Annotated in this window: 61 protein-coding genes and 2 tRNA genes; 29 read left to right on the top strand and 34 right to left on the bottom strand. The window is 37.7% G+C overall.

What is annotated here, in order from left to right; genetic code table 11:
- Positions 1–100 precede the first annotated feature (100 nt).
- The 5 genes from LUD75_RS17725 to glmM all read left to right on the top strand — a co-directional run bounded on the left by LUD75_RS17725 (position 101) and on the right by glmM (position 5,071).
- Complete coding sequence (locus tag LUD75_RS17725; RefSeq protein WP_232707141.1) at positions 101–355, top strand: FeoA family protein; 255 nt, start codon at positions 101–103, stop codon at positions 353–355.
- Positions 355–2,391, top strand: coding sequence for a ferrous iron transport protein B (gene feoB / locus LUD75_RS17720; protein WP_232707140.1), 2,037 nt, complete (start codon positions 355–357; stop codon positions 2,389–2,391). Before LUD75_RS17725 ends, feoB begins: the two co-directional genes overlap by 1 nt.
- Before the next feature lie 35 nt (positions 2,392–2,426).
- Positions 2,427–2,570 carry a FeoB-associated Cys-rich membrane protein gene (locus LUD75_RS17715; RefSeq protein ID WP_232707139.1) on the top strand — a complete coding sequence of 48 codons (144 nt, stop codon included), beginning with the start codon at positions 2,427–2,429 and terminating at the stop codon, positions 2,568–2,570.
- Between the two features lie 42 nt (positions 2,571–2,612).
- Positions 2,613–3,617 (top strand): DUF4421 family protein, encoded by a 1,005-nt coding sequence (locus LUD75_RS17710; protein ID WP_232707138.1) that lies wholly within the window; start codon positions 2,613–2,615, stop codon positions 3,615–3,617.
- A 71-nt stretch (positions 3,618–3,688) separates the two neighbouring features.
- A complete protein-coding gene (glmM, locus tag LUD75_RS17705) occupies positions 3,689–5,071 on the top strand; it encodes a phosphoglucosamine mutase (RefSeq protein WP_232707137.1) in 1,383 nt (460 codons plus the stop codon).
- A 39-nt stretch (positions 5,072–5,110) separates the two neighbouring features.
- Here the strand turns inward: glmM and LUD75_RS17700 are convergent, their stop codons facing one another.
- Positions 5,111–5,677 (bottom strand): YdcF family protein, encoded by a 567-nt coding sequence (locus LUD75_RS17700; RefSeq protein WP_232707136.1) that lies wholly within the window; start codon positions 5,675–5,677, stop codon positions 5,111–5,113.
- Positions 5,678–5,727: 50 nt separating this feature from the next.
- Positions 5,728–6,963, bottom strand: a complete 1,236-nt coding sequence (locus LUD75_RS17695) for an MFS transporter (protein WP_232707135.1) — start codon at positions 6,961–6,963, stop codon at positions 5,728–5,730.
- A 62-nt stretch (positions 6,964–7,025) separates the two neighbouring features.
- Between LUD75_RS17695 and LUD75_RS17690 the strand changes: the two genes are divergently transcribed.
- Positions 7,026–7,361 carry a multidrug efflux SMR transporter gene (locus tag LUD75_RS17690; protein WP_232707134.1) on the top strand — a complete coding sequence of 112 codons (336 nt, stop codon included), beginning with the start codon at positions 7,026–7,028 and terminating at the stop codon, positions 7,359–7,361.
- Between the two features lie 179 nt (positions 7,362–7,540).
- Here the strand turns inward: LUD75_RS17690 and LUD75_RS17685 are convergent, their stop codons facing one another.
- The gene (locus LUD75_RS17685; protein ID WP_232707133.1) at positions 7,541–7,903 is read right to left on the bottom strand and encodes a hypothetical protein; all 363 of its coding nucleotides are present in this window, start codon (positions 7,901–7,903) and stop codon (positions 7,541–7,543) included.
- Complete coding sequence (locus LUD75_RS17680) at positions 7,900–9,402, bottom strand: GH3 auxin-responsive promoter family protein (RefSeq protein ID WP_232707132.1); 1,503 nt, start codon at positions 9,400–9,402, stop codon at positions 7,900–7,902. Before LUD75_RS17680 ends, LUD75_RS17685 begins: the two co-directional genes overlap by 4 nt.
- A gap of 394 nt (positions 9,403–9,796) precedes the next feature.
- On the opposite strand from LUD75_RS17680, the gene rplU reads away from it, so the two are divergent.
- Together rplU and rpmA are read left to right on the top strand one after the other, a co-directional pair.
- The gene (gene rplU / locus LUD75_RS17675; protein WP_232707131.1) at positions 9,797–10,192 is read left to right on the top strand and encodes a 50S ribosomal protein L21; all 396 of its coding nucleotides are present in this window, start codon (positions 9,797–9,799) and stop codon (positions 10,190–10,192) included.
- A 25-nt stretch (positions 10,193–10,217) separates the two neighbouring features.
- Positions 10,218–10,475 (top strand): 50S ribosomal protein L27, encoded by a 258-nt coding sequence (gene rpmA / locus LUD75_RS17670; protein ID WP_028121647.1) that lies wholly within the window; start codon positions 10,218–10,220, stop codon positions 10,473–10,475.
- A 73-nt stretch (positions 10,476–10,548) separates the two neighbouring features.
- On the opposite strand, the gene LUD75_RS17665 is transcribed toward rpmA, so the two are convergent.
- The 3 genes from LUD75_RS17665 to smpB form a co-directional block, all read right to left on the bottom strand.
- Positions 10,549–11,289: a YebC/PmpR family DNA-binding transcriptional regulator gene (locus LUD75_RS17665; RefSeq protein ID WP_232707130.1), complete on the bottom strand. Its 741-nt coding sequence runs from the start codon at positions 11,287–11,289 to the stop codon at positions 10,549–10,551.
- A gap of 104 nt (positions 11,290–11,393) precedes the next feature.
- Positions 11,394–12,884, bottom strand: a complete 1,491-nt coding sequence (locus LUD75_RS17660) for an OmpA family protein (RefSeq protein WP_232707129.1) — start codon at positions 12,882–12,884, stop codon at positions 11,394–11,396.
- 67 nt (positions 12,885–12,951) lie between these two features.
- Positions 12,952–13,410, bottom strand: a complete 459-nt coding sequence (gene smpB, locus LUD75_RS17655) for an SsrA-binding protein SmpB (protein WP_232707128.1) — start codon at positions 13,408–13,410, stop codon at positions 12,952–12,954.
- A gap of 78 nt (positions 13,411–13,488) precedes the next feature.
- On the opposite strand from smpB, the gene LUD75_RS17650 reads away from it, so the two are divergent.
- Entirely contained in the window at positions 13,489–15,111 is a 1,623-nt protein-coding gene (locus LUD75_RS17650) for an ATP-binding cassette domain-containing protein (protein WP_034964020.1), read from the top strand.
- A 274-nt stretch (positions 15,112–15,385) separates the two neighbouring features.
- A complete protein-coding gene (locus tag LUD75_RS17645) occupies positions 15,386–16,759 on the top strand; it encodes an alpha-amylase family glycosyl hydrolase (protein WP_232707127.1) in 1,374 nt (457 codons plus the stop codon).
- 30 nt (positions 16,760–16,789) lie between these two features.
- Here LUD75_RS17645 and LUD75_RS17640 read toward each other — a convergent pair whose 3' ends face one another.
- The 6 genes from LUD75_RS17640 to LUD75_RS17615 form a co-directional block, all read right to left on the bottom strand.
- On the bottom strand, positions 16,790–17,605 hold the full coding sequence (locus tag LUD75_RS17640) for a M48 family metallopeptidase (protein WP_232707126.1): 816 nt from the start codon (positions 17,603–17,605) through the stop codon (positions 16,790–16,792).
- Positions 17,606–17,719: 114 nt separating this feature from the next.
- Positions 17,720–18,949: a rod shape-determining protein RodA gene (rodA, locus tag LUD75_RS17635; protein WP_232707125.1), complete on the bottom strand. Its 1,230-nt coding sequence runs from the start codon at positions 18,947–18,949 to the stop codon at positions 17,720–17,722.
- The gene (locus LUD75_RS17630) at positions 18,946–20,973 is read right to left on the bottom strand and encodes a penicillin-binding transpeptidase domain-containing protein (protein ID WP_232707124.1); all 2,028 of its coding nucleotides are present in this window, start codon (positions 20,971–20,973) and stop codon (positions 18,946–18,948) included. The genes rodA and LUD75_RS17630 overlap by 4 nt, the downstream gene beginning before the upstream one ends.
- 78 nt (positions 20,974–21,051) lie before the next feature.
- A complete protein-coding gene (locus LUD75_RS17625) occupies positions 21,052–21,558 on the bottom strand; it encodes a rod shape-determining protein MreD (RefSeq protein WP_232707123.1) in 507 nt (168 codons plus the stop codon).
- Positions 21,548–22,402, bottom strand: a complete 855-nt coding sequence (gene mreC, locus LUD75_RS17620) for a rod shape-determining protein MreC (RefSeq protein ID WP_232707122.1) — start codon at positions 22,400–22,402, stop codon at positions 21,548–21,550. Before mreC ends, LUD75_RS17625 begins: the two co-directional genes overlap by 11 nt.
- 79 nt (positions 22,403–22,481) lie before the next feature.
- A complete protein-coding gene (locus tag LUD75_RS17615) occupies positions 22,482–23,507 on the bottom strand; it encodes a rod shape-determining protein (RefSeq protein ID WP_028121656.1) in 1,026 nt (341 codons plus the stop codon).
- A gap of 286 nt (positions 23,508–23,793) precedes the next feature.
- Between LUD75_RS17615 and hemA the strand changes: the two genes are divergently transcribed.
- From hemA to hemE, 4 genes are all read left to right on the top strand, one after another.
- The gene (gene hemA, locus LUD75_RS17610) at positions 23,794–25,047 is read left to right on the top strand and encodes a glutamyl-tRNA reductase (protein WP_232707121.1); all 1,254 of its coding nucleotides are present in this window, start codon (positions 23,794–23,796) and stop codon (positions 25,045–25,047) included.
- Between the two features lie 4 nt (positions 25,048–25,051).
- Positions 25,052–25,960: a hydroxymethylbilane synthase gene (hemC, locus tag LUD75_RS17605; RefSeq protein ID WP_232707120.1), complete on the top strand. Its 909-nt coding sequence runs from the start codon at positions 25,052–25,054 to the stop codon at positions 25,958–25,960.
- A 211-nt stretch (positions 25,961–26,171) separates the two neighbouring features.
- Complete coding sequence (locus LUD75_RS17600; protein ID WP_232707119.1) at positions 26,172–26,873, top strand: uroporphyrinogen-III synthase; 702 nt, start codon at positions 26,172–26,174, stop codon at positions 26,871–26,873.
- 99 nt (positions 26,874–26,972) lie between these two features.
- Positions 26,973–27,998: a uroporphyrinogen decarboxylase gene (gene hemE, locus LUD75_RS17595; RefSeq protein ID WP_232707118.1), complete on the top strand. Its 1,026-nt coding sequence runs from the start codon at positions 26,973–26,975 to the stop codon at positions 27,996–27,998.
- A 31-nt stretch (positions 27,999–28,029) separates the two neighbouring features.
- Here hemE and LUD75_RS17590 read toward each other — a convergent pair whose 3' ends face one another.
- The 4 genes from LUD75_RS17590 to LUD75_RS17575 all read right to left on the bottom strand — a co-directional run bounded on the left by LUD75_RS17590 (position 28,030) and on the right by LUD75_RS17575 (position 30,432).
- A complete protein-coding gene (locus LUD75_RS17590; protein WP_232707117.1) occupies positions 28,030–28,326 on the bottom strand; it encodes a hypothetical protein in 297 nt (98 codons plus the stop codon).
- Between the two features lie 130 nt (positions 28,327–28,456).
- The gene (locus LUD75_RS17585; RefSeq protein WP_232707116.1) at positions 28,457–28,888 is read right to left on the bottom strand and encodes a hypothetical protein; all 432 of its coding nucleotides are present in this window, start codon (positions 28,886–28,888) and stop codon (positions 28,457–28,459) included.
- A 99-nt stretch (positions 28,889–28,987) separates the two neighbouring features.
- Entirely contained in the window at positions 28,988–29,476 is a 489-nt protein-coding gene (locus LUD75_RS17580; RefSeq protein ID WP_232707115.1) for a YkgJ family cysteine cluster protein, read from the bottom strand.
- 2 nt (positions 29,477–29,478) lie between these two features.
- On the bottom strand, positions 29,479–30,432 hold the full coding sequence (locus tag LUD75_RS17575; RefSeq protein WP_232707114.1) for an ion channel: 954 nt from the start codon (positions 30,430–30,432) through the stop codon (positions 29,479–29,481).
- A gap of 40 nt (positions 30,433–30,472) precedes the next feature.
- On the opposite strand from LUD75_RS17575, the gene LUD75_RS17570 reads away from it, so the two are divergent.
- On the top strand, positions 30,473–30,853 hold the full coding sequence (locus tag LUD75_RS17570; RefSeq protein WP_232707113.1) for a group III truncated hemoglobin: 381 nt from the start codon (positions 30,473–30,475) through the stop codon (positions 30,851–30,853).
- 4 nt (positions 30,854–30,857) lie between these two features.
- Here the strand turns inward: LUD75_RS17570 and LUD75_RS17565 are convergent, their stop codons facing one another.
- The 12 genes from LUD75_RS17565 to LUD75_RS17510 form a co-directional block, all read right to left on the bottom strand.
- The gene (locus tag LUD75_RS17565; RefSeq protein WP_232707112.1) at positions 30,858–31,193 is read right to left on the bottom strand and encodes a DUF6122 family protein; all 336 of its coding nucleotides are present in this window, start codon (positions 31,191–31,193) and stop codon (positions 30,858–30,860) included.
- 15 nt (positions 31,194–31,208) lie between these two features.
- Positions 31,209–32,429, bottom strand: coding sequence for a hypothetical protein (locus LUD75_RS17560; protein WP_232707111.1), 1,221 nt, complete (start codon positions 32,427–32,429; stop codon positions 31,209–31,211).
- Entirely contained in the window at positions 32,430–34,466 is a 2,037-nt protein-coding gene (locus tag LUD75_RS17555; RefSeq protein ID WP_232707110.1) for a hypothetical protein, read from the bottom strand.
- A 21-nt stretch (positions 34,467–34,487) separates the two neighbouring features.
- The gene (locus tag LUD75_RS17550) at positions 34,488–35,153 is read right to left on the bottom strand and encodes a hypothetical protein (RefSeq protein ID WP_232707109.1); all 666 of its coding nucleotides are present in this window, start codon (positions 35,151–35,153) and stop codon (positions 34,488–34,490) included.
- Positions 35,154–35,303: 150 nt separating this feature from the next.
- Positions 35,304–36,020 carry a DNA alkylation repair protein gene (locus LUD75_RS17545; RefSeq protein WP_232707108.1) on the bottom strand — a complete coding sequence of 239 codons (717 nt, stop codon included), beginning with the start codon at positions 36,018–36,020 and terminating at the stop codon, positions 35,304–35,306.
- 100 nt (positions 36,021–36,120) lie between these two features.
- A complete protein-coding gene (locus LUD75_RS17540; RefSeq protein WP_232707107.1) occupies positions 36,121–36,660 on the bottom strand; it encodes a DUF4919 domain-containing protein in 540 nt (179 codons plus the stop codon).
- Between the two features lie 6 nt (positions 36,661–36,666).
- Entirely contained in the window at positions 36,667–37,296 is a 630-nt protein-coding gene (locus tag LUD75_RS17535; protein ID WP_232707106.1) for a chloramphenicol acetyltransferase, read from the bottom strand.
- A gap of 10 nt (positions 37,297–37,306) precedes the next feature.
- Positions 37,307–38,578, bottom strand: coding sequence for a sodium:proton antiporter (locus LUD75_RS17530; protein ID WP_232707105.1), 1,272 nt, complete (start codon positions 38,576–38,578; stop codon positions 37,307–37,309).
- A 33-nt stretch (positions 38,579–38,611) separates the two neighbouring features.
- Positions 38,612–39,241, bottom strand: a complete 630-nt coding sequence (locus LUD75_RS17525; protein WP_232707104.1) for a DUF4919 domain-containing protein — start codon at positions 39,239–39,241, stop codon at positions 38,612–38,614.
- A complete protein-coding gene (gene hflX / locus LUD75_RS17520) occupies positions 39,234–40,454 on the bottom strand; it encodes a GTPase HflX (protein WP_232707103.1) in 1,221 nt (406 codons plus the stop codon). The genes LUD75_RS17525 and hflX overlap by 8 nt, the downstream gene beginning before the upstream one ends.
- Positions 40,455–40,564: 110 nt before the next feature.
- Entirely contained in the window at positions 40,565–40,975 is a 411-nt protein-coding gene (locus LUD75_RS17515; RefSeq protein ID WP_232707102.1) for an OsmC family peroxiredoxin, read from the bottom strand.
- Positions 40,976–41,029: 54 nt separating this feature from the next.
- Positions 41,030–41,506, bottom strand: coding sequence for an META domain-containing protein (locus LUD75_RS17510; protein ID WP_232707101.1), 477 nt, complete (start codon positions 41,504–41,506; stop codon positions 41,030–41,032).
- Between the two features lie 54 nt (positions 41,507–41,560).
- On the opposite strand from LUD75_RS17510, the gene LUD75_RS17505 reads away from it, so the two are divergent.
- The 5 genes from LUD75_RS17505 to LUD75_RS17485 all read left to right on the top strand — a co-directional run bounded on the left by LUD75_RS17505 (position 41,561) and on the right by LUD75_RS17485 (position 46,669).
- A complete protein-coding gene (locus tag LUD75_RS17505) occupies positions 41,561–43,693 on the top strand; it encodes a S46 family peptidase (protein ID WP_232707100.1) in 2,133 nt (710 codons plus the stop codon).
- 109 nt (positions 43,694–43,802) lie between these two features.
- Complete coding sequence (locus LUD75_RS17500) at positions 43,803–44,873, top strand: ionic transporter y4hA (protein WP_232707099.1); 1,071 nt, start codon at positions 43,803–43,805, stop codon at positions 44,871–44,873.
- A gap of 164 nt (positions 44,874–45,037) precedes the next feature.
- Entirely contained in the window at positions 45,038–45,541 is a 504-nt protein-coding gene (locus LUD75_RS17495; protein ID WP_232707098.1) for a GNAT family N-acetyltransferase, read from the top strand.
- A 148-nt stretch (positions 45,542–45,689) separates the two neighbouring features.
- Positions 45,690–46,202, top strand: a complete 513-nt coding sequence (locus tag LUD75_RS17490; protein WP_232707097.1) for a GNAT family N-acetyltransferase — start codon at positions 45,690–45,692, stop codon at positions 46,200–46,202.
- Entirely contained in the window at positions 46,202–46,669 is a 468-nt protein-coding gene (locus tag LUD75_RS17485) for a GyrI-like domain-containing protein (RefSeq protein ID WP_232707096.1), read from the top strand. Before LUD75_RS17490 ends, LUD75_RS17485 begins: the two co-directional genes overlap by 1 nt.
- A gap of 5 nt (positions 46,670–46,674) precedes the next feature.
- Here the strand turns inward: LUD75_RS17485 and LUD75_RS17480 are convergent, their stop codons facing one another.
- A complete protein-coding gene (locus LUD75_RS17480) occupies positions 46,675–46,947 on the bottom strand; it encodes a hypothetical protein (protein ID WP_232707095.1) in 273 nt (90 codons plus the stop codon).
- A 10-nt stretch (positions 46,948–46,957) separates the two neighbouring features.
- The gene (gene bcp, locus LUD75_RS17475; protein ID WP_232707203.1) at positions 46,958–47,404 is read right to left on the bottom strand and encodes a thioredoxin-dependent thiol peroxidase; all 447 of its coding nucleotides are present in this window, start codon (positions 47,402–47,404) and stop codon (positions 46,958–46,960) included.
- A 241-nt stretch (positions 47,405–47,645) separates the two neighbouring features.
- Here bcp and nth point away from each other — a divergent pair, with 241 nt between their 5' ends.
- The gene (gene nth / locus LUD75_RS17470; protein WP_232707094.1) at positions 47,646–48,266 is read left to right on the top strand and encodes an endonuclease III; all 621 of its coding nucleotides are present in this window, start codon (positions 47,646–47,648) and stop codon (positions 48,264–48,266) included.
- Here the strand turns inward: nth and LUD75_RS17465 are convergent, their stop codons facing one another.
- From LUD75_RS17465 to LUD75_RS17455, 3 genes are read right to left on the bottom strand one after another with little or no spacing between them, the layout of a single operon-like run.
- A complete protein-coding gene (locus tag LUD75_RS17465; RefSeq protein ID WP_232707093.1) occupies positions 48,267–48,713 on the bottom strand; it encodes a DinB family protein in 447 nt (148 codons plus the stop codon).
- A 5-nt stretch (positions 48,714–48,718) separates the two neighbouring features.
- Positions 48,719–49,315, bottom strand: coding sequence for an HPP family protein (locus LUD75_RS17460; RefSeq protein ID WP_232707092.1), 597 nt, complete (start codon positions 49,313–49,315; stop codon positions 48,719–48,721).
- 7 nt (positions 49,316–49,322) lie between these two features.
- A complete protein-coding gene (locus tag LUD75_RS17455) occupies positions 49,323–51,122 on the bottom strand; it encodes a DUF885 domain-containing protein (RefSeq protein ID WP_232707091.1) in 1,800 nt (599 codons plus the stop codon).
- Positions 51,123–51,343: 221 nt separating this feature from the next.
- On the opposite strand from LUD75_RS17455, the gene LUD75_RS17450 reads away from it, so the two are divergent.
- The 8 genes from LUD75_RS17450 to LUD75_RS17415 all read left to right on the top strand — a co-directional run bounded on the left by LUD75_RS17450 (position 51,344) and on the right by LUD75_RS17415 (position 56,711).
- The gene (locus tag LUD75_RS17450) at positions 51,344–51,802 is read left to right on the top strand and encodes a hypothetical protein (RefSeq protein WP_034973958.1); all 459 of its coding nucleotides are present in this window, start codon (positions 51,344–51,346) and stop codon (positions 51,800–51,802) included.
- A gap of 72 nt (positions 51,803–51,874) precedes the next feature.
- Entirely contained in the window at positions 51,875–52,804 is a 930-nt protein-coding gene (locus LUD75_RS17445; RefSeq protein ID WP_232707090.1) for a ferric siderophore ABC transporter substrate-binding protein, read from the top strand.
- A 102-nt stretch (positions 52,805–52,906) separates the two neighbouring features.
- Positions 52,907–53,545, top strand: coding sequence for a MotA/TolQ/ExbB proton channel family protein (locus LUD75_RS17440; RefSeq protein WP_232707089.1), 639 nt, complete (start codon positions 52,907–52,909; stop codon positions 53,543–53,545).
- A 115-nt stretch (positions 53,546–53,660) separates the two neighbouring features.
- Complete coding sequence (locus LUD75_RS17435; protein ID WP_232707088.1) at positions 53,661–54,299, top strand: hypothetical protein; 639 nt, start codon at positions 53,661–53,663, stop codon at positions 54,297–54,299.
- Between the two features lie 81 nt (positions 54,300–54,380).
- Positions 54,381–55,112: a hypothetical protein gene (locus LUD75_RS17430; protein ID WP_232707087.1), complete on the top strand. Its 732-nt coding sequence runs from the start codon at positions 54,381–54,383 to the stop codon at positions 55,110–55,112.
- 132 nt (positions 55,113–55,244) lie between these two features.
- Complete coding sequence (locus LUD75_RS17425) at positions 55,245–56,483, top strand: folylpolyglutamate synthase/dihydrofolate synthase family protein (protein WP_232707086.1); 1,239 nt, start codon at positions 55,245–55,247, stop codon at positions 56,481–56,483.
- A gap of 44 nt (positions 56,484–56,527) precedes the next feature.
- Positions 56,528–56,602 (top strand) — tRNA-Val (locus LUD75_RS17420).
- A gap of 34 nt (positions 56,603–56,636) precedes the next feature.
- Positions 56,637–56,711: transfer RNA gene (locus LUD75_RS17415), tRNA-Val, on the top strand.
- Positions 56,712–56,828 lie beyond the last annotated feature (117 nt).

Raw genomic sequence — 56,828 nt, 5'->3', positions numbered from 1 at the left:
GATCAAAACCGGGAATTGACTTCCCGGTTTTTTTATGATTAATATCCTTATTTAGATTTATTTAAAACAAGTTATATTTGCATTTCTAAAAAGATGAATTTTGCAAAATAAACATCCCGATAAATTGTGCTGCTTTCCTAAAAATCAATTAGGCAAAATCACAGGTTATGATAATGAAGACCTGCAGATGCCTACAAAAATCTTGGAGATGGGACTTCTTCCGGAAACCTCGTTTCAGGTTCTTTACCAGGCACCATTTGGCGGTCCTTTATATATAGAATACGGATCGGAGAAAACAAGAGTTGCATTGCGGGAACAGGAAGCAAAATTCATCAAAGTTGAAGTTTTGGGATAATGCAGAATCAGAAAAAACAGAAACAGATTTTATTGGTTGGAAACCCGAATGTAGGCAAATCCACACTTTTCAATAGTCTCTGTAACAGAAAACAAAAAACCGGAAACTATGCTGGCGTCACCGTGGCGAGTCTTTCCGGAAATTATACTTACAAAAACGAAGAAGTCGAAATCACCGACCTTCCCGGCTCGTACAGCATCTATCCAACTTCTGAAGATGAAGCGATATTTTCCAGGTATCTGATTCAGGAACAGGAAAATTATGTTGGCGTTTTGTACATTGCCGATGCGATAAATATGAAGCGGAGTCTGCTTTTGTTTCAGCAGATTCAGGATTTGGGAATTCCAATTTTGATGGTCGTAAATCAAATTGATGAGGCAGAAAAACGTGGCATTAAAATCAACACCGATGAGCTTTCTAAAAAACTGAATGTCGATATTCTAAGAACCAATGCGAAGGAACATTTGGGCATTGATGAAGTTCGAGAAGCTATTTTTAATAATAAATTCAATAAAACTTCTCAGAGCACTTTTGAAATCCCTATTGAGCAAAAAAGTCTGGTTTACAAAATTGCAGAAAACACGAAAGACCATAATCTTTACAAAATCTGGACACTTTTGGCGGCCGACACTTATCTCGGAAAGATTGAAAGGATCAATGAAATAATCACACAGGAAGATGCCAAATGCAATGTTCCGAAACGATTGCAAATCCAAGAAACGGTTCGACGTTATCAGAATATTGACAAAATCATCTCTGAAACGACTGAGAAAATCCCTCAGAGAAAACAGCTATTGACAGAGAAATTGGACAGAATTCTGGTTCATCCGGTTTGGGGTTATCTGGTTTTCTTTTTGATTTTATTATTGATATTCCAAAGTGTGTTTTTTCTGGCAGAATATCCGATGAACTGGATTGAAGGTGCGTTCAGTTGGCTGTCTACTGAGTCCGCGGAATATCTTCCGGAAGGTCCAATTAATTCATTGATTTCAAACGGAATTGTACCTGGAATTGGCGGAATTGTCATCTTTGCACCGCAGATTGGGATTTTGCTTTATTTCCTTTATCTCCTCGAAGATTCCGGATATATGGCAAGAGTTATTTTTTTGATGGACAGATTTTTACGTCCTTTTGGTCTTAATGGAAAAAGCATCGTTCCTCTGGTTTCGGGAACAGCTTGTGCGATTCCCGCAATTATGTCCACACGGAATATTGAAAACATCAAGGAAAGATTAATAACCATTCTCGTAACGCCTTTTATGACGTGTTCTGCGAGATTGCCGGTTTACAGCATCATCATCGGATTGATTATTCCGGACGAGAATTTTTATGGTATCAAATACAGAGCAATTGCTTTGATGGCAATGTATCTTGTAGGTTTCGGAATGTCTTTGCTTTCTTCACTGATTCTTAAAAATGTCATTAAAACCAAAGTCAAAAGTTTTCTGGTAATGGATTTGCCAACTTACAAAATGCCTTTGTTCGGCTATGATTTGAAATTGGTTTTAGGAAAAGTTTGGGACTTCATCAGCGGTGCCGGAAAAGTGATTTTTACTGTAAGTATTATTTTGTGGACATTAAGCTATTTCGGACCTGCGCAAAAAGCAAATCAAACCGTTGCTTCCAATGTAAAGCTGGAACAATCTTACTTGGGAAAAATCGGTCGCGGAATAGAACCTGCGATTGCACCATTGGGCTACGACTGGAAAATGGGAATCGGGATTTTGACGAGTTTTGCAGCGAGAGAAGTCTTCGTAGGAACATTATCTACACTTTACAGTTTGGATGATGAAGCGCCGGAAGGCCGATTGATAGAAAAAATGAGACTAGACGTCCATCCAAATGGTGAGAAGGTTTTCAGTTTTGCAACGGGTGTTTCAATCTTGTTTTTCTATGCTTTTGCAATGCAATGTATCTCAACAATCGCCGTTGTTTACAGAGAAACTCAAAGTTTGAAATGGACAATGCTGCAGACTTTTGCAATGACTCTTTTGGCATACTTTTCGGCACTTGTTGCTTATCAGATTCTGAAATAATTTTAACCCCAACCTTAAAGGGAGAATTTAATTAAATGGAAAACTCAATCATCATACAATACGCAATCATCGGATTATTGGTTTTGGGAGCACTTTATTTTACTTTCAAAAAATTTGCTGAGACATTTTCCAAGAAGAAAGACAGCAAAAACTGCGGTCCCGATTGTGGCTGTTCTTAATTCAAAAAAGTTTAATTTTAGCTTTAGAAAACTAGATGCTTTTTGAAACTTAATTTAACTTTTCTTCTCCTCACTTTCTGCATTTTCATATCTGCACAAAATGACAGCATTAATAGTCAAGTAATTTCCTACGACGACAAGATTATGCTTCGATTGAATCTGGATACAAACATTGATGAATTTGTGGTTTCTTCCAGAGAATTAGGCATCAAACCAAAGCTCGCTCTCAACAGCCAAATCAATACGACTTTCGGATTGGATTATAAATTCATCAGTGCGAGTATCTCTTTTGCTCCTGATTTTTTACCCGGAAATAATGATAATAATTTCAAGGGGAAAAGCAGTTTCACGAGTTACAATTTCAGATTCTTTCCGAAAAACATTATCCAAACCCTTTCCTACAAAAACAGCAAAGGCTACTACATCAGCAACACCAGAGATTTTGTGAGCGATTGGCAAAAAGACAGAGACCAATATTTGCAGTTTCCGAATCTCAGGATTCAAAGCTTTGGAGGTTCCACTTCTTATATTATTAATAAAGAATTTTCTCTGAAAGGAATTTACTATCAAAAGGAATGGCAGCCGAAAAGCAGCGGAAGTTTTGTGCCGTCTCTTAATTACAAATATTTGATTTTTTCAGACAATCAAAACTCCGTTAAGTCCCGAGAACATCAATTGGATTTGAATTTTGATATCGCTTATCATTACAATTATGTGATTACCAAAAATATCAACATTGCACCTTTTGCCTACGCAGGTTTGGGAAAAAAGTGGAGCAGTTATAAAAACGATGTAAGTCTGAGCGAAAGAGAAAAGGACAATTATTTCACTCAGAACTTTGGTGCGGGATTGCATCTGGGTTACAATTCTGAAAAGTTTTTTTTCGGTTCTAAGTTCAATTATTCCGGAAATCATTATACAGACAATGACTCCAACGTCGTACAAAATGATTTCTTTGTGCTTTTTTTCATCGGTTACAGATTAAATGCGCCTTCAAAAGTAAAAAGAGTTTATGAAAAGATTCAGGAGAAAATTCCTGCACTTTGATGCGAATTTGAAAACCATAATCACTTCTTTTTAATACATTTGCACTCAGAAAAAAACCTTAAAATTCAAAAATGTCATTAATAAAATCAATCTCCGGAATCCGAGGAACTATTGGCGGAAAAGTAAACGATAACCTGACGCCACTTGACGTGGTGAAATTTGCGTCTGCCTTCGGAACCTGGCTTCAGAACAATAAAAATAAAAAAGATTTAACGCTTGTCATCGGTCGTGACGCTAGAATTTCCGGTCAAATGGTTTCTTCTCTTGTTGCTTCAACTTTGCAAGGTCTGGGAATCAATGTGGTGGATTTGGGTCTTTCCACAACGCCAACTGTTGAAATTATGGTTCCCGAATTGAAAGCTGACGGCGGAATTATCCTCACCGCTTCTCACAATCCAAAACAATGGAACGCTTTGAAATTGCTTAATGACAAAGGCGAATTCATCAGTGGTGAAAATGGTGCAGAAGTTTTGGCTTTGGCAGAAAACGAAGATTTCAATTATGCGGAAGTGGATGATTTGGGGAAATATGAAACCAGAGACGACGCTTTCGATATTCACATCAAACAAATTTTAGACTTGCCAACAGTTGATGTTGAGGCGATAAAAGCTAAAAAATTCAAAGTTGTACTTGATGCTGTAAATTCAACCGGCGGGATTTCTATTCCACCACTTTTGGAGCAATTGGGCGTTGAAGTTATCAAGCTTTATTGCGAACCAAACGGACAATTCCCCCACAATCCAGAACCTTTGAAAGAGCATCTTGGCGACATCTGCGAATTGGTCCTCAAGGAAAAAGCGGATATGGGAATCGTGGTTGACCCAGACGTTGACAGACTGGCTTTGGTGGACGATAAAGGCGAAATGTTTGGCGAAGAATACACTTTGGTTGCCGTTGCAGATTATCTTTTGAAAGATAAAAAAGGTGTGGCAATTTCCAATCTTTCTTCCAGCCGTGCGTTGAGAGATGTGGCGAAAGGACTTGATTCAGAATATTTTGCAAGTGCTGTTGGAGAAGTGAATGTGGTAACCTTAATGAAAGAAAAAAATGCGGTAATCGGTGGAGAAGGAAACGGTGGAATTATCTATCCTGAGCTTCATTACGGAAGAGATTCTTTGGTTGGCGTTGCTTTATTTTTGACTCATTTAGCGAAAGAAAACAAAACCGTTTCTGAATTGAGAGCAACTTACCCAAGTTATTTTATGGGTAAAAAGAAAATAGAATTGACACCAGATATCGACGTTGATGCTTTATTAATCAAAGTTCAGGAAGAATATAAGAACGAAGAAATCTCAACCGTTGACGGTGTAAAAATCGATTTCCCTGAAAACTGGGTTCACCTAAGAAAATCTAATACTGAACCAATTATCAGAATTTACACTGAGGCGTTTTCTCAGGAAGAAGCAGACAAATTGGGCGATGATATGATTGCGAAGATTAGAAGTTTGATATAACATTAAAGGAAGCAAAATCTGCTTCCTTTTTTATATCTATTAAATCGCTTCTTTATAATAAGCTACAAACTCGCGAAAAATGGAGTAGAAATCCCTCAACTCAAAATAATCCGGACTTGCACTTTCAATATTCTCAAAACCTTGTTTACGGAATAATTTCTTAGTTCTGGTCTGATGAAAATATTGAGAAACCGAAATCGCACTTTTGAAATCCAAACTATCCATCATTCTCATCGAATTCTCAACCGTTTTCTCCGTGTCATTTCCGAAATTATCAACTAATATTTTCTCGGTCGGAATTTTATTTTCAATCAAATATTCCTTCATTCTCTTTCCTTCCCAAAAACCTTCCTTCCCCAAACCACCGCTGACGATAATTATTTTAACTCTTTTTTGATTGAATAATTCGATGCTTTTATCAAGACGGGCTTTCAATCTTTCGGACAAAGTTCCATCTTCATTCACTTTATTTCCAAGAACGATTGTAACATCTGCGTTTTTCTTTTTATCATTTAATCCATCAATCGTAATGTAAATCGAATGAGCTACAAACCAAATCATTAGAATGACAAAAATCGATTTAATAAAAATGAAAAATCTCTTCATAAAAAATCTAATTTAAAGCCAAAAGCAATCAGCCATTTGCCAAAAGCCATCTAATACTGCATTTTCCTCAACTTCTTAGAAGTCGCACCAATAAACAAAGCCGTCAAAACCGTCATCGTCCCACCGAAAACCACAGAACGCACAACGCCCATCAGTTTCGCCGTCAAGCCACTTTCAAATTGCCCAAGCTCATTACTCGACATTATGAAAATCGAATTCACGCTTAAAACACGTCCACGGATTTCCTCAGGCGTTTTCAATTGAACAATCGTTCCTCGAATCACAACACTGATTCCGTCTAACATTCCGCTCAGAACCAAGAATGCAAACGACAGCCAATACATTTTCGATAATCCAAATCCAATAATACAAAGTCCAAATCCAGTCGCCACGAAAAGTAATATCTTCCCTTGATTTTTACGAAGCGGAACCATCGACAATGTAATGATAATCAGCATCGAACCAATATCAGACGCTGCATTCAGCAGACCAAATCCCTCCGAACCAACTTTCAGAATATCACTTGCAAAAACCGGAATCATCGCCACAGCACCACCAAAAAGAACCGCAAACATATCCAACGTTTGCGCGCCCAAGATTTCCTTCGTTTTATAAATATAAGCCAGACCTTCCTTCACACTTTCGAAGATTTTGATATCCTTATTCTTATTTTCAGAAAATTGTTTGTTGATTGTCCAAAAGAATAATGATGACAAAACCATACAACTCACAATGACCACTAGAGTCCATTTTATCGTAATCAAAGCAATCAGAAAACCGCCCAAAGCGTGACCGGAAACCGATGCCACCAAAAACGTCGCCTGATTCAAAGTGACCGCATAAGGCAGATTTTCCTGCTTTACAATTCTCGGAATCATACTTGGAACCAACGGACCAAGAAACGAACGACAAATGCCTGTGAAGAAAATCACGGCGTAAATAAAATATGTAATCTCGTGACCTGTAAAATGCATTTTATGACCGAGAAAAGCCGGAATCAGGAGCAGGCTTATCAAAACCACATACGCATAATTGCACAACAAAAGCAATCTTTTTTTTTCGTTCATATCAATCACGTGGCCAGCGTAAAGCGCACAGGAAACTGCCGGAATCACCTCAGAAAGTCCGATCAATCCAATAGAAAAAGGATCATGTGTCAGCTGATAAACCCACCAGCCAAGCAAAGTTGCCAGCATTCGAAATGCTATGATTAGGAAAAATCTACCGGTAAGAAGATGACGAAATTCTATATTTTTTAAAACGCGGAGTGGTGTGAAAGAAATCATTATGCAAAAGTAGTGGATAACGATTGATTACACATTAATTTTCAAAATTTTATCTTCGCAGAATGAATTGGATTATACTCATCATCGCAGGATTTTTTGAAACCGGATTTGCAGCCTGTCTCGGGAAAGCACAGGAGACCTCGGGTAGGGAAAGCATCTATTGGTGGATTGGTTTTTTCGCCAGTCTTTTCATCAGTATGTTTCTAATGTTCAAAGCTATTTCCGGCCCAAACGGATTGCCGATCGGCACAGCTTATGCAGTCTGGACAGGAATTGGCGCTGTTGGCGGCGTAATTGTCGGGATTTTGATCTTCAAAGAACAGGCAACATTTTGGCGACTGTTTTTCGTTTCCACCCTCATTGCTTCCATCGTCGGTTTGAAAGCCGTCAGTCATTAATATTTTTGGAGCTAATTCCCGCTATCCACTATATCTTTTTTGTTTTTACAACATAGTCATCCAAATTAAAATTTGCACAAAAAACAAAAAAGGATGCCGTTCCTATCGGGGCTATGGGAGTCGTACATTGACTGAAGATTTGGCAATAAATTGATTTGCCAATTTCTAATATCAGCCTGCTAATAGTAATAGTAGTCGGGAGAACTGTTTACTAGTGAAACGATTAAAGCAACAAAAGCCGTCATCCCAGCTACAGAACCAACCACGATAGCCGTAGTTCCGCCAGGGTTATTCTTTTTGATAACTCTGATGTCATTCTTCGTAATAGTCACTTCTTGGTTATTAGCGATTCCTACAATTTTATTTTCTTCTACAGTAGAAACCTTTGCTTTATATTTAGGTTTACCGTTTTCGTAGAAAGTATATTTTTTTCCTGTCTGAACTGCGGAAAAATCATTCTTGTTCAGATTGTTTCTGTAGATGGTTGTGGTACAAGATTGCAAAAGAATTAGCAAAGCAATCAGAAAAGAAAAAGTTCTCATTGTAAATTTAGTTTTTCCAAATATAAAGCAATTTTTCTATCATTTGCAAGCCTTGGAATTTTGTTTTGTCCTCCCAATTTTCCTTCCGACTTGGCATAATCCTGAAAGGCATTTTTCTTCAATTTCGTGATAACCAAAGGTTGCAGAATATTCCCTGAAATCAAATCATCATAATACGTATTTCGTTTTCTGAGTTGCAAATCCAATTCAGATTTAAACGCTTCAAAATTTTCCGGTTCTTTTTCGAACTCGATGAACCATTCGTGGTAAGGCAAACCTTCTGCTGGATTCACTTGCGGAGCAAGATGGAATTCTGTAATCTGAGCTGGGAATTTTTCAACAGTTGCTTTCAACGCTTCCTCGACTTCAAACGCAATCACGTGTTCGCCAAAAGCGGATGTGAAATGTTTCGTTCTTCCGGAAACCAAAATTCGGTGCGGATTTTTATCGATGAATCTTACCACATCGCCGATAGAATATGCCCAAAGTCCGGAATTGGTCGTCAAAATCAAGGCATAATCTTTATTGAGTTCCACATCTTTCAAAGTTAATCTCTTTGAATTTGGTTTTCCATATTCTTCCAGAGGAACAAACTCATAAAAAATCCCGTGATTCGTTAACAGCAACAAACCTTCTTTTGTATAATCATCCTGAAATGCAAAGAAACCTTCCGATGCCGGAAAAGTCTGAACAATATCGACGGGTTTTCCCAGCAATTCGTTCATCTTATCTCTGTAAGGTTCGTAATTCACGCCACCAGTTATGATTAATTGAAGATTTGGAAAAATCTCTGTGATTTTCTTTCCGTGTCGGTCAATCAGTTTTTCGAAATACATAATCAACCAAGGCGGAATTCCGGAAATCAGCGTCATATTTTCTTTCTCGGTTTCCTCTACGATTTTATCGATTTTTGTTTCCCAGTCTTCGATGCAGTTGGTTTCCCAGCTTGGCAATCTGTTTTTCTGAAGATAATTCGGAATGTGATGTGCCACGATTCCGGACAATCTTCCGTTTTTGATGCCGTTGATTTCTTGCAATTCTGGAGAACCTTGTAGGAAAATCATTTTTCCACCAACGAAATCTGCATTGTTTTTCTTTTCTATATAATGAAATAAAGCACTTTGAGCCGCTGCAATTTGAAACGGCATTGCTTCTTTCGAAATCGGAATATATTTGGCGCCGGAAGTTGTTCCCGAGGTTTTCGCAAAATATTCCGGCAAGTCTGGCCACAAGATTTTTGATTGTCCTTTTTTTATTTTCTCGATATATGGTTTCAAATCTTCGTAATCTGCAATCGGAACGTTATTTCGGAAATCTTTAATAGTCTTTATCGCTTCGAATTGATGTTCTCTTCCGAACAAAGTTTTCTCAGCCATCTTAACTAATGAAAGCAAGAGTTCCTGCTGATTCTGAACTGCATTGGTTTTGAAAACTTTTGTTTTGGCGATATGTTTTTTGGCCCAGATGAGCGCGATATTTTTCTTGATAAAATCCAGCATCATTACGAATTTTCGGTTGTCAAATTTATGAACAATTCTTTATGTATAATTATATATATACAATCTTTGTCATTCCGCAGGAATCTCAGCAGTTTAGATTGACTTCGTCGAACCAGTGTGCTAGGTTTCCTACGGAATGACAAACTTCTTTTTTAGTAATAAGCATGTTTTGATGTAGAATCTGCAGCCCGACTTGAGTGGAGCTCTTTTTGTCATTGCGATTGTAGAAAAGTTCAACTTACTGACTCACGTCGATCGCAATGACAAAAAAGCGGGAACGGAAGGCGGACAAAGCTGCCCAAATAATTATTATTGAAAAGTTTGTGATAAGTGTTTGTGTTTTAGAAAGAAATAGTGTACTTTTGCACCTCGAATAATATAAAATTTATAAACAATGTTTGCAATTGTAGAAATAGCAGGGCTTCAATACAAAGTTGAGCAAAACCAAAAGTTGTTTGTGAACCGTTTGAAAGGAGACAAAGGAGCGAAAGTTTCTTTTGATAAAGTTCTTCTTACTGTAAACGGCGCAATCACTGTAGGTGCCCCGGCTGTAAACGGTATCACCGTAGATGTAGAAATTCTTGACCACGTTCAGGCTGACAAAGTAATCATCTTCAAAAAGAAGAGAAGAAAAGGTTATGCTAAGAAAAATGGCCACAGACAATCTCTTACTCAGATCCTTGTAACTGGTATTACTGGATTTGGTGCTGAGAAAAAAGAAGCTAAAAAAGCGGCACCTAAGAAAGCGGCTAAAGCTGAAGTAACAGAAACCAGCGAATCTGCTGAATAATTTTTAACCACAAAGTTTAAATAAAATGGCACATAAGAAAGGAGTTGGTAGTTCCAAAAACGGTAGAGAATCTCATTCCAAAAGATTGGGTGTGAAGATTTTCGGAGGACAAGACGCTATTGCTGGTAACATCATCATCAGACAAAGAGGCACTCAGCATCACCCAGGTGAAAATGTTGGGATGGGTAAAGATCACACTTTGCACGCTCTTGTGGATGGTAAAGTTGTTTTCAGAAAGAAAGCTAACAACAGATCATTTGTATCTATTGAACCAAACGCATAATTAAAAAGCGTTTTATAAAAATAAAAAATCCTGAGACTTATGTTTCAGGATTTTTTATTTGGTAATTGTTCTATTAAAGCGTTTCTAATTGCGCTTCTGTGAATTCCATATTGTGGAAAACATTCTGGACGTCATCATCTTCTTCGAAACGTTCCAGCATCTTCATATTGGCTTTGAACTGGTCATCCGTCATTTCTTTTGTGTTGTTCGGGATTCTTTGTAGTTCCGCACTTTTAACTTCGATTTTTAAGTCGTCAAGCTTGTGAGACATTGCCCCGAAATCTTCGAATGCGGTTGTGATCAAAACTTCTGTTTCGTCCTGGTCGATCTCCTCTGCACCACCGTCGATCATTTCCATTTCAAAATCGTCCCATTCGGTTTTGATTTGTGCCTTCTCGATAGTAAAAATTCCCTTTCTATCGAAGATGAAGGCTAATTCTCCATTCTTCCCAAGATTACCGTCAAACTTGTTGAAAATCGCTCTTACATTGGCAACGGTTCTTGTTGTGTTATTCGTCGTACATTCAACAAAGAACGCCACGCCGCCTTGTCCGTAACCTTCATAAGTTACTTCTTCGTAGTTCTCGGCATCTGCACCACTTGCTTTTTTGATTGCTCTCTCGACATTGTCCTTTGGCATATTGGCACCTTTTGCATTCTGGATGCATCGTCTAAGTGCTGGATTGACTTCTGGGTCTGTTCCGCCGGCTTTAACCGCCAAGGCTATATCTTTTCCTATTTTTGAAAACGTTTTGGCCATCTTGTCCCATCTGGCCATTTTTGAGGCTTTTCTATATTCGAATGCTCTTCCCATTGCAAGTTTTATTTTATGATACAAAAGTACTGAAATATAGAAACAAAAAAAATACCTCCAATCAAATTGGAGGTATTTATATTTAGAAAATTAATTATTAATAATTATTTTTTCTTAGTAGCTCTTTTCTTAGCTGGAGCTTTTTTAACTGTTTTTTTCTCAACTACTGGAAGATCTGATTTTTGAAGAGCATCCCAAGCAGCGCCGTTCACAGCCTCTACTACAACTTTTCTATCAGCTTGTCTTTCAGCATCAGAAGCTTTCTCAGAAACTTTAGCGTCTCTTTCTCCAACTCCTACTGATTTCAATTGACCTGCACTAACTCCTTTTGCTTCCAACGCAGCAACTACAGCAGCAGCTCTTTGTCTAGAAAGTTTCAAGTTATAAGCTTCTGCACCTTTAGCATCTGTGTGACCAGTTACAAGGAAAGTAGCATCTTTCGCTCCGTTAAGAATAGCAGCAGCTTGTTCAATTTTACCTGCAGATTCTGCTCTTACAGTAGCTTTGTTAAAGTCAAACAAGATGTTTGTTAAAGCACCTGTAGCTTCTTCAGCGTAAGCAGAAGCCGGTTTAGGACAACCTTGGTATTGAGCAAGACCTGGAACTGTAGGACAAGCATCATCTTTGTCTAATACACCGTCTCCATCTGTATCTGGCCAAGGACAACCTTTGTTTTCAGCTGGACCAGGAACATCAACACAAGCATCATCTTTGTCTAATACTCCGTCTCCGTCAGTATCTGGCCAAGGACAACCGTTGTTTTCTTTAGGACCTGCTACATCTGGACATTGATCGTCTTTATCTGGAATACCATCTCCATCCGTATCAGGACATCCTTGGAATTCTGGTAAACCTGGAGTATCTGGACAAGCATCTTCTTTGTCTGGAATTCCGTCTTTATCTCTGTCAGTGTTTCCGAATCTAAATAATAAAGATGCAGAAGCTTGCCAGAAATTAGCAATGTTAGATTTGTCTACTGGCGTAGTTACATAATCTCCTTGAACACCTAAACCAAAGTTTTTAGTTACCCAGAAATTGATACCAGCACCTGTACTTACAGTAAAGTGATTAGCTTTTCCTGTTAAGTCACCATCCTTATCATATGCCGTGTAAACACCTCCACCTCTTGGTTTTGTATCTGTTACAGGAAAAGTTACGCCTGTATAATCGTGTCTAAGGTAGTTAGCACCAACTCTCAAGTATGGGTCAAACCAAGACTCTTCGTCCCACAAAAGACCTGCAGCTTTGAATTGAACACCAAGACCTGTCATCAAGAAAAACTCTTTGTCCATCCCGATTCTCTTGTTGTCAACATTACCTACTGTAGTCTGCCAGTCAAGTACCAAACCTTTTCCAAGGCTTCTTGCAACTGTCAACTTAGAAAGTGGTGGTGTAATTGAATACTTAGATACTCCAAATAAGTTTTCTTTAAAATTGTTGAATGAGAACGTATTGCTGAAATTGTTTCTTTGAGCAACGTGATTCACTCCATGAGCACCTACACCTATAACCCAAGGGTTAGTAGTAGTTTGCGCAAAAACAGAAGAGGCAACAGTAAGTGCCAAAGCTGTAATTCCTAATTTTAGATTTTTCATAGAATTAAATGATTAAATAATTGATAATGCAAAATAAATATAATTTTTCTTTATAAACAAAGTTTTTTTAACTTTTCTTTAATATCCGTTGGATATTTACCTTATTCTCTCTGTCTTTGATAGCTTCTCTTTTATCAAACAGTTTCTTACCCTTAGCCAATGATATAAGCAGCTTTGCTTTACCGTTATCATTAATATAAAGCTTTAATGGTATTATCGTATTGCCAACATCCTTTAACTTTTTTTTAAGTTTTTGCAATTCGTAACTATGCAGTAACAATTTCCGTTCCCTTTTTGTTTTATGATTGTAAAAAGTTCCCAATTTATATTCATCAATCATCATATTAATGACATATAGTTCGTCATCAATAAACTGGCAAAAGCTTTCTGTGATTGATGCCTTGGAAGATCGAAGGGATTTTATTTCTGTACCCGTCAAAACCAGACCTGCTTCATACTCGTCCAGAATTTCGTATTCGAAGCGGGCTCTTTTGTTGAAGATATTAACAGTTTTTTCTATTTTCATAGTGTTAAATTATTATAACTATAGGGCTTTCCTCATCCCAACTTATTTTCGTAATTTTGCACAAACTTACAAAACAATATGTTAACAGTATCCAATTTATCATTACAGTTCGGGAAAAGAGTTCTTTTTGATGAAGTCAATATAAAATTTACAAAAGGGAATTGCTACGGTATCATTGGTGCCAACGGTGCAGGAAAATCCACTTTCCTCAAAATATTAAGCGGAAAACAAGACCCAACTTCTGGTCACGTTTCTTTGGAAAACGGAAAAAGAATGTCCGTATTGGAGCAGGACCACTTTGCTTACGACAACTTTACTGTATTGGAAACTATCCTTAGAGGAAACAAAATGCTTTTCGACATCAAAGAAGAGATGGACGCTTTGTACGCAAAAGAAGACTTCTCTGACGATGATGGAATAAAAGCTGGAGAACTTGGCGTAGTGTACGACGAAATGGGCGGATGGAACTCTGAAGCAGATGCGCAGACTTTGCTTTCAAACGTTGGTATTTCGGAAGATATGCATTACCAATTGATGGGAGAGCTTGAAAATAAAGACAAAGTAAGAGTTTTGCTTGCTCAGGCATTGTTCGGTAATCCAGACGTATTGATTCTGGATGAGCCTACCAATGACTTGGATATCGCTACAATCGCTTGGTTAGAGGATTTCTTGGCAGATTATGAGAACACCGTGATTGTTGTTTCTCACGACCGTCACTTCTTGGATACTGTTTGTACGCACATCGGCGATTTGGATTATGCTAAGTTGAATCTTTACACCGGTAACTACTCTTTCTGGTATCAGGCCTCACAATTGGCAACAAGACAAAGAGCTCAGGCTAACAAAAAAGCTGAGGACAAGAAAAAAGAATTACAGGATTTTATCGCGCGATTCAGTTCCAACGTTGCGAAAGCGAAACAGGCAACTGCACGTAAGAAGATGATTGACAAGTTGAACATCGACGATATCAAACCTTCATCCAGAAGATATCCAGCCATCATTTTCGATACCGAAAGAGAAGTTGGAGACCAGATTCTAGACGTGAAAGGCCTTGAAAAAACAAAAGACGGCGAATTACTCTTCACCAATATCGACCTTAATCTTAAAAAAGGTGATAAGGTGGCGGTAATCTCCAGAAACTCTTTGGCAATCACAGAATTTTTCGAAATCCTTGCCGGAAACCTTCCTGCAGACAAAGGAAATGTAGCTTGGGGCGTTACGACGAACCAATCGCATATGCCTTTGGACAACACCAACTTCTTCCAGGATGACATCAACTTGGTAGATTGGCTGAGACAATTCACGAAGAATGATGAGGAGCGTCACGAGGAATTTATGAGAGGTTTCTTGGGAAGAATGCTTTTCTCTGGCGACGAGGCTCTAAAATCTTGTAAAGTTCTTTCCGGAGGTGAAAAAATGAGATGTATGTTCAGTAGAATGATGCTTCAGAAAGCGAATGTTCTATTGCTTGATGAACCTACGAATCACTTAGATTTGGAGAGCATCACAACCTTGAATAACTCATTGAATAACTTCAAAGGAAACATTCTTTTGTCCTCCCACGATCACGAGTTGCTTGGAACGGTTTGTAACAGAATCATTGAGTTGACGCCAAAAGGGATTATCGACAGAGATATGACTTACGACGAATATCTATCTGACAAGAAAATCAAAGAATTGCAAGAACAAATGTATTCTTAAAAATTATTTGGGCGCCTATATCCGCCTTCCGCTCCCTCCCGATTTAACATCGGGATCCGCTCAAGTCGGGGCGCGGGTTTCTACATAAAATCAACGTTTGTCATTAACGACAACGATTCAAATAAAAACCCTTTCAGAGTTTCAATACTTTGAAAGGGTTTTTCATTTTGTATATATTTCAAATCTTTAAAAAAGTTTATCAAGAACAATATTTTTCAATTAAAATTAATGAAAATCAAAAACTCTTATTAATTTAGAGAAATATATAAACTTTATGAATTCATTAAAATACTTACTCCTCATTCTGATGATTCCGTTTTTGGGATTTAGTCAGACCAAAGACCCACGCTACCAGCCAAAACCTTACGTAGAACTCAAACATCCGGAATGGAGCAAAAATGCGACAATCTACGAAGTCAACATCCGGCAGTACACAAAAGAAGGCACTTTCAAAGCTTTCGAAAAACACTTGCCAAGACTCAAAAAAATGGGTGTTGATATTCTTTGGTTAATGCCAATTCATCCCATTGGAGAAGAGCATCGGAAAGGAAAATTGGGAAGTTATTATTCCGTAAAAGATTTCAAAGGCGTGAATCCAGACTTTGGAACTTTGAAGGATTTTAAAAACCTGGTTGACAAAATCCACGCAATGGGAATGTACGTCATTATCGATTGGGTCGGAAATCATTCCGCTTGGGACAATCCGTTGACCAAAGAACATCCGGACTGGTATACCAAATCCAGAGAAGGCAACTTCCAGCCAACGCCTTGGTACGATTGGGACGACGTCATCGATTTTGATTACAACAATCCCGACTTCCGAGAGTATATGACAGGTGCGCTGAAATATTGGGTAAAAGAAGCGAACATCGATGGGTACAGATGCGACGTTGCAGGTTTCATTCCCGTAGATTTCTGGGACAATGCGAGAGAAGAAATGGATGCGATAAAACCAGTTTTTATGCTGGCTGAATGGGAATCCAGAGATTTGTACAAAAAGTCCTTTGATGCCACCTATTCCTGGACCCTTTGGGATAAACTGAAACTTGCTACAACTGGCGGAAAAGGCGCCAACGCACTTTACGAATATATGGCGCACGATGTCGGAAGTTTCCCATTGGATTCATATCGAATGCTATTCACAGACAATCACGACAAGAATTCTTGGGAAGGCAATCAATATTCCAATTTTGGAAAAGGATTGGAAACGGCAATGGTTCTTTGTGGAACAGCCAACGGAATGCCTTTTGTGTACAGCGGACAGGAAGCCGGATTGGACAGAAGCCTTGAGTTCTTCGAGAAAGACGAAATCATTTGGAAAAATCATAAATTCTATGGAATGTATCAAAAATTGTTTGACCTTAAACATAAAAATCAGGCACTCTGGAACGGAAAATACGGAGGCGAAATGATAAGAGTGACGAACAATCAAATGAGCGACGTTCTATCAATCTACCGCGAAAAGAATAACGATGCGGTTTTATCCATCTATAATTTTTCCGATAAAAGCTTACCAACTTCCGTTGATACTAAATATTACAATGGACAATACCGAGAGTTGTTTACCGGCAAAATCTACAATATCAATTCTGAAAAGACCAATCTTAATTTGAAACCTTGGGAATACTTGGTTTTGGTAAAGAACTAAAAAAGCAGCCAATTGGCTGCTTTCGTTTTTCTATTTTGTAAGTTTTGTAGTTGGTAAAGAAACCGTTCCCGGATCTTTCCAAAGACCGTCTTTCTCAGCTCTCTTTTTAATCGCTTCTGCCCTCTTGTTGCTGTCCGGATGCGAATTGAACATTTTCTTGAAACCAGATTGTGCTGCTGCACCTTCTGACAATAATGCTAATTTTTTGAAAGCTGTGTAAGCACCGACAACATTATAGCCATTTGCTTTCATAAAATCATAAGAATAGGTATCGGCTTGAGATTCCTGTTTTTTGCTGTGAGAAGCATCCAGCATCGCATTAGCCATTTCCCCGATCTGACTGTTGTTCAGTGTAGCGACTGTATTGGAAGACGCTGAGGCAGCATCCAAAGCAGCAGCTTTCAGGTAAGCAGATTTGATGGCATCTTTGGTGTCCTCATTTTTCACGTGACCAATTTCGTGACCGATTACAGCCAGTAATTCATCATCAGTCATAATATCCATTAATGAGGAAAATACACGAACACTTCCATCTGCGCAAGCAAATGCATTGATGTCCTTAACCTTGTAAACTTTGTAATTAAGATTTAGGCCATCCTGCGATTTGTGCTTTGCAAATAATTTGTTGAGCCTCACCGTGTAAGGATCTTTTGGACCAGCAACTGCATTATTTTTATCCATATAATCTACTGATTCTTTAGATAATGCTATGGCATCTGTGTTAGAAAATGTCATTGCTTTCAGTCCTTTTCCTGCGATATCGGTCGCTTTACCGAGACTGATTTTTTGCGCTTGCATCGTGCTGATTCCACCAAGTAAAATTGCACATAAGATAATTTTTTTCATAAGTTGTTATTTAAATTGATTGAAATTCAATCAAAAACACAACCAAAATCACCTTAAAACGTAAAATTTTTATAAAAATGTAATTTACTTAATATAAGGTTTGATTAAAGCGATTTAGACCAGACTATTTTTGTCTGCATAATTGAGCTTAAAGAAGATAAAAGTCATTATAGAAAACGCCAGAAGCGAACTTCCTCCATAACTGAAAAATGGCAGCGGAATCCCAACGGTCGGGAAAAGTCCCATTACCATTCCAAGATTGATGGCAAAGTGAATCAATAAAATAGAGGCGAAACTGTAACCGAAAACACGATTGAATGTAGATTTCTGATTCTCGGCGAGATAATAAATCCGACCAATGAAAATGGAATAACAAAGAATCAAAATCGTGCTTCCAAGAAAACCCCATTCCTCTCCAACTGTACAGAAAATATAATCGGTTTCCTGCTCGGGAACAAATTTACCTTGTGTTACAGAACCTTGCTTATATCCTTTTCCGGTAAATCCGCCAGAACCGATGGCCGTTTTGGAATAGAGTAAGTTGTATCCCGAAGTATCGCGGAACGCTTTCTCTCCTTTGTACAATACTTCGATTCTCTCTCGCTGGTGTTTTGGAAGTTTGGTGAGAACGTACTGAGAAGAATAGGACAATCCACTGAGAACGCCCACTGTAAGGATAATTCCGATAATCGACATTATATTCCCCTGAATTTTATAAAAATTAAGAAAGACATAAATCGCTGCAATGATGAGAATTGCTATGGTAATATATAAAGGATTGACCGCAATCGAAACAAGAAAAACGGCTGCGAAAACGAAAATAATTCCAAATAACCATCCGGAAAGTCCTTCCCTGTAAAGCGCCATCACGAAAGCAAAAAATACCAAAAGTGATCCGACATCGGGAATCATCAAAACGACAACGCCGGGAATGCCGACAATCGCCAAAACGGTGTAAAGAACTTTCCTATTGTTTAAGTTGAAATCCGGACTGGAGACATAATTCGCCAACATAAGCGCCGTTCCAATCTTGGCAAACTCTACAGGCTGCATTGTAAAACCACCGAATTTGTACCAGTTTTTTTGACCTAGAATCTCTGTCCCAAAAGGAAATAATCCAATCAGAAGCAACACGCCGCCAACATAAATAATGGCTGACATATTCTCGAAGAATTTGGTTCTCATAAAAAATATGATCATCCCGACAAACAGAGAAATCCCGAAGAACATCAGCTGTTTGCTTCCCAACTTGGCATCTACACTATTAATATTAATAATAGCGAAAACGCAGAGTATCAGGTAAAGTCCAATTCCTAATTTATCGATCCCTTCTGCCCACTTCATTTTGAATTGTTTTTTAGAGGTTTAACTTTGGAACTGTCTTTTTTTAATTTTTTATTTTCGATGGCCTGCAGGCTGTCTTTGATTCGCTTGAGTTTTACAGTGTCTTTAGGCGGTTCCTTGTACCAGCCTTTGCGTTTCATTTCAGAAATATACTGTCGTTTATACTCCGGCATAAAGCTGGAGGTGATCATTTTTTTGTAGAGATTTTCTCTTTTGAGTTCCCCGGTAATATATTTTTCAGCGATTACCGTACAAGCCGGACCTGCCCACGTTGCTCCGAATCCTGCGTGTTCCATTACGGCAACGACAACAATTTTCGGTTTATCAGCTGGCGCAATCAATACAAAAATAGAGTTATCTTTTCCCTGAGGAACCTGCGCCGTTCCGGTTTTGGCCAGCTGCGTGAAATCTTTTGATCTAAGACTTCTACCCGTTCCTTTGATCATTACTGCTTCCATCCCTTGAAGAACCACGTTATAATAATGTGGATTCTGAACCAGCGTCATATGTTTCTTTTTGAATCTTGGATCAGGATTTGGCTTTCCATCGATAGATTTTACGATATGAGGCGTATAATACCAGCCTTTATTGGCGATGGCTCCTACGAAATTTGCCATCTGCAAAGGTGTCAAAAGAACGTCGCCCTGTCCCATTCCGTTGTACAAAGCACCTGTCGGCATCTCGTCCCAGTTTTTATAATCGGTGCGTTTGGATCCGTTGGCTTTATAAATAGATTTCATTCTCTTTTCATAAAACTCACCGGACGGAATTCTACCTTTTGCTCCAACTGCTAAATCATTATTAAGAAACTCTCCAACACCAAAACTATTGATGATTTTTTTCCATTCATCAACGCCTCTCGATGGATTTCCGGGATATTTTTTAAGAATTGCCAAATAGGCATAAGTAAAGTAGCAGTTACTGGAAACTTGGATTGAAGGAATCAGCGGATCTGCACCACCGTGACCTTTGATGCTTTTTCCCCGATAGAAAAATCCTCTTCCACAAGGGAAAATCGTTTGGTCCGTCATCACGCCCATTTCCATAGCCGTCAAAGCTGTTAACAATTTGAACGTGGATCCCGGTGGATAAGCCGCCTGGATTGATCTGTCGAATGTTGGTTTATTTTCGAAAATGGTATCGTTAGCCAGCTTGTAAAGGTTTCTTGATTTTTGCGGTCCTGTGAAAAGATTTGGATCGATATCCGGACCCGTTGCCATTGTGAGGATTTCTCCGTTGTTCGGATCCAGAGCTACAACTGCACCGTGTTTGTTGACCAGCATTTCTTCTGCCATTCTTTGTAGGTCATAATCAATTGTTAAAGTCAGATCTTTTCCGGTAACGACTTCTTTATCAAGTTCACCATTTTTGTAGGAGCCTATGCTTCTTTGGCGAATATCTTTCTGGATATATTTGATTCCCTTTTCACCCCGAAGTTCTTTTTCATAAGACTTTTCGACGCCGCTTTTCCCCACAAAATCTCCCGGCAGATAGTATGTGGAATCTTTCTTAATATCTGCATCATTTACCTGATTGGTGTAGCCCAAAAGATTCCCGGAAGTATCCACTTCATATTGTCTCTGCGGACGAGGAACAATACTGAAAGCCGGATATTTGAAAATCAATTCCTGAACTCTCGCCATCTCTTCCCGACTTAGATTTTTCATAAAGGTCATCGGGGTCAACTTGGAGTAGTATTTTTCCTTTTCAATATTCTTCAATGTCTGAACGAATTCCCGTTCTGTAATTCCTAATAGTTTGCAAAAACCGATCGTATCGAAATCCGGTTTCAGAAGTGCTGCGGTGTAAGAAATTTCGAATGAAGGCTGATTTCCAACAAGTATTTTTCCATTTCTATCGAAAATAACACCTCTTGGCGGGATGACATATTCTGTTTTGATGGATGTGTTCGCGGCATTCAGAGCATATCTGTCTGTGAATAATTGCAAATAAGAAAGCCTTGCAATAAAGATTAATGCAATGACAGAAAGGACAAGAATGATTTTGAGGTATTGTGACTTCATATGTGCTTTTACAGTTTTTTAGAGGACATATGCAACCTAAGTGAGAAAGTGATTTTTGTTTTGTACATTCTTTCGGTTTCAGACTTTTTGCTTGATTTTAAATGCTAATGCATAGGCTAATATAAATACAAACGAAATTATACTGGTAACTATTACATTAAATAAAATTTCAAAAAATCTGTCGAACTTAAAGAATTCGATGTACTGAACCAGAAGTTGATGGATGAAAATACTGGTGACAATAAAAAATATAAACTGCGTCCACTGGATACTTTGGAACGAGAAAAAATCCGTCGTTGTATCCGTAGAAGTCCGGAATATAATTGTTCTGAAATATGCAACAACCGTAGTTGCAAACGCATTGATTCCCCAAGTTCCAAGAAATGCATCCACACACAATCCCAAAATAAAACTTAAAGCGAGAAAATGAAATCTGTTTCTGAAGAACGGATAAAACATCACAAAAACAGGATAAAGCACAGGAATATACTGCCCAAACAAAGCAACTCTATTCAGAATGAAAATCTGAAAAGCCGTCAATAATGCGATCAAAACAAGATCTGATACTACGTTTCTACTGACCATCTTTATTAATTTGAGCTTTTAAAGTATCATCGATTTTTTGAACTTCTGATTTTTTCAGATTTCGAACCACATAAACTTTGCTAAGTTTTCCAATTTTTTCGCTGAGTTCCACAGAAATATCCCAGAATCCGGTTTTGCTGTCCACTTCGTAACCGGCAATGGTTCCTACCATAACTCCAGCTGGGAAAATAGAAGATTTCCCGTCTGTCACAACACTGTCGCCAACTTTCAGCGGAACATATTTCGGAATATCAGAGAGCGTCATCGTTCTGGTGTCATCGCCTTTCCAGGAAAGGGTTCCGAAATAACCGGACTTTTTGAGCGCTGCACTGATTTTTATTTTATTAACACTCAAGATCGATTTTACCAAGGAATAATTATCTGTAGTATTAATGACAATCCCGGCAATTCCCCGAGGCGCAATGACACCCATATTGGAATTGATTCCCTGCAATCGTCCCCGGTTGATTGTATAGTAATTATCACGTCTGTTGATGCTGTTGAAAACCACTTCGCCATCTACAAAAGTATAGATCTGCCCGCCGCCAATGGTATCATAGACTCTTCTGAAGCTTGGTTTTGCAACTTTATCCTTTCCATAAAGTTCCAGCATCAAAGCTTTGTTTTGCGTCACGAGATCTTCGTTGATCTGTTTTAGCTTGAGGTAAGAAGTTCCTTCGTCTATATAACCGGAAATCCAGGAATTGAAGGCAGCTGTTCTAGCGGCAATGAAACTTTGCTGCATTGTATTTTTGCTGAAAATAAGTACAATTGCAACCAATTGCAAGAATACAAAGAACACCAACAAAGCATTCTTGGAAAAAAATCTCAGCAAAGCACCCATCTAAGTTATAAATGATAATTGATAAGTTATAAATGATTCAACAAATGTCAAATCTTATAAATCAATTTTAAAAAGATTATTATTTGATTAAGAAATTGAATTTGTCCATATTTTTAAGAGCAATTCCGGTTCCTCTTACAACCGCTCTCAAAGGATCTTCTGCTACGAAAACAGGAAGTCCCGTTTTTCTGTGAAGTCTGTCTGCCAAACCTCTAAGAAGCGCTCCACCACCAGCAAGATAAATTCCTGTTTTGTAGATATCAGCAGCCAATTCCGGAGGCGTAAGAGATAAAGTTTCCATCACAGCATCTTCGATTCTGATGATCGATTTGTCTAATGCTTTTGCAATTTCTTTATAGTTGACCATAATCTCTTTTGGTTTCCCAGTGATGAGATCACGACCTTGCACAGGAATATCGTCAATTGGAACGTCCAATTCTTCTACAGCAGAACCAACTTCAATTTTGATTCTTTCCGCCGTTCTTTCTCCGATGTAAAGATTATGATGAGTTCTCAAATAATAAGCAATATCATTGGTGAAAACATCACCTGCGATTTTTACAGATTTGTCGCAAACAATTCCGCCAAGTGCAACCACAGCAATTTCCGTAGTTCCACCACCTATGTCGATAATCATATTTCCTTCCGGTTTCTGAACATCGATTCCAACACCTATTGCAGCTGCCATTGGCTCATAAATCAAACGAACTTCTTTCGCATTCACTTTTTGAGCAGAATCTCTTACCGCTCTTTTTTCGACTTCAGTAATACCGGAGGGAATACAGATTACAATTCTAAGTGCAGGCTGGAAAAATTTGCCTTTGATACCTGGAATTTGTTTGATGAATTCCTTGATCATATGCTCCGACGCGTGGAAATCTGCAATGACACCATCTTTCAACGGGCGTACAGTTTTAATATCTTCGTGAGTCTTCCCTTGCATATGTTTTGCTTGTTCTCCAACAGCAATCGGCTTGCCTGTAGAGCGCTCTATTGCTACGATAGACGGCTGATCCACAACTATTTTGTTGTTGTGAATGATAAGTGTGTTCGCAGTTCCCAAGTCAATCGCAATTTCTTGCGTAAACATATCCAATATACCCATTTTGTTCAGTAATTATTAAGTTTACAAAGATATAAATTTACACGCATTCTCTGTCCTGAATTAAAAATAATTTGGTTAAAATTTCCTTAAAATTTCAATAATTTCTTTCAGCGAATAATTCTGAATATCAATCGCAAAAGGATAGATTATTACTCTTTCATAAAAACATTAATTCTGTTATTATTTATAAAAAGATAATTGTCATATTCTATAGATTTTATCAATTTATCAAAACGATATTCGGAAAGAGTCTTTGTATTAAATATTGTAAATTTGCAGACTGAAAATGAGCACTAAAAATAAATTTCATCAAACCTCAGATCTCGCAGTTTTAAGCATCAGTTACGAAAAAGCCGATGCAGAAACCCGTGGCAGATTTGCATTTTTTGATGATCACATCAAAGCTTTTGTCAATCAAATTCACGAGCAGGATTACGGTGATGCGTTCGTGGTTTCTACTTGCAACAGAACCGAAATTTACTCTACGACAAAGAATTATCTTCACATTGCAGAACTTTATTGCAACACCGTTGGCGTTTCTCTTTCCGAGTTTTTGCAATACGTGAATGTCCTTCAAAGAGAAGATGCATTGTTTCACCTTTTCCGCGTCGCTGCAGGTTTGGAAAGCCAAATTATTGGTGATTTCGAAATCGTTTCTCAGATCAAAAATGCTTATCATCGATTCAAAACTTACAAGGATTTTTCCAATCCTTATTTGGAGCGTGCCATTAATTCCTCAATTCAAATTTCGAAGAGAATTAAGAATGAAACGGGAATCAGCACAGGTTCAGCTTCGGTTTCTTATGCTGCGGTTCATTATATTTTAAATAATACAAAACACATTCACGAGAAGAACATCCTGCTTCTCGGAGTTGGTGAAATTGGTCAGAACACGATTGAAAATCTTGTAAAACACATTTATCAGCCTAAAATAAAAATCGCCAACCGTTCTTTTGAAAAAGCCGAGAAAATTGCTGACAAATACAATATTCCTCAAATCGATTTTGAAACGTTCCCAGAAGAATTGAAGCAAACCGATGTTCTAATCGTAGCAACCGGCGCTCAGAAATATATTATTGATGAAACCAATTTCCCTAAAAACAAGGAAATGGTTGTCATCGACCTCTCTATGCCGAACAACGTTCAGAAGGAAATCGGGAAATTGGAAAACGTGACGTTGATAGATGTGGACCAACTTTCGCAAACCATCCAGGAAACGATGGAACAACGGAAGAAGGAAATTCCGAAAGCGGAAGGCATCATCAAGGAAATGGCAAAGGAATTTGCAGATTGGGAAAAGAAAAGAAAGCTCGCACCACAAATCAATCATTTCAAAAATTCTTTGAAGAAAATCGAGGAAAACGAAATGCACAATATTCATAAGAAATTCCATTACGCCAAAATAGAGGATATGGAGCTGTCCAACAATTTGGTTCAGAAAATCACAAATCGATTTGCGAAATACATTATGGAAAACCCTTCCCGCGCCGACGAAATCACAAAATTGATGGAGGAAATCCTCGACATCCACAAACAGTAAGACAATGAAAACCATAAGAATTGGAACCAGAAATAGTCCGCTTGCGCTTTGGCAGGCTCACGAAGTTGAAGCTAAACTTCAGAATCTTGGATTACAAACTGAAATCGTTCCCATCATCAGTTCCGGCGACAAAAACCTGAACCAACCGCTTTACGCATTGGGAATCACCGGAATTTTCACGAAAGATTTGGACATTGCTTTGCTTAATAATGAAATTGATATTGCGGTTCATTCCTTGAAAGATGTTCCGACGCTTTTGCCTGAAAACGTTCAGATTTCTGCGGTTCTGGAAAGAGATTTTCCGGAAGATGTTTTGGTAAAAAATAAAGATGCAGAAGTTCTGGATTTAAATGTCTTGAAAATTGCAACCAGCAGTTTGAGAAGACGCGCTTTTTGGTTGAAGGAATTTCCTGAAACTGAATTCACAGACATCCGTGGAAATGTTCAAACACGATTGAAAAAACTGGATGACGGCGTTGCAGATGCGACGATTTTTTCATTGGCCGGAATCAAAAGGATGAATCTGGATGTGGAATATGAACAAATTCCGTTTTTGTTGCAAGCGCCATCACAAGGTGTGGTTGCGATTGCCAGCAAAATTGACAATCCGGAATTGAGTGATATTTTAAAATCAATTTCTCACATGGAAACTGAGATTTGCATTACGATAGAAAGAGAATTCCTGAAAACTTTGGAAGGCGGTTGTACAGCGCCCATTGGTGCAAAAGCTGAATTGATTGGAACTCAAATCCGATTTGTTGGAAGACTTTGTTCGCTTGACGGAAAAGATTGTATCGAAACCGATGAGATTTTTGACTGGAACGATTCTGAGAATTTTGGAGCGAAATTAGCTTTGAAGGTTTTGGAAAACGGCGGGAAGGAATTGATGGATGAAATTCGAAAAAGTTTGTAAAATACTTAACCACAATGGACACAAAGGATTTCACAAAGCAAACAAATTAAACACAAGCCTTGTGGTCTTCGTGAAAAAACTTAGTGAACTTTGTGGTAAAAATTTCACAAAGAATACAGAGATTAGAAATCAAGCGCTGTTGAGATTCCTACGGAATGACAAAATAATGTTTTAGCAATGTCAGTCTGAGGTTCTCGAAGACTTTATAAATATGAAAATCCTTTTTACAAAATCACTGGACAAAAAAGAAGTTGCTGAGAAATTGGGAACGGAAGTTTTGGTTGATTTTGTGGAGGTCATCAAAACGGAATTCATTAAAACGAAAACTTTCGGTTTGAAGAATTACTCATTGATTTTTACAAGCGTAAATGGAGTGAAAGCCTTTTTTGAAAATGGTTTTGATGCGAATGAGAATTTTGCCGAGAAAAATTATAACAAGATTTACGCCGTAGGTTCGCAGACTAAAAAGGAATTGAGGAAGCATAATTTTGGGACTTTCAAACTTTGTAAGAATGCGAGCGAATTATCACAGTCTATTACAGAAAATTCTGTTAACGAGAAGTTTCTGCATTTTTGTGGCGATTTGGCTTTGGATGTTTTGGATGAGAAATTGCCGTTGCAGAATATTTCTTACAAGAAAATCCCTGTTTATAAGACCGAATTGCTGTTTCCGAAAATCAATGAGAAATATCAGGCTGTGGTTTTCTTCAGTCCGAGTGGAGTTCGTAGTTTTGCGAAGTTCAACAGTTTGGAGGATTTGAAGATTTTTTCGATTGGAAAAACGACGACTTCGGAATTGAAGAAACTCACTGAAAATAAAATAATTACAAGTCATAAAAATACGTTAGCTGATTTGTTGAATTTGATTTCTAAGGAAAGTTCAACTGTCGGGAAAGCTGATTTGGAAGACTAAACGCTAAACTTTGCGAAGCGCGCCTCGACTTGAGTGGATCCCGATATTAAATCGGGAGGGAACGGAAGGCGGAAAAAGGCGCCCAAATAATTTAAGAAAATGATAAAGAACGACCTATACCTAAAGGCCTTGCGAGGCGAAACCGTGGAAAGACCGCCTGTGTGGATGATGAGACAAGCTGGAAGATACTTGCCGGAATTCATTGCGTTGCGCGACAAATACGACTTTTTCACCAGATGTCAGACGCCGGAATTGGCCTCGGAAATTACGGTTCAGCCGATTAGAAGATTTCCTTTGGACGCGGCGATTTTGTTCTCCGATATTTTGGTTGTTCCGCAAGCGATGGGCATCGATTTCAAAATGAAGGAATCTGTTGGACCTTGGTTGGACGAACCTATCAGAACGGCTCAACAAGTTGATGATGTGATAGTTCCGGACGTGAACGAGACTTTGGGTTATGTTTTCGATGCGATAGAAATGACGTTGGAAAAGCTGGACAATGAGATTCCATTGATTGGATTTGCCGGTTCGCCTTGGACGATTTTCTGCTACTGCATCGAGGGAAGAGGTTCTAAGGATTTCAATATTGCGAAGTCATTTTGCTTCTTGCAACCGGAAGCGGCGCACAAATTATTGCAGAAAATCACGGACACTACGATTGCCTACTTGAAACGAAAAGTGGAAAAAGGTGTTTCGGCTGTTCAGGTTTTTGACAGTTGGGGCGGAATGCTTTCGCCGGCGGATTATCAGGAATTTTCCTGGCAATATATCAATCAAATCGTGGAAGCTCTCGCACCGTTGACGCACGTTGTAGTTTTCGGGAAAGGCTGTTGGTTTGCATTAGAAGATATGACAAAATCTAAGGCTTCTGCTTTGGGCGTTGACTGGACGATTACGCCGGAATTGGCGAGACAATTCACGAATAATTCGGTGACGCTTCAGGGAAATTTTGACCCATCAAGATTGCACTCTACGCCGGCGACGATTCGGAAAATGGTTCACGAGATGATTGACCGTTTTGGAAAAGATAAATACATTGTGAATCTCGGACACGGGATTTTACCAAATATTCCGGTTGAAAATGCGGAAGCTTTTATAAAGGCTGTTGTAGATTGGAAAGCATAAACAAAAACCAGAGCGATTTGCTCTGGTTTTTTTATTCTAGTTCTGTTGGAACTGTTTGTGCGGGTTTTACCGCTTCATTGTTCAATCCGTCCTTTTGAGGGATTGTTTGTCTTTGCATTTTTTCGTCTGCTTCTTTTTGTCTTTGCTCAAGATTTGTCGTATCTACCATTTTTGGCGTATTGTTCGTATTGTTTTGCTGAACTGTAGATTTTGCTCTCATTTCTGTTCTTGTTGTGGTCGATTTGGTTTCTTTCTTCTTTGTCGTTTGAGCCATCGTCAACATCGTTCCAAAAACGAGAAATGTTGCGGTTGTTATTATCTTTTTCATAATGATTTAGTTTGATGATTTGAATAATCAAGCCAAATATCAAACCAATTTTTATTAAAGTTATTTAAAAATCAATAACAATTACTTAGAAACATAAAAAAACCAGAACGATTTGTTCTGGTTTTTGTTATTACCTATTTGGTTTTGTGCCTTCTACAGGACTCACTGGTACTACTTGTGGTGAGGCTGTAGAATTGTTAGGCATTGTGTTAGTTGGATTTTGCAAAGTTCCATTATTCGGCATTGTCGTATTTGGGTTTTGCAGAGTTCCATTATTTGGCAATGTCGTATTCGGGTTTTGTAAAGTTCCGTTGTTCGGCATCGCTTGATTTTGCTGCAATCTGTTTGGATTGGTCTGCATTTTCAATTTGTTATTGGTTGCTGCTGTGTCAATGGTTCTGTTCATTCCGTTGGGCTGGACAGGTGTTGCAATTTTCATCTCCGTGCCGTTGGCAGGTTTGTCCGGCATTGTGGACGGATTATTTTTATTCTTAGTGGTTTGAGCGGTAATGACCATTGTCCCAAACATTAGAAAAGCAGCTGTTGTGATTAACTTTTTCATAATACTTTACTTTTATTGATTTGATTATCAATGACAAACATCAAACCAACTTATGTTAAAGTTATGAAACGATAAGATTTTTAATAAAACTTTATGACCTTACTTTTCCAAGACCTTTCTCAATTTTTCTACAAATACATAAGTTGCAGGACAAATCAAAGCGTTCTGAATCGTCAAATTATTAATCTGATAAATCTTCTTCCGATCGGTATGCGGATACTCTCGACAGGCTTTGGGGCGAACGTCGTAGATGGAACACGTGTTGTCATCATTCAGGAAAAAACAAGGCAAATTTTGTAAAACTTTGTCTTGGTCTTCATCAACACGCAAAAATTTCGCTTCGAAATCTGCGGGCTTCATTCGCAGATGTTTGGAAATCCGTTCGATGTCTTTTTCTACGTAAAGTGGACCTGTGGTTTTGCAGCAATTAGCGCAAGAAAGACAGTCTATTTCCGCAAAAGTCTCCTCGTGCGTTTCCAAAGTGAGATAATCCAGATTTTTTGGCGGTTTCTTTTTGAGTCCGTCCAGGAATTTTCGGTGTTCTTTCTGCTTCTGTTGGGCTTGTTTTTTATAGAAATCGAGATCCATAATTAAGAATTTTCTGGTAGTGAAGCTGGAAAATTACTGTTAATCAAATCAAGGTTTAAAACCGTAAATCGATTGCTCTCATCCGGACTGTACATTTTTTCAAACTTGGCACCGTAAATTATTTCGTCTGATGTGTAACTTGTCCTTTGAACCACATCACTGGAAAATATGCTGTCAAAAGCTTTGACGTGAACGATTATTTCGATATCGGTATTTTTAAGATCTTCCGCATTTAATCCGTAAAAGGGTGATTCTTCATCTATATAATGTACAATTGTCCAGTTGAGAATTAATGATGTGATTTTTGTAACTTCCAATCTCAGATTGTAAAATGAGCTTTTTGTCTGTCCGTTTTCTGTGATCTCAAAAGAGGTCAAAACCGTAATGCTGGCATCTGTAAGCGAAGTATTTTTGAATGGCGCCATCCGAAACATCAGTCCGGTTTTGTCTTTGTGAGGCGAGATCAATGCCACATCACTAAACTGCAAAAATGCTCTCGGACGGGAAAATCTTCCATAAAAAAGACCTGTCGCAATTGCAAATGCCAATAATCCTAAGAACGCTTCGAAAGTTGCCACCAAACTAGCCAGAAACCCAACTGGCGCGATGCGTCCGTAACCAACTGTGGTAAAGGTTTGGGAACTGAAAAAGAAAACATCCGTAAACTCATTCTGGAAATTGCTTTTGTCGATGCCCGTAAGATGTTCGATCCCAATTGAGTAATAAATCAGTGCAAAAATAAAATTCACAACAATGTAACTGCCAACCAACAATCCGATGAACTGCCATCTTTTGAGGTTCAGCATTGTGTGGTACCAACTGTAGCGGTTCAGGATATTGACGCCCTTCTTTTTGATATTCGGATAGCCGTCTTTGTTGATGAATCTTCCGGAAAAATTATCTCCAAAACCAGTATCGTTGGTTGCCTTTAATCTGGAAAAACTGAATTTTGACATATTTGCAAAATTACATTTTAATTTGTTTTAATTTTGAAAAATGAAAGATATTCAGACACGGGAAGACGTAGAACTATTGGTCAACCAATTCTACTACAAGGTGATAAAAGACGATTTGATTGGATTTTTCTTTACAGACATCGCGAAAATCGACCTGAGTAAACATCTGCCGAAAATGTACAATTTCTGGGAAAGTATTCTTCTGGGAAATCCGGTCTATGAAGGGAATCCGATGCGGGTTCATTTTCCAATCAACGAAGTTTCTGCGTTGGAAGAAAGACATTTTAACCGCTGGTTGCAGATTTGGGAAGAAACGATTCACGAAAATTTTGAAGGCCAAAATACCGAAACGGCAATTGCCAGAGCTTTGAATATTGCCCGAATTATGAGCTACAAAATGGCGAATGCAAGGGAAAATTAAATCTTCAAAAAAGCAATTGATGGTCGATCCAATCCGTCAGCATATGGAATAGCAATCCAACGCCAATGATTCTGGGAACGCCTTTGAAAAACAACAGCAAAACATAAATCCCCATCGCCCAATAAGTATGCAAAAGATGAAAGTTGATGCTGTAACGGTCGGGCGCAAATATTGGTGTACTGAGCAGATGATCGGCATCTACAAGCATAGTTCCCAACATTATGAGATATGCCTTTCGCCAGTCATTCCGAAAAAAAGCGTATGCAATCGCAACGGGAAAAATCAAGTGGAGAAAGTAATGAACCGCAATCCGGAAAGGAAAAAACTCTAAATAATTCATCTCATCTTTTCATTTTTACCATCTTAAAATAAGTGGTAATTTTTCTTTTTTAAAGTTAATTTTCAAGTAAAAATAATCGCCTTTGTTACCATAAAAACTATAATCGATATTCGAAATAGCTTTCTTTTCCGAAGCCGAAAACGATTTTATTGATTTAATTAATAACGGATTATTTTTAACAAAAACATAATTGCCGGAAAAACGCTTTCCAAAATCTATTGCTTTTCTTATTGATTTAATTGAAATGTCGCTTCCGTTTTTCTTTATGACATTCGGCTGAAATGGAATTGGCGTGAATTGACTTTGAGCATTAATGCAATTTTTTTGCTGAAAATACAACCAGAGATTTTCCGATTCCCAACTTTGTAAATTGATGGAATAATTGGGTTGAAGAATCTGCTGATAACTCACCTTTTCTACCTCATTGAAATTGTCGTCGTAACTATAACTGATAATTTTATCTTTGACCATTTCCAGTTCTGCAACGGCAGAAAGCGAATTGATTTTAATGGAATCGCTCAGTTTTTTATTGAATAATGCGGATGCAATTTTTACGTTGGTTGAATCCAATTCTAACTTCAAAAACGATGTTTGCCTGTCCAAATCGGAAATCATCGATGAGAAATGGTCGTCTAAACTTTTCGTTTTAACTTCAATATTCTCATCATTCAAATAAAATGCAAACTTGCGAATCTTGGATTTTGCAAAGTAGGAAACGCTTGCAACCGAATTATTAATCAATTCATCAGCGTACAAATTTTTGAATTTCGAATTGAAAATTTCAGCTGTCGTCTTGTCAAAATTTGAATTTGAGAATCCGACAATACATTTCGAAACTTCGATTTTTACAGAAAATTGGTCCTTTTTGTAGAGATTATTTTTAATTAATTTAAAACCTTTCTCATTCAAAAATTTGATAAGTTTATCGTTATCAGAAATTTCAAAAACGCTGTACCACTCGGAGAAACTGTTGTCTTTCAAATGAAAAATCTGAACATAATCCGGAACTTCTACGCCACTATTTTTAAAAGAACCTTTTGAAGTTTCAAACCACTTGGAAGGATTTTTTAGTAAAGTCAAAATGTATTCTTCTGACAATTTTTTAGAATCGACCAAAACCAAAACATCTGCATTTCTCGGAACCGCCTTCAAATCTTTATCCTTCAGAGACCAGAAAAAATAGCCGAAAACCGCGACAAAAAAAAGGACTGCAAGAAGGATGATTGCTCTTTTCATTTACAAGGCGGTTGACGTTTCTTTTTCAGAAATTTTAATCAAATCGTTACAAAAATCCAAGAAATACATCAGACTGTTCTCGGAAGAATTTGGCGTCGTGTAGTTGAATTCAGTTTCAATACTTTCTTTTTTCACCTCACTTTTAAAATAGACATCACCGATATTTTTTCGGAAAAGATTAAATCCTTCTTTCTGAGAAATCGTTGTGAATTCCTTCTCCAAGCCTTGCAACAATCGCTGCATATTGATTGTTCCCGAGGAAGGATGTTTCGCCGCGTCTTTCGCCCATTTTTGCGAAACGGCAGACTGTTTTTTAGGAACCAGATTCTCCAGCGAAGTCGTCAAATAAACGATATTTTCTTTCACCGTGAAATAAACTTGGTCAATGTAATTGCTGTTTTTAGGGTCTTTTTTCAGATAAAAAATATCGCCATTCTTAGCAAATTTCTGCGATAATTCTTTGTTCGTTGTCAATACTTCAAAAACACGTTTCCAATAATTTTCGTTTTCCGTGGCAAAAGCAAAAGTGAAATCCGGAACTACAACATCCTTTGTTTTCTTAATTTCTTTGTCGTTGAAGTTATCATCATATTCATAATCTGTGTATTCTACCTTTTTGGTATTCAGTGCATTCAAAACAAAAACGCCGTTTCCTGGAGCGATTTTTGAGATGGCTTCTTCGTCCAAAACTATCTTAATCGTTTCCATAATCAGTTCCAGCTCTTTTTGATATTTTCCTGTATCATTTTTACTTTCGAATAAGCTATACATCAAATCAAAATACTTGTGTCCATCAACGTTTATTGCATAATAACCAACACTTTTGTCGGAAATCAGGGACATCAGTTTTTTATTCTTTTTACCATTGTAAAGCGCTGAAAAACGCTTTTGAATTTCGCTGTCTTTATGTTGATAATTACTTATTACTTTTACTTTATTCTTATCAAAATATAAATTGTAAGACGAATTGGAATTGTACAGATTATCAATCAAATCCCCGAAATTGTAAAGCTTCGCCAAATCTTTATAAGCACCATTTTTGACTATCTCTCCATAATTGGAATAAACGAAAACATCCGAATTCGCGTCTTGGAATTTGACCATTTCTTTTGGAACTTCCACTTCCATATTAGAATCAAAATATCTGTCAAAATCCAATTCTGCAAAGGCTTTCACGATTTTAAAATCTTCCGCTTTGATAGAATCCATTTCCTTTTGATAAGCCAAATCTTCCGCTTCCTCATCATATTCCTCAGTCGGTTTTGCAGAGGCAACTTCATCCAATTCAGTCGTTGCTTTTTTCTCTTCCGGATATTTGTGGTGTTTCTCCAGATATTTGATATCTTTTTGCATCCGTGCAATATCGTCCTGATGACTTTTGATATCCTCTTTTGTATATTTGATTTCGTCTTTCAAATACTTGATTTCATCTTTGTAATTGAAAGGTTTTTCTGGTTCATAGTAAGGGGAATCAGCTTCTGCATAGGCACTATCAATCATTGGCGGCTCTTCTACACTTACAACAACTGTACTGTCAGCAGCATAATCATAATCGAATTTTGGCAGCTTTTTCGTGTAAGTCATTCCAGTAATTACCGCTCTTTTTCCGTCCCAAGCCACAAAAGTATCATCATTCAAATTGGTGTAAGAATATTTGTTTTTCTTCGTGGTTTCCAATTCTTTCTTTGATGAAACCTTGATGAATTCTACAAACTTCGTTGCATCTTCCAAAATCAAATGCGCCGTGTAACTCTTGATAGAATCATTGAAATTGATATAGTGATACTGTTTCGCATCATTTTTAATTCCTGTGTCCGAGAAGTCTTTCCAGGTTGGTTTCTCCTGGTCATTCTTATTCAGATTTTGTAAAATTGGATTGAGTTTTTGCCAATTGGTTTTGCTATTTAACAGTTTTCCATTGACTTCCATATAAAATACGGAGCTCGCTGGAATCTGAATTTTGGTTTGCGAAAACGCAAAAGCGCAACAAAATATCAAGAAAAATACCAGTTGTTTTTTGAGTAAAATTGATTTCATAGTTTTAATATTTTTCTTGGATTAATTTAATGAGATGGTGTTTTGAATTTGTTTTTTCTGAAGGATAAAATCCAGAATATTCCCATTCAGTTTTATCGCTTTTTTGTTTGGCGAAACTGTGTAAGAATTGTTGCTTTGAGATTTTATCACGTTTTCGAATTGTAAAATTGAAGTGTAAGTCGCATCGCTGAAAACTTCTTTGTCGGCTTTGCTCAGCTTATCATACTCGTTTTTATAACTTCCGATTTTGTTTCTGACAAAAGTTTTCTCAGCAACATTTTGCTTGTACAATTGTGTCGGAACTGTTTTTCCGATGATGTTTTTGGCTTTCAATTGTTCCAAACCTGTGTTGATATTTTCGATTTTCTTGAAGTTACAACTCAGTTTAATAATGAAATTATCAAAGTCTAAACTCGTTTTCACATTGCTGATTCCTGGTACGCTTTTGAAAACGTTGGAAGCCTGGTTCACTTTGTTTTCAATCTCTGATTTTTTAGGGACTTTCTTACCGTTGATGGTTTCCATTTTTGATATGGATTGCAGGCGGGTTTTGCTTTTGCTGGCATTCAGAATTACAGCATATTCTCCGCTTCCATCGGCTTTCAGACTTATTTTATCAATAATGTCGAAGCAACTTGTAAGGCTGAGGCAAATGCAGAAAAGAAAAAAATATTTGATAATCTTCACAGAATTAGGAATTGAGTTTTAACAAAGGTAATTTTTTCAATGAAGAAAAATGCGTTTGAAGCCGTAATTCACGCTTAATCTTTCATTCGATTTTTCAAATCCATTTCTGCGCCAAGAATTCTGGTGATTGTGAATTTCTAAGATATTTAATCAAATTCTACCTTTCAAATAATCCTGACGCAAACTTTCATCCAGTTTTTCTATGGCGTATCGCAGACAAGTTCTTGGCATTTCTTTGTAATGCAAATTGAGGAAACCCAACAATTCCTGTTCGTTTTTATTTCCCATTTCGCGGAGAAGCCAGCCATTGGCTTTGTGCATCAAATCGTGTTGATGACGGAGATTTCTCTCAGCAAATTCTTTCGTGAGTTCAAAACTTCCTTTCTTGATGTAATGCATCGTCCCAACAATCGCGATTCGTTTTTCCCACATTTTATCAGAATTCGACAAATCAATTAACAGCTTTTTTTCTTGATTTTCAAAACAATACCGACCCAAAATCTTATAACAAGATGTATCCACCAAATTCCAATTATTAATAAAATCGAGATGATTCAGATAAAAGTCGATGATTTCTTTTTGCTGAGATTTTTCTTTTGACTTTTCAAATTTCAGAATTAACATCAGCAAGGCTGTCAAACGATGTTCGTGATATTTGGATGACAAAAGTTCGCTTAATTCTTCAAGAGAAATTTTGTTGTAAAATTCCTTTGCCACTTTTCTTTGGTCTGGAACGATGACACCTAGGAAAAGGTCACCTTCGCCATATTCGCCTTTTCCGCTTTTGAAGAACGTCGGGAGAAATTCTGCTTTTTCAGGAATCGCGAGGATTTCTAGAGCTTGTTTTATTACTTCAATCAGATTCATCTAAAAACCCCCTACCAACTTTATATAAATTTTCGAATCCCCAACAGAGTAAGTGGTTATGACACTTCCATCTGGCAAATTTGTCATTTTTTGCTTTAAATCAGAAGGTGTTTGGCAAACTCGAGATTCTATTTATCATTTCTCCTGCTATTAAAACACAGATTGGAGAATCCTCGGATTTTCCAGTACCACTATTTTCAATGGTTTGAATAATTAAGCTATTTTGTAGACTATATAAATCACTTTTTGATTTTTCATTTAAAGCTTCGTAAATGTAAGATAGCTTTAGAGAAACTCCATCAAGCAAGGGGTTTTTGTTATAATTTGCTTGAGCTTGCTCAACAATCTTAAGTGCTTTATTTCTAGACATTCCTGATTTCGCTAATTTCCAAATAGTCTCATAATCCTGATTATAATTTGACATTTTATACTCAGTTTCTATAAACCGGCTTCCATAATACAATTGATTTAATTCTTGCTGAGTTAGTTTCTTAGGTTCTGTCTTGAAAATCTCCAAATAATTATAAAAATAATCTTTCGGATTTTCTTTCACATTTCTCTTGATTTCTTCAACATTTATCTGAGAAAAAATAAATCCGAAAATCAATAAATTAATAAGGCTAAATATTTTTTTCATCATAATAAATTACTCTAAATTTAATTCCTTCTGAAACGCTTCCAAATACTTCGCCAGATGAAAACCATCCATCAAACCGTGATGTCCTTCGACAGAAATCGGTAACATTTTTCGGCCGTTTTTCTCAGAGAATTTTCCGAAGACAATTTTAGGAATCGATTCTTTTGGGTCGAAATCTGTCGGATGTAGCAAACCTGTAAAATTCGTCCAAGGCATCGTGGAATGTCGGATATGATTGGGCGGAAGTGATTCATTTTTAATCCTCAAACCCGTTGAATTTTGAACCTCATCAATTTCCTTTTGCAAATTCTGATTGAAGATTTCAAAATCATCAGAATATTCAAAATAAGAAAAGCCGAAAGTTCCCTCATTTCTTCCAATCGTAGAACCAACGTGCACGACATCAAAGGCTATAACTTCATCATTTACAATCCGATAACCAAATTCTTCAACTGAGTTGACGGCTTTCATCGATTTGTGAAGATAATGTGCGAAAAAGGATTCTTTATTATCTTTTGCCAGCTGAAAAGTTTCGGTACAATCAACTTCGGTTACGATTCCAAAATAGGGACTTTTCATTCCGGAAAAAAATTGAAAATGCTCTTTTCTCTTCCAGTTTTCGATGTCTATGACTTTCATTTTTAAATAATTACTTGACGTCTTCTAAAATTTTTTCCTCTACAGCAATCTTATTCGGATTGGCTACTTTTCCAATCGTAAGCCCCTGAACTACAATTGAAAAGACTACAACACAATAAGTTATACTGATGATGATTTTGTTGTATTCATTCTGAGGAATCGACAAAGCCAAAGCAATGGAAACACCACCACGGATTCCACCCCAAACCAGAACTTTCACAGTTTGTGGACTGAATCGATATCTCAAAGACATAAACTTCGTCGGAACAAAAATCGCTACCCAACGTGCCAATAAAACTATTAAAATACAAATTCCACCAGCAACCAAATATTCATTTAAATCCTTGATTAACAATAATTCAAAACCGATAAACAGGAACAGAACGGCGTTCATAATTTCATCAATCAATTCCCAGAATTTAATCAAATAATCCTGCGTTTCGGATTTCATTTTGAAACTCTCACTGAAATTTCCCATAAATAATCCGGCAGCAACCATTGCCAGCGGTGCAGAAATATGCATCTCGTGAGCAATCAAGTAACCGCCCATAACGACTGATAATGTGATGAGTACGGAAATAATATAGTCATCCACCATTCTCATCGCTCTGGAAGCGGATAATCCTAGAAGAACACCCAAAAGCAATCCGCCGCCAGCTTCACGCAATAAAAGCAAGCCGACACTTTCGACATTCAAATCGATTTCTTTTCCGATTGCCAATTGTAGAACGACCGTGAAAACCACTACCGCCATCCCATCATTGAAAAGTGATTCTCCGGCCACTTTGGTTTCCAAAGATTTTGAAACATTTGCCTGCTTCAAAATACTTAGAACCGCCACTGGGTCGGTCGGTGAAATCAATGCGCCGAAAACCAAACAGTAGATAAATGGAATCTGAACGCCCGCAAAAGGCAAAAGATAATAAGCGCCAAAAGCGACAGCAAACGTGGAAATAATCACGCCAACCGTTGAAAAAATTACGACTGGACCAAATTGTTCCTTTAAATCTTTGATGTTAATGTGGATTCCGCCAGCGAAAAGCAGGAAGTTTAGCATCGCGCCCATCAGAACTTCTGTGAAATCAAAATTGTTGATTAGTTCCGTCAAATGGCTGGTGGTCTTTGGTAAAAAATTATCGCCCGACGCAACCAAGGTGACAGAAACGACAATAGCGATGACCATAATTCCTATGGCGCTTGGCAATTTTAGAATTCTGTGATTGATGTAAGCAAATAGTGATGCTAAAACGATTAGGACTGAAAATGAGTAATATAACTCCATTAATATTTTTGTTTTATCTAAATTTAGACTCCGTTAGAAGTCGTTATAAATGACTTTGATGTAGGTTTTTGTATTGTTGTTTTCCCAAATGTCGAACATTCCGCCAGTTGCAGGTTTGGACGACCTGGAGGCTTGTCTGGGAATCTGGATGACATTGATTAAAATATATTCGTCGCCAACTGAATTGACAACAAAGGCAGAATCTTCCGACTTTCCATCGCCCGAATCTAAGATGGCGCTCGTCAGCAATTTGAACTGACTGAGATAGTAGCTGAAGTTTTTCACATCCTGCAGTTTATCATAACATTGCAGCATAATCATCAGCAAATCGAGATTGGTCGGGTCTTTTGCCAGCAAATCTCTGGTCTTTGCGATGGCTTCCGGATAATTCTTTTTGTTGAAATCCTTCAATAATTTTTTGAATTCGTCATCGCTTGTTGAAACTGTTTTTTCTAAGAAAGTTCTGCCATAATACAAATGCTGAGCTTCAATGCTGTCTATGGATTTGGGCAAGGCTTTGTACTTGAAAAGCATTTTCTCGTAATAAAAATCGGATTCTTTGTCCGCAATCTCTTTCTTGATATTATCCAAATTGATTTTTGACTTCTGAGAAAACCCAAAAGTCGCCATCATCAAAAAGAAAAATAAAAAGATTTTATTCATTGACTTCTTCTTCGTCCTCAAAATATTCGAAAAGCAAATCGTTGTAAGGGAAACGGGAAATATGAATCCTGTGAACCTCATCGTAAATCATTTTCTTCATCTCTGGGAAGTTTTCCTTCGTTAAAGCTGAAATGAAAACGGTTGGGAATTTTGATTTTGCCATCCACGTTTTTTTCCATTCTTCCAACGAGATATTTTTGTGAGAACCAGGCATCAAATCATCCTCTTCTTTTTTCTCATAACTGAAATCATCGATTTTATTGAAAACCATAATCATCGGTTTCTGATGCGCATCGATTTCCTGAAGAATTTCGTTCACTGAATTAATATGGTCTTCAAAACTTTCGTGGGAAATATCAACGACGTGAATCAGCAAGTCCGCTTCACGAACCTCATCCAAAGTCGATTTGAAACTTTCTACCAACTGCGTCGGCAACTTTCTTATGAATCCAACCGTGTCCGTCAAAAGGAAAGGTAGATTTCCAATTACCACTTTACGAACCGTTGTATCAAGCGTTGCAAACAATTTATTTTCAGCGAAAACATCTGATTTTGATAAAGCGTTCATTAATGTCGATTTTCCAACATTCGTGTAACCAACGAGCGCTGTACGAACCATTTTCCCACGGTTGTTTCGCTGCGTTCCCATTTGTTTGTCGATGACCTTCAGTTTGTCTTTCAACAAGGTGATTCGGTCCCGGATAATCCTTCTATCGGTTTCGATTTCCGTTTCCCCAGGTCCACGCATTCCGATTCCCCCTTTTTGCTTATCTAAGTGAGACCACATCCTGCTCAATCTCGGCAAAAGATATTGATATTGAGCCAGTTCAACCTGAGTTCTTGCGTAAGAAGTCTGAGCTCTTTGGGCAAAAATATCGAGAATCAAATTGGTTCTATCGAGAACTTTGACTTCCATCTCACGCTCCAGATTCTTCAATTGAGAAGGCGACAATTCATCATCAAAAATGACTGTTCCGATTTTTTGCTCTTTTATATAATCACGGATTTCCTCCATTTTTCCCTTACCAACGAAGGTTTTAGAATCCGGCTGAGTCAGTCTTTGGGTAAAACGTTTATCAACAGTAGCGCCGGCTGTGAAAGCCAGAAACTCCAGTTCGTCCATATATTCTATCAGTTTATCTTCGCTTTGATTTTGGGTTATTAGACCAACCAAAACCGCTTTTTCATACTGATGTTCTTTATTTTCTATCATTTATAAAATTAAATTTCTGATTCTGACAAGATACTATTTTTCGACAAAAAAACCAAAGATGAACTTTGGTTTTTATTTTCTATTTCAAATTTGAAAGTTGATTTTTCAAATTAAGATAACGTTGCTGTCAATGTTTTTTCGAAACTGAATGCGACGCTGATTGGGCAAGTTTCTTTCGCTTCGGTTGCGATTTTTTGGAAATCTTCTTCTGAAATTCCAGGGATTTTTGCATTGAGTGTCAATTCAGACAAAGTCACTTTTCCATCCACCAAACTGATTTTGCAATCGGTTTCCAATGTTTCCGGATTGTAACCAGCTTCTGACAACAACGCAGAAGTTTTCATCGTGAAACAACCTGCGTGAGCCGCTGCCAATAATTCTTCGGGATTGGTTCCAACACCGTCTTCGAATCTACTTTTGAATGAATACTGCGTATCGTTAAGCGTTGTACTTTGAGTGGTTAAAACACCACTTCCTTCTTTTACTGTGCCTTTCCAGACTGCTTTTGCACTTCTTTTCATAATTTTTTATTTTGATTTTATTAAATTGATTTAGTGATATTTATTTTCAAATTCTTAATCCCAATCTTGTTCAACAAATTTCATTTTGTCGCCACTTGCATTTGATAAAGTTAAGAAATGTCCTTCGATTTTGTACTCTGTCATATTTGGTAAAGCTTTTCCAAATGCTTCTTCCAATTTCATTCGCCCGTCACAATACATCATTGTAGCACCAACGCCTGAGAATTTGGCTTTTCCTTTGTTGAAATCTGCCGTGAAGAACATTCCGTTACAGCCCATTTTTGCAGTATAACGCTTCGGCGATTCTGCATTTTTTGTCAAATCAATATTGGCTTCCAATTTCACCAATTCTTCCTTAGTAAAATCTTTATACTCAACGAGCATCCATTTTTTGTGAAGATTTTGCATCCCTGACATCGGATTTTTTGATGATTTACAAGAAACTGTAAGAAGTAATATTAATGATAAAATACCGATTGACTGTAGAAATCTCATACTTTGAACTTTGCCTAATCTCTTATCCAAATTCATACCATTAGATTTAAAATAATGAGTAAATTAGCCCCATTAAAATAAATTTCTATTATGAAAAAAATATTTTTGGCGCTGACTTTTTTATTAAGCTTTGCGCAAATGAAAGCAGACGAAGGAATGTGGCTTCTGATGCTTGTAAAACGTCTGAACGGCGTGGATATGCAGAAAGAAGGTCTACACCTGACTCCGGAAGAAATCTATTCTGTGAACAACTCCAGTCTTAAAGATGCCATCGTAAGTTTCGGCGGTTTCTGTACAGGCGAGATGGTTTCCAGCCAAGGTCTGATTTTTACCAATCACCACTGTGGTTACGATGCTGTTGCGGCAGCTTCTACGCCTGAAAAAGATTATCTGAAAAATGGATTCTGGGCAATGAAACCGAATGAGGAATTCAATGCAAAAGGTCTTTATGTAAGATTCCTTGTGAGAATGGATGACGTTTCTGCAAGAATCAATGCAAAACTAAACAACAATATGTCTGCTGCTGACAGAAAAGCAGTGATTGATGCAGAATCAAAAGCTATCCAGACAGAAAACTCTGAGAACGGAAAATACACCGTTGTCGTAAGAGATTTCTTCAATGGAAATGAATTTTATTATTTTGTGTATCAAGATTATAAAGATATCAGATTGGTTGGTGCTCCACCTTCCTCTCTTGGGAAATTTGGTGGCGATACAGACAACTGGGAATGGCCAAGACACACGGCAGATTTCACCGTTTTCCGTGCTTACGGTGATGCCAATGGAAATCCGGCAGAATATTCTGAAGCGAACGTTCCATTGAAACCAAAACACTTCTTACCAGTTTCTCTTAAAGGCTACAAACCTGGAGATTTCACAATGATTCTAGGTTACCCTGGAAGAACAAACCGTTACTTGACCTCTTTCGGAATCGAGCAAATGGTGAACAAAGATTATCCGGCTTGGGTAGAAGCTTCGAAAGTGGCGATGGATGTGATGAAGAAGTATATGGACAAAGATAAAACGACTCAGTTGGATTACGCTTCCCAGTACGCCAGTGTTGCCAATTACTGGAAAAACAGACAGGGAACGATTGACGCTGTCATCAAAAACGGAACAATCTCTGAGAAACAAAAAACAGAACAAATCTACACGCAATGGGCCGCTCAATCTCCGAACGAGCAAACTTATTATGCCGTTTTACCAGAAATAAAAGCTTACTATCAGCAGATTTCAGGGAGAAATGTAGAACGTAATTACGCGTCTATTTTACAGAGAAACGCACATTACATCGCAACGACTTATCAGTTGGGAAGTCTTTTCAAAACTTATGCTGACCAGGACGAAGCTGGAAAAACAGCAATGAAAGCAAAAGTTCTTGAGGCTGTAGAAAAAGCTTACGATGGTTTCCACGACAATGTGGAAGGTGATATGTTGGTGAAACTGACTTCTCTTTACAAAGCGAAAGTTTCTAAGGAATTTGCTTCTCCAACCATTTTGGCTGCAGATGTGAACAACCTTTCAACTTTGGCTTACGAATCTGTTTTTGCTAATAAAAAATCAGCTTTGGCTTTCATCGAAAATCCGGACAGACTGAAAATTGATGCCGATAAATTAAGACAATTCATTAATGGCGTGGTAGAAGACCAAAAGCTAGGAACTGAAAAATATGCTAAAATCGATGAGAACTTTGCTAAAAACAGCAGACTTTTCTTAGACGGACTTAGAAAAGCACAGCCAGAAAAAGTATTCTATCCAGACGCCAACTCTACAATGAGACTGACTTACGGAACAGTACAAACACTTCCTACAAGGTCTGACAGAAACTACAAAGGCATCAAAGAAAACTATTACACCGACATCAACGGAATGGTGGCCAAATACAAAAAAGGCGATGAGGAATTTGACCTTCCGAAAAAAGTCCTTGACCTTGCGAAGAAAAAAGACTACGGTCAATATGCAGACAAACAAGGATTTATGCCAATCAACTTCCTGTCAAACAATGACATCACTGGTGGAAACTCAGGTTCTCCAATTATCGATGGAAACGGGAACTTGCTAGGTCTTGCCTTCGATGGAAACAGTGAAGCTTTGAGTGGCGACATCGTTTTCGAACCAAATTTACAGAGAACAATCAACGTGGATGTTCGTTACGTACTTTGGGTAATCGACAAATATGCTGGCGCAACTCGATTGATTAGCGAATTAACTTTGGTAAAATAATTTTTCATCAAATATCATATAAGCCACCTATTTTGGTGGCTTTTTTGTTGGTCAAAACTCACGAAACGCTTCTTAATTATTTTTTTGTAAATTAGAGAAATCATTTTTTATGAGTTTAAAGACTTTACTTCACTGGTCCTTCATTTTCCCTTTATTATCCCTCGCCTACTACTTTTTTGGTATTGTTGATGACAATGCGTGGCTGGCAACTTTAGGAAGCTTGCTTTTGATAAGCTCCGTTCTGGCCGCCGTCCATCACGCCGAAGTGGTTGCGCATAAAGTGGGAGAACCTTTTGGAACGATTATCCTTGCAATTGCTATTACAGTTCTTGAAGTTGGATTGATTGTTTCATTAATGGTAGCTGGCGGGAAAGAAACCAGCACCTTGGCCAGAGACACCGTTTTCGCCGCCGTAATGTTAATTCTGAATGGAATTCTCGGCGCTTGTCTTTTAGTTGGTGGACTCAAATTCAAAGAACAATTTTTCGCCAGAACCTCCGGAAATATGGCATTAATAAGTTTGGTAGCCATTGTCGTAATGACTTTAATTTTGCCAAATTATACGACCAGCGAACTTTCTGCAACATTCAGCAAAGCACAATTGATTTTCTTTTCTGTGGCCTCATTGGTCATTTACAGTACTTTTTTAATGGTTCAAACCGTAAGACACAGAAATTACTTCCTTCCCGAAAACGACGATGAGCCACACGCAGAACCACCAACAAATACGGAAAGCACGATGAGTTTGGTCTTCCTTCTCATTTGTCTCGGTGTGGTTGTGGTAATGGCAAAAGCCTTATCTCCTACCATTGAAAGCGTAGTTCACAATCTCGGCGCACCACAAGCATTAGTCGGTGTCATCATCGCAGCGGTTGTCCTTTTACCAGAAGGAATGGCCGCTATAAAAGCCGCAAGAAGAAACCAGTTTCAGACAAGTTTGAATTTAGCTTTAGGTTCCGCCATTGCTAGTATTGGATTAACGATTCCTTGTGTTGCCGTAGTTTCAATTATTTACGAAATGCCGTTGCTATTAGGTTTGGACATCAAGTCGATGGTTCTTTTAGCCTTGTCACTTTACACTGTGATGCTGTCACTAAGCCGTGGAAAAACGAACATCCTTTATGGAGTTGTACTACTGGTCAATCTTTTAGCTTATATATTTACCGTTATCGTTCCATAATTTTTTTATTTTTGATTAATGAATCTTAGTCCAGACAAAAACCGTGTGTTTTAGCTTTAGTATTTAAATTGTCAGTCTGAGGCGAAGTTTATCCTGAGCTTGTCGAAGGGAAGACAAACAAAACTCAAAAATCTTCAGATTTTTTCAATCTAAATAAACCCGATATGAAAAACTACGAAACCGAAAGATTGATTCTGAAACCTGCAGATTTAGAAGACGCAGACTTCTTTTTGGAATTATACAATCTACCTTCTTTCATTAAACATATCGGTGACAGAAACCTTCGAACAAAAGAAGATGCAGAAAATTATATCTCAAACAGATTTCTTCCCCAAATCGAAAAATTAGGTTTTGGAAATTACGTCGTCATTCACAAAGAACTCAATGAAAAAATCGGTGCAGTCGGCGTTTTCGTACGCGAAGGAATTGATGTTCCAGACATCGGATTTTCTTTCTTTCCAGATTTCGAAGGCAAAGGTTTCGCTTACGAAGCCGCTGTCAATCTGATGGAAATCGTCAAAACGGAATTCGGAATGGAAAAACTTTCGGCGATGACTTCTGATGAAAATCTATCTTCTCAAAGATTAATTGAAAGACTTGGACTTCAATTCAAAAAATATGTAATTTTCCCTGATGATAATGAGGAATTGAGATATTATGAGAATTAATTAAACAATAATGTCTTTTACCACATAGACACATAGTTTTTCCTGGGATTAAGATTAAATAGAATTTTAAACCATCTATTTAATCTTTTTTATTAGTTTTATAATTCATTTCTATGTGCCTATGTGGTTAAAATATTCTAAATAATAAATGTCAAAAACTTACGAAACCGAACGCCTCATCATCAAACTTGTTGATATCAACGATGCTGAATTCCTTTTGAAATTACTCAACACAGAAAAATGGCTGAAAAATATCGGTGACCGAAATGTTCATAATCTGGAAGATGCTCAGAGATATGTGCGTGAAAAGAATCTTCCTCAAATCGAAAAACTGGGTTTTGGAAATGCCGTTGTAATTCTGAAATCTAACAATGAAAAAATCGGAACCGTTGGTTTGTACGACCGAGAGGGAATCGACGGCGTTGATATTGGCTTTGCCTTTTTGGAAGAATACGAGGGAAAAGGTTATGCTTATGAAGCAGCGAAAAAAATAATGGATGTTGGAATCAATGAATTTGAAATTAAAAAAGTCAGCGCGATTACTTTGCCGGAGAATTCCTCATCAATCAAATTAATTGAAAAATTAGGTCTGAAATTCAAAGAAGTCGTGAGAATTCCTAATGACACTGAGGATTTAAATCTTTATGAATTGAATTTGTAATGAATCTACCTCACAGAATCGAAATCATCGAACCAAAAAAATTGATTGGTTTCAGCATCATCACTTCTTTTCAAGAAGACAAAACGCCGATGGTCTGGAGACAATTTATGATGAGAAGAAATGAAATTACCAATCGGATTTCTGACAGATTATTTTCGCTTCAAATCTATCCTGAGAATTTTACGCCGAATCAATCCTTCACAAAATATGCGCTTGCCGAAGTTTCTGATTTTGATAATATTCCTAATGATTTCGAATCTTTTGAATTAGAAAAAGGAAAATATCTAGTTTTTAATTATCAAGGAAAGGCTGAAAACGGACCGCAAATTTTCAGTTATATTTTCCAAACTTTCATTCCAGAAAATAATTTTGAGGTTGATGACAGACCGCATTTTGAGATTTTTGGAGATGATTACAATCCTTCAAACGAATTCGCGGAAGAGGAAATTTGGATTTCGATAAAATAAAACTCCTACCGCCATTCATAAGCGATTGCATTTACAATTCGCCTTATAGCTTCATCACTTAGTTGAGTATTTGTCTTTAAAAAGAGAGTCGAGTTTTTTGCACCTTCAGATAAATCAGAAAAATTCCACAATTCAAATTCCGAAGCACCTTTATAAATTGTCAAAAATTCATCTTTCTCTTTTTCAGAGATTTGGGAATTATGCATTACAAATTCATAGAAAGTCCAAGGTTTTCCCCAATCATTAAAGCTCTCAATTATTAATGAAAGATTATCCATAAAATTAAACTTATTCCAAAATCTGCGCGGCGTGGTCTTTCGTTTTGACTTTATCAATGACTTGAATGCAAATCCCATTTTCATCAAAAACAAAAGTAGTTCTCACGATTCCCATAAATTCCCTACCCATAAATTTCTTCAACTGCCAAACTCCGAATTTGTTGATGACATCGTGGTTTTCATCGGCAATGATGTCAAATGGTAATTCATATTTATCAGAGAAATTTTTCTGACGTTTTTCAGAATCTGCACTTACGCCAATCAACTGAAAACCTTTTTGTTTCAAAACCGAATAATTGTCTCTCAGATTACAAGCTTCCGCGGTACAACCTGGCGTGCTTGCTTTTGGATAAAAGAAAACAACGAGTTTTTTGCCTTTGAAATTCTGAGAATCGATTTGTTCTCCGTTTTGATTTGTTCCGATAAATTCCGGTAAAGAATCGCCAAGCTTCAACATAATTTCTATTTTTACACAAAAATAATTCATTCTAAGATTTTGCATCGTGGATTTGATGTGAAATGTTGAATAAATGTCGAAATCCGCAGCCCGACTTATCTCCTCATTTCTATTTTTTTAGGTGAATCGATGAACCACTTCGTGAGGTTTGAGTGGGGCTCTTTTTTGAATGGGGAAAGGCTTGGCAAAAAAAGCGGGAACGGAAGGCGGATAAAGCTGCCATAAAAATTACTAAAGAAAAATGACGAAAAAACAAAGAGCTAAGATTGTTCAGGAAGAATTAGAAAAATTATATCCTGAAGTTCCGATTCCGCTGGACCACAAAGATGCTTACACGCTGATGGTTGCGGTCGCTCTTTCCGCTCAGACGACGGACAAAAAAGTGAATCAAGTCACGCCTCGGCTTTTTGCGGTTGCCGATACGCCTGAGAAAATGGCAAAACTTAGTGTTGAAGAAATTAAGGAACTCATCAAGGAAATCGGACTTTCAAATTCCAAGGCGAAAAATCTGAAAAAGATGGCGGAAGCTTTAGTTGAAAAACACAATTCAGTCGTTCCGCAAACCTTCGAAGAATTGGAAGAATTGGCCGGTGTTGGGCACAAAACCGCTTCTGTGGTGATGAGTCAGGCGTTTGGATTTCCTGCTTTTCCCGTTGATACGCACATTCACCGGTTGATGAAGCAATGGAAACTGACGGAAGGAAAAAATGTGGTCGAGACTGAACGCGATGCGAAAGGCCTTTGGAAGGAAAATGTCTGGAACAAATTGCACCTTCAGATCATCTTCTACGGTCGGGAGTATTCGCAGGCGAGAGGAAGTCAGGAGAAGGATTTTATCACGAAAATGCTTTTTGAGAAATAATTAAACATCCAGTAATCTTCGGTGATAATTGATTTGACCAAGATGATAATTCAAATGCGAAAGCAAATGGATTAAGAAATATTCGGTTGTCATTTTGTAGCCTAAAGCTTCTGTTGGATAATCTTTTTTTAAATCTTCATCGGACAATTTTCCTAATGTTGAATCGACGATTTCTATCAGAGTCTCAAGCTTTTCCAGAAGTTCAATTTTTGGAATGTCTTTCAATGAAAATTCCAAATCACGTTGTCTCACATAACCAGTTTCTCCAAGTTCTGCGCCGATGTAAGTATTAAGATTTCCGAGCAAATGAAGGCAAAGATTGCCGCCGGAATTGGAAATATTCTTATCAATCTTCCAAAGTGATTCTTCGTTTTGATAAGATTCGATTTCGATTTTCACTTTGTTTAAATCCCGATTGTAGAGCGATTTTAAAATTTCGATTGTCATAAACTTTAGTTTTTCTTTTTCAGCATTCGTCTCATATGAACATATTTGGATTGCCGAACGTGATGTGGATATTTCCTTCCTTTTGGAATATTATTAAAAATCAAAGCGACAATCAGCAAGATAACAGCGCCACTCAAAACCGGCGACAATGCGTACCAATAACCCAAATCCTGAATCTTCTGCGCTGGAAGCACCGCAATCAAAGCCGTCGCGCCACCTGGCGGATGCATTGTCTTTGTGATTTGCATTACGACGATTGAAGAGGCGACTGCAATAGAAGCATTCAGCCATAGAATTTCCGGTAAGAATTTAAAAACTGTAACACCTACCAAAGCTGACAGAACGTGTCCTCCAATTAAATTTCTTGGTTGTGCTAATGGACTGTTCACCGCACCATAAATCAAAACACTCGATGCGCCGAATGAACCTATTAGAAAGACATTTTCAATTTCAGAAATCTGTTGAGATTGTAGAAACGCGATGATTCCAATTCCGAAAAAAGCCCCGAGAAACGACCAAAAGTGGTCTTTGAAATCGACTAAAGTTTCTTGGTAAAAAATATATTTGGTTTGTCTAAATCCCTTTCTGATTTGTTTCTTCATCTAATTCTTACTTTACATCTTTCGCCCAAAGATTCATTTTACGTTCCAAAACCTGAAGCGGAAGGCAACCTTGGCTCAACACTTCATCGTGAAAATCTGCGATGTTGAATTTCTTTCCCAATTTTGATTTATACTTTTCTCTCAGTTCACGGATTTTCATTGCGCCCGTTTTGTAGCTCAAAGCCTGTCCAGGCATCGCCATATAGCGCTCCACTTCTGCTGTCGCACCAGCTTCATCGTAAGCGACATTACTCAGAAAATATTTGATGGCTTCTTCGCGAGACATTTGTCCGGTGTGGATTCCAGTATCGATTACTAGTCGAACGGCGCGCAACATTTCATCACTCAAAGAACCCATTTTCTGATACGGGTCGGTATAAAGCCCGAATTCCGGTCCGAGCGATTCGCAGTACAAAGCCCAGCCTTCGCCATAAGCACCAATCCAACCGAATCTCAGAAACTTAGGCAATTTCAAATTTTCCTGTTGAAGAGAAATCTGATAATGATGACCTGGAATGGCTTCGTGAAGAAACAAAGATTCCATCCCGGAAGTGACATTGAATTTTATCGGGTCAGGAATCGGTGTGTAAAAAATCCCCGGACGTTTGCCATCCGGACTTCCCTGGATGTATTCTGCACTTGCGCTCGCTTCTCTATATTTTTCGGTTTGACGAATTTCGAAAGGCGTTTTCGGTGTGACGTTGAACATCGTTTTCAACTTCGGTGTGATTTTGTCGAGGATTGATTGGAATCCGGCTAAAACCTCTTTCGACGTTTTGTAAGGCATTGCTTTCGGGTCGGTTTTTACATAATTGAGGAACTCTTCCAAAGAGCCTTTGAAGCCAACTTGATTTTTCACTTTTTCCATATCAGCTCGGAGCCTTTCCACTTCCGAAAGTCCTGTTTTGTGGATTTCCTCTGGTGTTTTATTTGTTGTCGTCCAGCTTTTGACATAGTAATTATAGGTGTTCGAGCCATTTGGCAAAGCGTTGTAACCATCGGTTATTCTTGCTTTTGGCAAATATTCTTTTTCAAGAAATGTCGCCATTTTGAGGTAGGCCGGAATCAATTTATTCTTGATGGCGTCTTGGTAAAGCTTTGCATATTTATTTGAAGTTACAGGTTTGAAATCCTTCGGCATATTTTTGATGGGGCCGTAGAAGATATTTTTCTTGATATCGAAAGTTGCGATTTCCTCGGCTTTCATTTGAGGAATCATTTTGATGATCAATGATTTTGGTAGAACGATACCACTCTTCATCCCAGCTCGGAAGTTTTCAATTGCAGAATCCATCCAGACTGGGAAAAGTTCGATTCTCTTCAACCAATTATCATAATCTTTTTCAGTTTTAAAGGGTTGAATCCCACTTCCACTTCCCAACATCGGAAAATCCAAAGGCAAACCGCCAAACTGCGTGAAAGGAATATATTCCGGATGATAGGCATAGCGCTCCTGTTTATCAATCAGCGTGTATTCCAAAACATCGAAAACCACTTTTTGGTCATTATCCAAATTGTTGTAATCCACAGACTTCAATTGATTTTGAATCGAGTCATAAAAAGCAATCTCGTTTTTGATAAATTCCTGACTCAGATTATTCGGCAAAAGGTCATTGTATCTTTCGTCGCCTTGCGAAGTGGCTTCCAGAGGATAAAGTTTAAGATATTCCTCGTAATAGTTGGCAGCGATCGTGTCCAGGTTGGATTCGAATCCTGTATTTTTCACCATTGGCGAATCTCCTTTTTTGCAGGAAATCACAGAAAAGGCAAGCACAGAAAAAGCTAATATCTTATAAATAAGTCTCATTATAAATTTTTAAGCCTTGTAAAGATAATATTTTATGATCAGAAAATTTAACCCTGTTTATTTTGAGGGTCGAAGATCCATATTAATACAATATCAACATTTTTATTAATTTCGATGATTATTACTAAAAATAAGTGACAAAAATTTTTCACTTTCATTCTATTTTTTATCTTTGTTCAACACTATTAAAAAAAATCATTTCATAATTTATTATCCTTATAATGAAAGGAATACTAAAGATCTACCACCCAGAGGAAACTCTGAAGTATTTTATCAAGAATACTTATTGCAAGTCTGTTTATATTAATGCTCAAAATTTTCTTGAAGTAGAGATCATCACAGATGACGCTTTGGATCACGTTGATGACGACTCTTTGCAGTACAATTTCCCCCAATTGTCATTAGATATCATAGAGTTCCCGATAACAACTTCTGAATTGGAAGGACAAACTTTTATCGTAGAAGACACCGAAGATGAGATTTTTACAGAAGTTGATCTTTTTGATGACGAGGACGCTTTCCTATTCGAGAACGAACTCAAATTTGATAAAAACGAAACGGGTGACCTCCAACTTTGCTGGACTGGAAACATCACCGATTTCTACACAGGCTCCGAAAATCCAATCCCTTTCAAATTGAAATGCCACTTCCGTCCGGACGAGATAGAAGTTGACGACTAATTTTTTCAGGAAATAATATTTATATTTACGAATCGTTATAAAATTAATTTATAACGCAAACAAGCTTTTCCTATGTATCAGGACCTGGATGATATTATTTTCGAAGACCGACATAAGGCTTACGGCGCCTACGAGTACCGCAAGCACTATGAGTTTACGCTTACCAAAGCTTTGGTGGTCGGCGTTTTCATTTTCTCGGTTTTGTTCTTTCTTCCAGCTTCTTTCATCAAATCAGATAAAAAAACGGCAGTCAATAGTGAAACCATCATTCCTGTGGACCTGACCGAGATGCGCATCAACTATGGTGACAACAGAAATGGCAAAGGTCTGGAAGAGCCAAAAGAGGAAGAAGGAAGTCCTGCGCCCATCGTAGAAAAGAAAGAGGAAAAAGAAGTAGTAGCGGAAGTTGCAAAAGTTTCTAAAGAAAAAGTCGACAAAGACATTCCTGAAAATACAGTTCCCATTCCAACCAGAACCAAGAATCCACCAGCCGCGACCAAGAAATCAAACGAGAAAACCAATTCTACCGCAGTTGCCAATTCTACAAAAACAACGCCTGGAAAAACCACCGCCAAAGGTGATATCAAAAAAGAAAATGCAACCGGAGACGGCCGTGGAAACGCAGCGATTGGAAATCTTCTGAAAGGAAGAGGCACAAAATCCGGCTCACAAGGCAACGGAACCGGCCCTGGAAACTACGGCGACCCACTTGGCGGCGATGGCGACGGAACGAGTTTGGTAGGTGTTGATAGAAAATTAGTCGGATTCATCCCAGGAACAATGGGAAGAGGCGGCGCGCAACCAAACCACGATTGCCAGGCCAGCGGAAGCATCAGCATTTCCTACACGGTGGACAAATCTGGGAAAGTCACTTCTGCAAAACGTCTCAGCGGCGTTTCTGACCCTTGCGTGTCGAGCACGGCGGTAAGTTGGGTGAAGCAATATGTGAAAGCAGAAGTCTCGTCGGTATCATCCAAAGGAACTTACAAAATCGTTTTCTAAGGCTTTTGACAATCATCTTTCCTTAAAATTTTCAACAATCTATCGGGATTAATCTTTAAGTTATTCATAAATTTGAAACTGTAAAAAAACAATATTTGAACTATGGCAAATCAACCTTCTATTTGGGAATTCTTATTTGGCGGAGGCTTACTCAGCGTTACGCTGGTCATTATCCTGATATTATTAGGAATTGCGGCTGTAGTTTTTTTTGGACAGAAGTTTTTTGCACTCAACCGCGAAAATCAGGTTGACCCTTACCTGTTGAAAAATGTGAACGACCTTTTGAACGACGGAAGAGTACAATCCGCTGTCGACTTCTGTAGAAGAGATAATTCGCCAGAATCCAGAAGTGTGGAAAAAGGCCTTTCCCGGTTGGGACGACCAGTTGGCGAAATTGCCAGCGCAATGGAAACGCACGCACAGATTGAACTCAACAAGGCAGAAAAAAACATCGGATTTCTTGCTACACTTTCTGGTGCGGCACCGATGCTCGGACTTCTTGGTGGTGTTTTGATTTTGGCTTCCACTTTTGGAGGCTTGTCAAAAACTGACACAGTGATTTCTCAAAATCTTTTGGCTGCAGACTTTTACAAAGCTTTAGCGCCGACTGTAGTTGGCCTGATTGTAGGATTTTTATCTTATATTTTTCATAACATCTTGGTGGCGAAGGTTGATTATCTATTAATGAAAATCCAGTTTCACACGAATGAGTTTTTGGATATTATTAATAAGCCGGCTTAGAAGAATAGAGTTTAGAATGAATATCTTAAAAACTTAAATCACTTAAGACTTCATCATCACTCAGAGTAAGAAGTTCAATTTTGCTTACTTGTTTTCATCAATTAAAAATTTATAAATGGAATTCCGAAGAAGAACTAAAAAACTATCAGGGTTGCCAATTGCATTTTATGTGGTTGCGCTGGTTTTTTTTGTGCTTTTGTTTTCATTTAATTCACTTTACTACGCTTCTGAGCAACCAAAACCTGTGGTAGCAGAAATTCCAAAAGCGGAAGTTGAACCAGAAACAGATTCTATCTCAGAACCGGAAATCTATGTTCCAGATGTTGAAGTTTTACCAGCAGACACTGTTTCTATCGCTCAAGAAATTACACCTGTAAAAGAGGGAAAAAAGGAAACTCCAAAATCTGAAACCGAAGATAAAAAACTCGCTAAAACAAACGAGAAAAAGGATGATTCTAAAACGGACTCCAAGGAGGAAAAAATCACTAAAATTGGTAAAGACAGAATCCTGACCGCTTTCATTCCCGGAACGATGGGAAAAGCAGGAAAATTGCCTTCTCATAATTGCAAAGCCAAAGGTCAGCTCATAATGTTCATCACGGTTGACAAAGCAGGAAACGTCACTTCTGCCGGACGAAGCAGTGGCATCAAAGATGCTTGCAATGTGACTGCGGCTGTGATTTGGACAAAGAAATATGTGAAAGCGAAGAAGTCTCAGAATGTTTCTCAGGGGACTTACACGATTGTTTTTTAGCAATAATCCTGTATTGACTAAATATTAATATACATTTATAAATTAGTAGTAAAAATTTTCTACTTGATTTATAAAAGCAATATGTTCAAAAATTTAAATAATACAAACAGACACAACTTTTTCCTTTTTGTGTTTTTTCTAGGCACTTTTTGTTTCAGTCAAGTGAAGACTGATAATTCAAGTGATGTCAAAAACTTTGTAAACAAGGCTTATTTTTACAATATCGTTGCCGACAGCATCATTTCAAAAGATAAAATTTTAATGTTGAAATACTATGATTTTGAATCTTTCAATCCTGGTCAATCAACTATTGCTTACGACTATTGTACTTCGGTCGAAAAATGTGAAGAAATCATTAGAAAGAATAAATCCGCAAGTAACTTTACGCATTACGAAATGACCGGAGTTATTATTAAAAATGATAAGTTTTGGATGCATCCGCCGCGTAGTAATAATTTTAGAATATTGGAAATGAATGCGTTTCCATATATTGAATTCACAAAAAATACTTGGTATTACGAACTTGATTTCGGAAATCAATGGGGAGATAAAAAATGGATTGAATGGGAAGGCCGGCGAACTTCCAAAAGCAACTATAAAGTGATTGATTCCAAAAAAGTTTTTAAACTCGGAAATGATGATATTGAATGTATTGAAATTCAAACTAATACTGTAATTCCAAACTTAGGAAACACCAAATCTGTCTTTTATTATAATAGCGATTATGGCTTTGTAAGAATGCTTTTCACTACTATTGACGGTAGGAAAATAGAATTTAATTTGACAAAAGTAGGATTTGACTCTGACTTGTAATCTCCTTAAGTTTGAGCATTGGAAATTGATTTATAAGTTTTTACTAATTTTCATTTTATTCACTGTCAAAATTTTTCAGATTTAATTCCCTTACATTCTTCTTATTTTTAAATTTGTAATTCATTTTGAAATATGAATTCACACAAATATCAGGAATCCGTCGATTGGCTTTTTGCCCAGGCTCCAAATTATCAAAGAGATGGTTCTTCAGCGTACAAACCTGGACTTGAAAACATCAAAAAACTTTGTGACCTTTTCGGAAATCCTCAGAATAAAATCAAAACGATTCATATCGGCGGGACTAATGGGAAAGGTTCTACGAGCAATATGTTGGCTTCCGTGCTTCAGGAATCTGGTTATAAAATCGGACTTTATAATTCGCCGCATTTGGTAGATTTTACGGAGAGAATCAAAGTCAATGGTAAGAATTGCGATAAGGAATTTGTTTACGATTTCATCCAGAAATTAAAAGAATTACCGAGCGAAATCCAGCCTTCTTTTTTTGAATTCACAACCATAATGGCTTTCGAATATTTTTATAAGCAAAAAGTTGATCATGCAATCATCGAGGTCGGCTTGGGCGGAAGATTGGATTCTACGAATATCATCAAACCATTGGTTTCTGCGATAACAAATGTTCAATTGGACCATCAAGACCTTTTGGGTGAGACGATTGAAGAAATTGCTTTTGAAAAAGCGGGCATCATCAAAGAAAGCATTCCTATTATTTCTGGAGATGAAAAGATTTCTGTCCGCGAAATTATCATTAATAAAGCAAAAGAAATGAATGCTGAGTTCATTGATGCGACAATGATTGAAAGCTCTTTAGAATCTGACCTAAAAGGAAAATATCAAAAGAAAAATATCCGAGTAGTTTTGGCTTTAGTTGAAGAATTAAGAAAGCAAGGTTTGATAATTAATGAGGAAAATATAAAATCCGGACTCTCGAATGTTTCTAATAACACCAACTTCATCGGACGCTGGTTTGAGTTCTCACAGAATCCGTTGACGATTTGTGACACTGGCCACAACAAAGCCGGACTGGAAGAAGTTTTCAATCAGTTGAATGAATATTCTCAGCACAAACATATCGTTCTTGGTTTTGTAAATGATAAAAAAATTGATGAGGTTTTGGAAATTTTGCCCAAAAACGAAAACTACTATTTTGTAAAACCAAACGTCAACCGAGGCAGAAATCCCGAAACTTATGAAGACCTTCTGAAAAAAAGTGAAATTAATTACAAAATTTTTCAAAACGTTCAGGATGGTTATCTTTCTGCAAAACAGAATTGTAAGGATGATGAAATAATTTTTATCGGTGGAAGCAACTTTGTAGTAGGAGATTTTTTAGAAAAAAATTTGCGGAATTAGTTATAAGTTGTATATTTGCACCACTCAAAACGGTAAGCCGTTGCGGGCTCTTAGCTCAGTTGGTTCAGAGCATCTGGTTTACACCCAGAGGGTCGGGGGTTCGAATCCCTCAGGGCCCACAAAAAGGATACTGAAGCCTTTAAAAAAATTTCAGGGCTCTTAGCTCAGTTGGTTCAGAGCATCTGGTTTACACCCAGAGGGTCGGGGGTTCGAATCCCTCAGGGCCCACAAAATCTCTCAATTTATTGGGAGATTTTTTTTTGTTTAAATGTCATTATGTTTTATCTATACATCCTTTTTTCAGAGAAAATAAACTCCTACTATGTTGGTGTTTCCAGCAATGTT

Origin of the sequence: Epilithonimonas sp. JDS (genome assembly GCF_021261315.1) — a bacterium.
Taxonomy (GTDB): domain Bacteria; phylum Bacteroidota; class Bacteroidia; order Flavobacteriales; family Weeksellaceae; genus Epilithonimonas.
This window is presented reverse-complemented; position numbering and strand designations above follow the sequence as displayed.

Bases quoted from the DNA above. Each gene is read 5' to 3' on its own strand.
- feoB (WP_232707140.1), top strand. From the start codon at position 355: ATGCAGAATCAGAAAAAACAGAAACAGATTTTATTGGTTGGAAACCCG.
- LUD75_RS17715 (WP_232707139.1), top strand. From the start codon at position 2,427: ATGGAAAACTCAATCATCATACAATACGCAATCATCGGATTATTGGTT.
- glmM (WP_232707137.1), top strand. From the start codon at position 3,689: ATGTCATTAATAAAATCAATCTCCGGAATCCGAGGAACTATTGGCGGA.
- LUD75_RS17700 (WP_232707136.1), bottom strand. From the start codon at position 5,677: ATGAAGAGATTTTTCATTTTTATTAAATCGATTTTTGTCATTCTAATG.
- LUD75_RS17695 (WP_232707135.1), bottom strand. From the start codon at position 6,963: ATGATTTCTTTCACACCACTCCGCGTTTTAAAAAATATAGAATTTCGT.
- LUD75_RS17690 (WP_232707134.1), top strand. From the start codon at position 7,026: ATGAATTGGATTATACTCATCATCGCAGGATTTTTTGAAACCGGATTT.
- LUD75_RS17685 (WP_232707133.1), bottom strand. From the start codon at position 7,903: ATGAGAACTTTTTCTTTTCTGATTGCTTTGCTAATTCTTTTGCAATCT.
- LUD75_RS17680 (WP_232707132.1), bottom strand. From the start codon at position 9,402: ATGCTGGATTTTATCAAGAAAAATATCGCGCTCATCTGGGCCAAAAAA.
- rplU (WP_232707131.1), top strand. From the start codon at position 9,797: ATGTTTGCAATTGTAGAAATAGCAGGGCTTCAATACAAAGTTGAGCAA.
- rpmA (WP_028121647.1), top strand. From the start codon at position 10,218: ATGGCACATAAGAAAGGAGTTGGTAGTTCCAAAAACGGTAGAGAATCT.
- LUD75_RS17665 (WP_232707130.1), bottom strand. From the start codon at position 11,289: ATGGGAAGAGCATTCGAATATAGAAAAGCCTCAAAAATGGCCAGATGG.
- LUD75_RS17660 (WP_232707129.1), bottom strand. From the start codon at position 12,884: ATGAAAAATCTAAAATTAGGAATTACAGCTTTGGCACTTACTGTTGCC.
- smpB (WP_232707128.1), bottom strand. From the start codon at position 13,410: ATGAAAATAGAAAAAACTGTTAATATCTTCAACAAAAGAGCCCGCTTC.
- LUD75_RS17650 (WP_034964020.1), top strand. From the start codon at position 13,489: ATGTTAACAGTATCCAATTTATCATTACAGTTCGGGAAAAGAGTTCTT.
- LUD75_RS17645 (WP_232707127.1), top strand. From the start codon at position 15,386: ATGAATTCATTAAAATACTTACTCCTCATTCTGATGATTCCGTTTTTG.
- LUD75_RS17640 (WP_232707126.1), bottom strand. From the start codon at position 17,605: ATGAAAAAAATTATCTTATGTGCAATTTTACTTGGTGGAATCAGCACG.
- rodA (WP_232707125.1), bottom strand. From the start codon at position 18,949: ATGAAGTGGGCAGAAGGGATCGATAAATTAGGAATTGGACTTTACCTG.
- LUD75_RS17630 (WP_232707124.1), bottom strand. From the start codon at position 20,973: ATGAAGTCACAATACCTCAAAATCATTCTTGTCCTTTCTGTCATTGCA.
- LUD75_RS17625 (WP_232707123.1), bottom strand. From the start codon at position 21,558: ATGGTCAGTAGAAACGTAGTATCAGATCTTGTTTTGATCGCATTATTG.
- mreC (WP_232707122.1), bottom strand. From the start codon at position 22,402: ATGGGTGCTTTGCTGAGATTTTTTTCCAAGAATGCTTTGTTGGTGTTC.
- LUD75_RS17615 (WP_028121656.1), bottom strand. From the start codon at position 23,507: ATGGGTATATTGGATATGTTTACGCAAGAAATTGCGATTGACTTGGGA.
- hemA (WP_232707121.1), top strand. From the start codon at position 23,794: ATGAGCACTAAAAATAAATTTCATCAAACCTCAGATCTCGCAGTTTTA.
- hemC (WP_232707120.1), top strand. From the start codon at position 25,052: ATGAAAACCATAAGAATTGGAACCAGAAATAGTCCGCTTGCGCTTTGG.
- LUD75_RS17600 (WP_232707119.1), top strand. From the start codon at position 26,172: ATGAAAATCCTTTTTACAAAATCACTGGACAAAAAAGAAGTTGCTGAG.
- hemE (WP_232707118.1), top strand. From the start codon at position 26,973: ATGATAAAGAACGACCTATACCTAAAGGCCTTGCGAGGCGAAACCGTG.
- LUD75_RS17590 (WP_232707117.1), bottom strand. From the start codon at position 28,326: ATGAAAAAGATAATAACAACCGCAACATTTCTCGTTTTTGGAACGATG.
- LUD75_RS17585 (WP_232707116.1), bottom strand. From the start codon at position 28,888: ATGAAAAAGTTAATCACAACAGCTGCTTTTCTAATGTTTGGGACAATG.
- LUD75_RS17580 (WP_232707115.1), bottom strand. From the start codon at position 29,476: ATGGATCTCGATTTCTATAAAAAACAAGCCCAACAGAAGCAGAAAGAA.
- LUD75_RS17575 (WP_232707114.1), bottom strand. From the start codon at position 30,432: ATGTCAAAATTCAGTTTTTCCAGATTAAAGGCAACCAACGATACTGGT.
- LUD75_RS17570 (WP_232707113.1), top strand. From the start codon at position 30,473: ATGAAAGATATTCAGACACGGGAAGACGTAGAACTATTGGTCAACCAA.
- LUD75_RS17565 (WP_232707112.1), bottom strand. From the start codon at position 31,193: ATGAATTATTTAGAGTTTTTTCCTTTCCGGATTGCGGTTCATTACTTT.
- LUD75_RS17560 (WP_232707111.1), bottom strand. From the start codon at position 32,429: ATGAAAAGAGCAATCATCCTTCTTGCAGTCCTTTTTTTTGTCGCGGTT.
- LUD75_RS17555 (WP_232707110.1), bottom strand. From the start codon at position 34,466: ATGAAATCAATTTTACTCAAAAAACAACTGGTATTTTTCTTGATATTT.
- LUD75_RS17545 (WP_232707108.1), bottom strand. From the start codon at position 36,020: ATGAATCTGATTGAAGTAATAAAACAAGCTCTAGAAATCCTCGCGATT.
- LUD75_RS17540 (WP_232707107.1), bottom strand. From the start codon at position 36,660: ATGATGAAAAAAATATTTAGCCTTATTAATTTATTGATTTTCGGATTT.
- LUD75_RS17535 (WP_232707106.1), bottom strand. From the start codon at position 37,296: ATGAAAGTCATAGACATCGAAAACTGGAAGAGAAAAGAGCATTTTCAA.
- LUD75_RS17530 (WP_232707105.1), bottom strand. From the start codon at position 38,578: ATGGAGTTATATTACTCATTTTCAGTCCTAATCGTTTTAGCATCACTA.
- LUD75_RS17525 (WP_232707104.1), bottom strand. From the start codon at position 39,241: ATGAATAAAATCTTTTTATTTTTCTTTTTGATGATGGCGACTTTTGGG.
- hflX (WP_232707103.1), bottom strand. From the start codon at position 40,454: ATGATAGAAAATAAAGAACATCAGTATGAAAAAGCGGTTTTGGTTGGT.
- LUD75_RS17515 (WP_232707102.1), bottom strand. From the start codon at position 40,975: ATGAAAAGAAGTGCAAAAGCAGTCTGGAAAGGCACAGTAAAAGAAGGA.
- LUD75_RS17510 (WP_232707101.1), bottom strand. From the start codon at position 41,506: ATGAATTTGGATAAGAGATTAGGCAAAGTTCAAAGTATGAGATTTCTA.
- LUD75_RS17505 (WP_232707100.1), top strand. From the start codon at position 41,561: ATGAAAAAAATATTTTTGGCGCTGACTTTTTTATTAAGCTTTGCGCAA.
- LUD75_RS17500 (WP_232707099.1), top strand. From the start codon at position 43,803: ATGAGTTTAAAGACTTTACTTCACTGGTCCTTCATTTTCCCTTTATTA.
- LUD75_RS17495 (WP_232707098.1), top strand. From the start codon at position 45,038: ATGAAAAACTACGAAACCGAAAGATTGATTCTGAAACCTGCAGATTTA.
- LUD75_RS17490 (WP_232707097.1), top strand. From the start codon at position 45,690: ATGTCAAAAACTTACGAAACCGAACGCCTCATCATCAAACTTGTTGAT.
- LUD75_RS17485 (WP_232707096.1), top strand. From the start codon at position 46,202: ATGAATCTACCTCACAGAATCGAAATCATCGAACCAAAAAAATTGATT.
- LUD75_RS17480 (WP_232707095.1), bottom strand. From the start codon at position 46,947: ATGGATAATCTTTCATTAATAATTGAGAGCTTTAATGATTGGGGAAAA.
- bcp (WP_232707203.1), bottom strand. From the start codon at position 47,404: ATGTTGAAGCTTGGCGATTCTTTACCGGAATTTATCGGAACAAATCAA.
- nth (WP_232707094.1), top strand. From the start codon at position 47,646: ATGACGAAAAAACAAAGAGCTAAGATTGTTCAGGAAGAATTAGAAAAA.
- LUD75_RS17465 (WP_232707093.1), bottom strand. From the start codon at position 48,713: ATGACAATCGAAATTTTAAAATCGCTCTACAATCGGGATTTAAACAAA.
- LUD75_RS17460 (WP_232707092.1), bottom strand. From the start codon at position 49,315: ATGAAGAAACAAATCAGAAAGGGATTTAGACAAACCAAATATATTTTT.
- LUD75_RS17455 (WP_232707091.1), bottom strand. From the start codon at position 51,122: ATGAGACTTATTTATAAGATATTAGCTTTTTCTGTGCTTGCCTTTTCT.
- LUD75_RS17450 (WP_034973958.1), top strand. From the start codon at position 51,344: ATGAAAGGAATACTAAAGATCTACCACCCAGAGGAAACTCTGAAGTAT.
- LUD75_RS17445 (WP_232707090.1), top strand. From the start codon at position 51,875: ATGTATCAGGACCTGGATGATATTATTTTCGAAGACCGACATAAGGCT.
- LUD75_RS17440 (WP_232707089.1), top strand. From the start codon at position 52,907: ATGGCAAATCAACCTTCTATTTGGGAATTCTTATTTGGCGGAGGCTTA.
- LUD75_RS17435 (WP_232707088.1), top strand. From the start codon at position 53,661: ATGGAATTCCGAAGAAGAACTAAAAAACTATCAGGGTTGCCAATTGCA.
- LUD75_RS17430 (WP_232707087.1), top strand. From the start codon at position 54,381: ATGTTCAAAAATTTAAATAATACAAACAGACACAACTTTTTCCTTTTT.
- LUD75_RS17425 (WP_232707086.1), top strand. From the start codon at position 55,245: ATGAATTCACACAAATATCAGGAATCCGTCGATTGGCTTTTTGCCCAG.